The sequence below is a fragment of the Novosphingobium sp. TCA1 genome (genome assembly GCF_009811895.1).
GTDB classification, from domain to species: domain Bacteria; phylum Pseudomonadota; class Alphaproteobacteria; order Sphingomonadales; family Sphingomonadaceae; genus Novosphingobium; species Novosphingobium panipatense_A.
Genome location: NZ_BLJH01000001.1, coordinates 55,498 through 108,635, shown reverse-complemented (window position 1 = coordinate 108,635; position 53,138 = coordinate 55,498). Strand labels below are relative to the sequence as shown.

Annotated in this window: 60 protein-coding genes and 3 tRNA genes (2 of these 63 only partly in view); 21 read left to right on the top strand and 42 right to left on the bottom strand. The window is 64.5% G+C overall.

Annotated elements, in window-relative coordinates:
- The 3 genes from NTCA1_RS00615 to NTCA1_RS00605 all read left to right on the top strand — a co-directional run.
- A protein-coding gene (locus NTCA1_RS00615; RefSeq protein WP_159827224.1) for a hypothetical protein crosses the window boundary here: on the top strand, positions 1-359 show its 3' portion. 610 nt of this gene lie to the left of the window's left edge; 359 of the gene's 969 nt are visible here — the last part of the coding sequence; its start codon lies beyond the left edge, outside the window; the stop codon is at positions 357-359.
- Between the two features lie 81 nt (positions 360-440).
- Entirely contained in the window at positions 441-1,712 is a 1,272-nt protein-coding gene (rnd, locus tag NTCA1_RS00610; protein ID WP_236549075.1) for a ribonuclease D, read from the top strand.
- Positions 1,709-2,605, top strand: coding sequence for a hydrogen peroxide-inducible genes activator (locus NTCA1_RS00605; RefSeq protein ID WP_086493374.1), 897 nt, complete (start codon positions 1,709-1,711; stop codon positions 2,603-2,605). Before rnd ends, NTCA1_RS00605 begins: the two co-directional genes overlap by 4 nt.
- 4 nt (positions 2,606-2,609) lie before the next feature.
- On the opposite strand, the gene NTCA1_RS00600 is transcribed toward NTCA1_RS00605, so the two are convergent.
- On the bottom strand, positions 2,610-3,737 hold the full coding sequence (locus NTCA1_RS00600; RefSeq protein ID WP_159827221.1) for an MFS transporter: 1,128 nt from the start codon (positions 3,735-3,737) through the stop codon (positions 2,610-2,612).
- Between the two features lie 207 nt (positions 3,738-3,944).
- Complete coding sequence (gene pgsA / locus NTCA1_RS00595) at positions 3,945-4,538, bottom strand: CDP-diacylglycerol--glycerol-3-phosphate 3-phosphatidyltransferase (RefSeq protein ID WP_086493376.1); 594 nt, start codon at positions 4,536-4,538, stop codon at positions 3,945-3,947.
- A 208-nt stretch (positions 4,539-4,746) separates the two neighbouring features.
- On the opposite strand from pgsA, the gene NTCA1_RS00590 reads away from it, so the two are divergent.
- Complete coding sequence (locus NTCA1_RS00590) at positions 4,747-6,060, top strand: MFS transporter (protein WP_086493377.1); 1,314 nt, start codon at positions 4,747-4,749, stop codon at positions 6,058-6,060.
- A 2-nt stretch (positions 6,061-6,062) separates the two neighbouring features.
- On the opposite strand, the gene NTCA1_RS00585 is transcribed toward NTCA1_RS00590, so the two are convergent.
- The 3 genes from NTCA1_RS00585 to NTCA1_RS00575 form a co-directional block, all read right to left on the bottom strand.
- Positions 6,063-6,281, bottom strand: coding sequence for a hypothetical protein (locus NTCA1_RS00585; RefSeq protein ID WP_236549020.1), 219 nt, complete (start codon positions 6,279-6,281; stop codon positions 6,063-6,065).
- Positions 6,282-6,484: 203 nt separating this feature from the next.
- On the bottom strand, positions 6,485-6,667 hold the full coding sequence (locus NTCA1_RS00580) for a CsbD family protein (protein ID WP_086493378.1): 183 nt from the start codon (positions 6,665-6,667) through the stop codon (positions 6,485-6,487).
- A gap of 115 nt (positions 6,668-6,782) precedes the next feature.
- On the bottom strand, positions 6,783-7,196 hold the full coding sequence (locus NTCA1_RS00575) for an EVE domain-containing protein (RefSeq protein WP_159827219.1): 414 nt from the start codon (positions 7,194-7,196) through the stop codon (positions 6,783-6,785).
- 144 nt (positions 7,197-7,340) lie between these two features.
- On the opposite strand from NTCA1_RS00575, the gene NTCA1_RS00570 reads away from it, so the two are divergent.
- The 6 genes from NTCA1_RS00570 to NTCA1_RS00545 all read left to right on the top strand — a co-directional run bounded on the left by NTCA1_RS00570 (position 7,341) and on the right by NTCA1_RS00545 (position 13,768).
- Complete coding sequence (locus NTCA1_RS00570) at positions 7,341-8,276, top strand: isopenicillin N synthase family oxygenase (protein WP_086493379.1); 936 nt, start codon at positions 7,341-7,343, stop codon at positions 8,274-8,276.
- Between the two features lie 114 nt (positions 8,277-8,390).
- The gene (locus NTCA1_RS00565) at positions 8,391-10,124 is read left to right on the top strand and encodes a bifunctional diguanylate cyclase/phosphodiesterase (protein ID WP_201282387.1); all 1,734 of its coding nucleotides are present in this window, start codon (positions 8,391-8,393) and stop codon (positions 10,122-10,124) included.
- 59 nt (positions 10,125-10,183) lie between these two features.
- Positions 10,184-11,002, top strand: coding sequence for a diaminopimelate epimerase (gene dapF / locus NTCA1_RS00560; protein WP_159827217.1), 819 nt, complete (start codon positions 10,184-10,186; stop codon positions 11,000-11,002).
- Complete coding sequence (locus NTCA1_RS00555) at positions 10,999-12,177, top strand: MiaB/RimO family radical SAM methylthiotransferase (protein ID WP_159827215.1); 1,179 nt, start codon at positions 10,999-11,001, stop codon at positions 12,175-12,177. The genes dapF and NTCA1_RS00555 overlap by 4 nt, the downstream gene beginning before the upstream one ends.
- On the top strand, positions 12,174-13,115 hold the full coding sequence (ftsY, locus tag NTCA1_RS00550) for a signal recognition particle-docking protein FtsY (RefSeq protein ID WP_159827213.1): 942 nt from the start codon (positions 12,174-12,176) through the stop codon (positions 13,113-13,115). The genes NTCA1_RS00555 and ftsY overlap by 4 nt, the downstream gene beginning before the upstream one ends.
- Positions 13,115-13,768 (top strand): inner membrane-spanning protein YciB, encoded by a 654-nt coding sequence (locus NTCA1_RS00545; RefSeq protein WP_086493383.1) that lies wholly within the window; start codon positions 13,115-13,117, stop codon positions 13,766-13,768. Before ftsY ends, NTCA1_RS00545 begins: the two co-directional genes overlap by 1 nt.
- Before the next feature lie 39 nt (positions 13,769-13,807).
- Here NTCA1_RS00545 and NTCA1_RS00540 read toward each other — a convergent pair whose 3' ends face one another.
- From NTCA1_RS00540 to NTCA1_RS00500, 10 genes are all read right to left on the bottom strand, one after another.
- On the bottom strand, positions 13,808-14,638 hold the full coding sequence (locus NTCA1_RS00540; RefSeq protein WP_086493384.1) for a hypothetical protein: 831 nt from the start codon (positions 14,636-14,638) through the stop codon (positions 13,808-13,810).
- A gap of 106 nt (positions 14,639-14,744) precedes the next feature.
- Complete coding sequence (locus tag NTCA1_RS00535) at positions 14,745-16,715, bottom strand: potassium transporter Kup (RefSeq protein WP_159827211.1); 1,971 nt, start codon at positions 16,713-16,715, stop codon at positions 14,745-14,747.
- A 104-nt stretch (positions 16,716-16,819) separates the two neighbouring features.
- Positions 16,820-17,530 carry a cytochrome C biosynthesis protein gene (locus NTCA1_RS00530; RefSeq protein WP_201282385.1) on the bottom strand — a complete coding sequence of 237 codons (711 nt, stop codon included), beginning with the start codon at positions 17,528-17,530 and terminating at the stop codon, positions 16,820-16,822.
- Positions 17,527-17,949, bottom strand: coding sequence for a cytochrome c-type biogenesis protein (locus NTCA1_RS00525; protein ID WP_086493386.1), 423 nt, complete (start codon positions 17,947-17,949; stop codon positions 17,527-17,529). The genes NTCA1_RS00530 and NTCA1_RS00525 overlap by 4 nt, the downstream gene beginning before the upstream one ends.
- Positions 17,946-18,500, bottom strand: coding sequence for a DsbE family thiol:disulfide interchange protein (locus NTCA1_RS00520; protein WP_159827209.1), 555 nt, complete (start codon positions 18,498-18,500; stop codon positions 17,946-17,948). The genes NTCA1_RS00525 and NTCA1_RS00520 overlap by 4 nt, the downstream gene beginning before the upstream one ends.
- On the bottom strand, positions 18,497-20,476 hold the full coding sequence (locus NTCA1_RS00515) for a heme lyase CcmF/NrfE family subunit (protein ID WP_159827207.1): 1,980 nt from the start codon (positions 20,474-20,476) through the stop codon (positions 18,497-18,499). The genes NTCA1_RS00520 and NTCA1_RS00515 overlap by 4 nt, the downstream gene beginning before the upstream one ends.
- Positions 20,473-20,967, bottom strand: a complete 495-nt coding sequence (gene ccmE, locus NTCA1_RS00510; RefSeq protein ID WP_236549019.1) for a cytochrome c maturation protein CcmE — start codon at positions 20,965-20,967, stop codon at positions 20,473-20,475. Before ccmE ends, NTCA1_RS00515 begins: the two co-directional genes overlap by 4 nt.
- Positions 20,968-20,971: 4 nt before the next feature.
- Positions 20,972-21,112 (bottom strand): hypothetical protein, encoded by a 141-nt coding sequence (locus NTCA1_RS28420; protein WP_167381922.1) that lies wholly within the window; start codon positions 21,110-21,112, stop codon positions 20,972-20,974.
- Positions 21,113-21,137: 25 nt separating this feature from the next.
- Positions 21,138-21,866: a heme ABC transporter permease CcmC gene (gene ccmC, locus NTCA1_RS00505; RefSeq protein ID WP_159827205.1), complete on the bottom strand. Its 729-nt coding sequence runs from the start codon at positions 21,864-21,866 to the stop codon at positions 21,138-21,140.
- Positions 21,867-21,985: 119 nt separating this feature from the next.
- Positions 21,986-22,062 (bottom strand) — tRNA-His (locus NTCA1_RS00500).
- Positions 22,063-22,240: 178 nt separating this feature from the next.
- Between NTCA1_RS00500 and NTCA1_RS00495 the strand changes: the two genes are divergently transcribed.
- Positions 22,241-22,873, top strand: a complete 633-nt coding sequence (locus NTCA1_RS00495) for a 2OG-Fe(II) oxygenase (RefSeq protein ID WP_159827202.1) — start codon at positions 22,241-22,243, stop codon at positions 22,871-22,873.
- Positions 22,874-22,921: 48 nt separating this feature from the next.
- On the opposite strand, the gene NTCA1_RS00490 is transcribed toward NTCA1_RS00495, so the two are convergent.
- Positions 22,922-23,494, bottom strand: coding sequence for a superoxide dismutase family protein (locus NTCA1_RS00490; protein ID WP_159827199.1), 573 nt, complete (start codon positions 23,492-23,494; stop codon positions 22,922-22,924).
- Between the two features lie 171 nt (positions 23,495-23,665).
- Between NTCA1_RS00490 and NTCA1_RS00485 the strand changes: the two genes are divergently transcribed.
- Positions 23,666-24,028: a PilZ domain-containing protein gene (locus NTCA1_RS00485; RefSeq protein WP_159827196.1), complete on the top strand. Its 363-nt coding sequence runs from the start codon at positions 23,666-23,668 to the stop codon at positions 24,026-24,028.
- A 99-nt stretch (positions 24,029-24,127) separates the two neighbouring features.
- On the opposite strand, the gene rpmE is transcribed toward NTCA1_RS00485, so the two are convergent.
- From rpmE to NTCA1_RS00430, 11 genes are all read right to left on the bottom strand, one after another.
- Positions 24,128-24,355, bottom strand: coding sequence for a 50S ribosomal protein L31 (rpmE, locus tag NTCA1_RS00480; protein WP_086493393.1), 228 nt, complete (start codon positions 24,353-24,355; stop codon positions 24,128-24,130).
- A gap of 132 nt (positions 24,356-24,487) precedes the next feature.
- Positions 24,488-24,940 (bottom strand): 3-hydroxyacyl-ACP dehydratase FabZ, encoded by a 453-nt coding sequence (fabZ, locus tag NTCA1_RS00475; protein WP_086493394.1) that lies wholly within the window; start codon positions 24,938-24,940, stop codon positions 24,488-24,490.
- A gap of 18 nt (positions 24,941-24,958) precedes the next feature.
- Positions 24,959-25,567 (bottom strand): OmpH family outer membrane protein, encoded by a 609-nt coding sequence (locus NTCA1_RS00470; RefSeq protein WP_159827193.1) that lies wholly within the window; start codon positions 25,565-25,567, stop codon positions 24,959-24,961.
- On the bottom strand, positions 25,567-28,233 hold the full coding sequence (gene bamA / locus NTCA1_RS00465) for an outer membrane protein assembly factor BamA (RefSeq protein ID WP_159827190.1): 2,667 nt from the start codon (positions 28,231-28,233) through the stop codon (positions 25,567-25,569). Before bamA ends, NTCA1_RS00470 begins: the two co-directional genes overlap by 1 nt.
- A gap of 157 nt (positions 28,234-28,390) precedes the next feature.
- Entirely contained in the window at positions 28,391-29,776 is a 1,386-nt protein-coding gene (gene rseP, locus NTCA1_RS00460) for an RIP metalloprotease RseP (RefSeq protein WP_159827187.1), read from the bottom strand.
- 32 nt (positions 29,777-29,808) lie between these two features.
- Complete coding sequence (locus NTCA1_RS00455; protein ID WP_159827184.1) at positions 29,809-30,960, bottom strand: 1-deoxy-D-xylulose-5-phosphate reductoisomerase; 1,152 nt, start codon at positions 30,958-30,960, stop codon at positions 29,809-29,811.
- 5 nt (positions 30,961-30,965) lie between these two features.
- Positions 30,966-31,739 (bottom strand): phosphatidate cytidylyltransferase, encoded by a 774-nt coding sequence (locus tag NTCA1_RS00450; RefSeq protein WP_159827181.1) that lies wholly within the window; start codon positions 31,737-31,739, stop codon positions 30,966-30,968.
- The gene (gene uppS, locus NTCA1_RS00445; protein ID WP_159827178.1) at positions 31,726-32,415 is read right to left on the bottom strand and encodes a polyprenyl diphosphate synthase; all 690 of its coding nucleotides are present in this window, start codon (positions 32,413-32,415) and stop codon (positions 31,726-31,728) included. The genes NTCA1_RS00450 and uppS overlap by 14 nt, the downstream gene beginning before the upstream one ends.
- Before the next feature lie 31 nt (positions 32,416-32,446).
- Entirely contained in the window at positions 32,447-33,004 is a 558-nt protein-coding gene (gene frr, locus NTCA1_RS00440; protein WP_159827175.1) for a ribosome recycling factor, read from the bottom strand.
- Positions 33,005-33,007: 3 nt separating this feature from the next.
- Positions 33,008-33,730, bottom strand: a complete 723-nt coding sequence (gene pyrH / locus NTCA1_RS00435) for a UMP kinase (protein WP_159827172.1) — start codon at positions 33,728-33,730, stop codon at positions 33,008-33,010.
- A 211-nt stretch (positions 33,731-33,941) separates the two neighbouring features.
- Positions 33,942-34,379, bottom strand: coding sequence for a helix-turn-helix domain-containing protein (locus tag NTCA1_RS00430; protein WP_159827169.1), 438 nt, complete (start codon positions 34,377-34,379; stop codon positions 33,942-33,944).
- 56 nt (positions 34,380-34,435) lie between these two features.
- Between NTCA1_RS00430 and NTCA1_RS00425 the strand changes: the two genes are divergently transcribed.
- Entirely contained in the window at positions 34,436-35,044 is a 609-nt protein-coding gene (locus tag NTCA1_RS00425) for an NAD(P)-dependent oxidoreductase (RefSeq protein WP_159827166.1), read from the top strand.
- A gap of 78 nt (positions 35,045-35,122) precedes the next feature.
- On the opposite strand, the gene tsf is transcribed toward NTCA1_RS00425, so the two are convergent.
- From tsf to NTCA1_RS00410, 3 genes are all read right to left on the bottom strand, one after another.
- Positions 35,123-36,046 (bottom strand): translation elongation factor Ts, encoded by a 924-nt coding sequence (gene tsf / locus NTCA1_RS00420; protein WP_086493404.1) that lies wholly within the window; start codon positions 36,044-36,046, stop codon positions 35,123-35,125.
- A gap of 173 nt (positions 36,047-36,219) precedes the next feature.
- Entirely contained in the window at positions 36,220-36,978 is a 759-nt protein-coding gene (gene rpsB, locus NTCA1_RS00415; RefSeq protein ID WP_086493405.1) for a 30S ribosomal protein S2, read from the bottom strand.
- A gap of 633 nt (positions 36,979-37,611) precedes the next feature.
- Complete coding sequence (locus NTCA1_RS00410; protein ID WP_159827163.1) at positions 37,612-38,088, bottom strand: hypothetical protein; 477 nt, start codon at positions 38,086-38,088, stop codon at positions 37,612-37,614.
- Positions 38,089-38,283: 195 nt separating this feature from the next.
- Between NTCA1_RS00410 and NTCA1_RS00405 the strand changes: the two genes are divergently transcribed.
- Positions 38,284-38,574, top strand: a complete 291-nt coding sequence (locus NTCA1_RS00405) for a hypothetical protein (protein WP_133084364.1) — start codon at positions 38,284-38,286, stop codon at positions 38,572-38,574.
- Here NTCA1_RS00405 and NTCA1_RS00400 read toward each other — a convergent pair.
- The 3 genes from NTCA1_RS00400 to NTCA1_RS00390 all read right to left on the bottom strand — a co-directional run bounded on the left by NTCA1_RS00400 (position 38,471) and on the right by NTCA1_RS00390 (position 40,333).
- Positions 38,471-39,271 (bottom strand): phosphatidylcholine/phosphatidylserine synthase, encoded by an 801-nt coding sequence (locus tag NTCA1_RS00400; RefSeq protein ID WP_159828203.1) that lies wholly within the window; start codon positions 39,269-39,271, stop codon positions 38,471-38,473. The two genes, NTCA1_RS00405 and NTCA1_RS00400, sit on opposite strands and share 104 nt — an antisense overlap.
- 83 nt (positions 39,272-39,354) lie before the next feature.
- Positions 39,355-40,104 (bottom strand): phosphatidylserine decarboxylase, encoded by a 750-nt coding sequence (locus tag NTCA1_RS00395; RefSeq protein ID WP_086493407.1) that lies wholly within the window; start codon positions 40,102-40,104, stop codon positions 39,355-39,357.
- A 143-nt stretch (positions 40,105-40,247) separates the two neighbouring features.
- Positions 40,248-40,333: transfer RNA gene (locus NTCA1_RS00390), tRNA-Tyr, on the bottom strand.
- A 164-nt stretch (positions 40,334-40,497) separates the two neighbouring features.
- On the opposite strand from NTCA1_RS00390, the gene NTCA1_RS00385 reads away from it, so the two are divergent.
- Positions 40,498-41,325 (top strand): RNA methyltransferase, encoded by an 828-nt coding sequence (locus NTCA1_RS00385; RefSeq protein ID WP_086493408.1) that lies wholly within the window; start codon positions 40,498-40,500, stop codon positions 41,323-41,325.
- 26 nt (positions 41,326-41,351) lie between these two features.
- Complete coding sequence (locus NTCA1_RS00380) at positions 41,352-42,188, top strand: hypothetical protein (RefSeq protein ID WP_159827160.1); 837 nt, start codon at positions 41,352-41,354, stop codon at positions 42,186-42,188.
- Between the two features lie 138 nt (positions 42,189-42,326).
- Here NTCA1_RS00380 and NTCA1_RS00375 read toward each other — a convergent pair whose 3' ends face one another.
- The 4 genes from NTCA1_RS00375 to NTCA1_RS00360 all read right to left on the bottom strand — a co-directional run bounded on the left by NTCA1_RS00375 (position 42,327) and on the right by NTCA1_RS00360 (position 45,066).
- A complete protein-coding gene (locus tag NTCA1_RS00375) occupies positions 42,327-42,599 on the bottom strand; it encodes an HU family DNA-binding protein (RefSeq protein WP_086493410.1) in 273 nt (90 codons plus the stop codon).
- 380 nt (positions 42,600-42,979) lie between these two features.
- Positions 42,980-43,348, bottom strand: coding sequence for a 50S ribosomal protein L19 (gene rplS, locus NTCA1_RS00370; RefSeq protein WP_086493411.1), 369 nt, complete (start codon positions 43,346-43,348; stop codon positions 42,980-42,982).
- Entirely contained in the window at positions 43,345-44,091 is a 747-nt protein-coding gene (gene trmD, locus NTCA1_RS00365) for a tRNA (guanosine(37)-N1)-methyltransferase TrmD (protein ID WP_159827157.1), read from the bottom strand. Before trmD ends, rplS begins: the two co-directional genes overlap by 4 nt.
- Positions 44,092-44,151: 60 nt before the next feature.
- Positions 44,152-45,066, bottom strand: coding sequence for a LysR substrate-binding domain-containing protein (locus tag NTCA1_RS00360; RefSeq protein ID WP_159827154.1), 915 nt, complete (start codon positions 45,064-45,066; stop codon positions 44,152-44,154).
- A 101-nt stretch (positions 45,067-45,167) separates the two neighbouring features.
- Between NTCA1_RS00360 and NTCA1_RS00355 the strand changes: the two genes are divergently transcribed.
- The gene (locus NTCA1_RS00355) at positions 45,168-45,500 is read left to right on the top strand and encodes a hypothetical protein (RefSeq protein ID WP_159827151.1); all 333 of its coding nucleotides are present in this window, start codon (positions 45,168-45,170) and stop codon (positions 45,498-45,500) included.
- 34 nt (positions 45,501-45,534) lie between these two features.
- On the opposite strand, the gene rimM is transcribed toward NTCA1_RS00355, so the two are convergent.
- The 5 genes from rimM to NTCA1_RS00330 form a co-directional block, all read right to left on the bottom strand.
- Positions 45,535-46,056 (bottom strand): ribosome maturation factor RimM, encoded by a 522-nt coding sequence (gene rimM, locus NTCA1_RS00350; RefSeq protein WP_159827148.1) that lies wholly within the window; start codon positions 46,054-46,056, stop codon positions 45,535-45,537.
- Positions 46,057-46,074: 18 nt separating this feature from the next.
- Positions 46,075-46,503 (bottom strand): 30S ribosomal protein S16, encoded by a 429-nt coding sequence (gene rpsP / locus NTCA1_RS00345; protein ID WP_086493416.1) that lies wholly within the window; start codon positions 46,501-46,503, stop codon positions 46,075-46,077.
- Positions 46,504-46,533: 30 nt separating this feature from the next.
- Complete coding sequence (gene ffh / locus NTCA1_RS00340) at positions 46,534-47,988, bottom strand: signal recognition particle protein (protein ID WP_086493417.1); 1,455 nt, start codon at positions 47,986-47,988, stop codon at positions 46,534-46,536.
- Between the two features lie 205 nt (positions 47,989-48,193).
- Positions 48,194-48,269: transfer RNA gene (locus tag NTCA1_RS00335), tRNA-Ala, on the bottom strand.
- A 354-nt stretch (positions 48,270-48,623) separates the two neighbouring features.
- Positions 48,624-48,944 carry a TIGR02300 family protein gene (locus NTCA1_RS00330; protein ID WP_086493418.1) on the bottom strand — a complete coding sequence of 107 codons (321 nt, stop codon included), beginning with the start codon at positions 48,942-48,944 and terminating at the stop codon, positions 48,624-48,626.
- Positions 48,945-49,147: 203 nt separating this feature from the next.
- On the opposite strand from NTCA1_RS00330, the gene aroA reads away from it, so the two are divergent.
- The 4 genes from aroA to rpsA all read left to right on the top strand — a co-directional run.
- Positions 49,148-50,470, top strand: coding sequence for a 3-phosphoshikimate 1-carboxyvinyltransferase (gene aroA, locus NTCA1_RS00325; RefSeq protein ID WP_159828200.1), 1,323 nt, complete (start codon positions 49,148-49,150; stop codon positions 50,468-50,470).
- Between the two features lie 56 nt (positions 50,471-50,526).
- The gene (locus NTCA1_RS00320) at positions 50,527-50,820 is read left to right on the top strand and encodes a permease (RefSeq protein WP_159827145.1); all 294 of its coding nucleotides are present in this window, start codon (positions 50,527-50,529) and stop codon (positions 50,818-50,820) included.
- Positions 50,821-50,846: 26 nt separating this feature from the next.
- Complete coding sequence (locus NTCA1_RS00315; RefSeq protein WP_159827142.1) at positions 50,847-51,470, top strand: d(CMP) kinase; 624 nt, start codon at positions 50,847-50,849, stop codon at positions 51,468-51,470.
- A 242-nt stretch (positions 51,471-51,712) separates the two neighbouring features.
- Positions 51,713-53,138, top strand: partial view of a 30S ribosomal protein S1 gene (rpsA, locus tag NTCA1_RS00310; RefSeq protein ID WP_086493421.1) — the 5' portion only. The gene runs 287 nt beyond the window's last position; 1,426 of the gene's 1,713 nt are visible here — the first part of the coding sequence; its start codon is at positions 51,713-51,715; its stop codon lies beyond the right edge, outside the window.

Sequence of the window (53,138 nt, the reverse complement as noted above, 5' to 3'; positions counted from 1 at the left end):
TGGCCGAAGGTCTGCCCCGCTCCATGGCCGTGATCGTCGGCAGTGACGGCACGTATCCGGCCTTCGAGGCGGCGGCACTGGCGGCAGGCGAAGGACGCGCGCATGGAACCGGGGTCGAAGACGCATCCGCGCCACCTCATGGCCCGGCCCATACCTCACTCGGCCATCACGAAGTCACGGAACCTTTCGCCCCGACTCCGCCCACCGAGGCCTGGCATCTGCCGCCACCGGGAATCCACGTCACCGGCACCCAGCTTCGCCACCGCCTGGTGACACGCGAAAGCATCGCCGAACTGGAAGCGGAGACCTCGCCCAGCCTGCTGAACCGTGTCTTCGGGGGCCTGCTGCGCAAAAAATAGGCAGATTCGTCATTTGTCAGAGAATTTGACGGCCCGGAAACATTGATCCTCCGCCGTCTTCGCGTTACCGCCACGGTCGAAATGAAAATTCACCCGCTGATAACGAAGACCGACGACCTCGCCGCGCTGTGCGAACGCCTTGCGAAATCCGATTTCGTGGCGGTCGACACCGAATTCATGCGCGAGAACACCTATTGGCCTGAACTGTGCCTGGTGCAGATCGCCAATACCGAGGAAGCGGCCGCGATCGACCCGATGGCAGACGGGCTGGACATGACGCCCCTGCTCGACCTGCTGACCGACAACGAGGAGGTCCTCAAGGTCTTCCACGCGGGCGGGCAGGATGTGGAAATCATCTACAACGCCACCGGCCGAACCCCGCATCCGATCTTCGACACCCAGATCGCGATGATGGCAATCAGCCAGTCCGAGCAGATCGGCTATTCCAACCTGGTCGAATCGTGGATGGGCCTGACCATCGACAAGGGCGCGCGCTTTACCGACTGGTCGCGCCGCCCGCTGACCGAGCGGCAGATCGAATATGCGATCGGCGACGTCACCCATCTTTCCAAGATCTTTCCCAAGATCCTGAAGCGTTTGATGAAGACCGGGCGCGGCGAATGGCTCGACCAGGAAATGGAAAAGCTGGCCGATCCCGAACACTATCGCAACGATCCAGGCCAGGCCTGGAAGCGGATCAAGGCAGCGGGTCGCAATCCCGCAATGCTCGGCCGCCTCAAGGCCATCGCCGAATGGCGGGAGCATGAGGCCCAGGGCAAGAACATCCCGCGCGGCCGCATCGCCCGTGACGAAACCCTGGCCGATATCGCCAGCCACCCGCCCAAGCAGCAGGCCGACCTCGCCAAAGTGCGCGGCCTCTCGCAAGGGTGGAAGGACAACGACATCGGCAAGCGGCTGATGAACACCATCGCCAAGGCACAGCCGCTGGCCGAGGACGAACTTCCGCCCCGCACGCCCAAGGGCGCGCCTCTGGGCAAGGAAGGCGCTCTGGTGGCGGACCTGCTCAAGCTGCTGCTCAAGATCCGCGCGCGCGAGATCGACGTGGCGGCCCGCCTGCTCGCCCGCAGCGAAGACCTCGAACTGCTGGCCGCGGGCGTGCGCAAGAAGCTGCCGATCCTCGAAGGCTGGCGCTACGAAGTGTTCGGCAAGGATGCGCTCGCGCTCGTCGAAGGCAAGTTGGCTTTCGCGGTGGAGAACGGCAAGCTGAAGATGACGCGGGTCGAGGATGAGGTGGCTTCGGTGGAATCCGATGGAGCCGAACCCGACGAGGCCGCTCCTGATGGGGTTACGCCTGATGAGGTCACGCCTAATGAGGTCTCGGGGGACGAGTGACCGTCTACCAGCCCACGCTCAAGCAGCTCCAGTACCTCGTCGCCCTGCACGAGCACGGCCACTTCGGCCGCGCCGCCGATGCCTGCTTCGTCTCGCAGTCCACGCTTTCGGCAGGGCTTCGCGATCTTGAGGCGCTGCTAGGCGTAACCCTGGTCGAACGCACCAAGCGCGCGGTGCGCTTTACGCCGCTCGGCAATGCCGTGGTCGCCAAGGCCCACCGCATCCTGCGCGAGACCGAGGAACTCTCCGACCTCGTGCAGTCCAGCGGCAAGCCGCTCTCGGGCGAAGTGCGCATGAGCGTGATCCCGACGATCGCCCCCTTCCTGCTGCCCCGCATGCTGCCCCGCCTGCGCCGCGAACGCCCGAACCTGAAGCTGTTCCTGCGCGAGGAACCGAGCCAGGCCGCCATCGAATCGCTGCACCATGGCCGCGCCGATTGCGTGCTGCTGGCCCTCCCCTACGCCACCGGCGAGGTCGAGAAGGAGACGATCGAACTGGACGCCTTCTTCGTCGCCTTCCCCAGCGACGATCCGCGCAATCCGCCGGAAGAAGTCGGCCCCGAGGTGATCGACGAGCACCGCCTGCTCCTGCTGGAGGACGGCCACTGCCTCAAGGACCATGCGCTGGCCGCCTGCAACCGCCCCGAACTGCGCGCCTCGGCCACCATGATCGGGACATCGCTGCATACTCTGGTGCAGATGGTCGACAATGGCCTGGGCCTGACGATGCTGCCGGAAATGGCCATCGACGCGGGGATTCTCAACGGCACCAATGTCGTCGCCCGTCCCCTGCTCTCGCCCAATGCCAACCGCGAGATCGCGCTGGTCTGGCGCAAGAACTCCCCCCGCGCGGAAGAATTCCGCATGCTGGCGGATGAACTGCGGGCGGGTTGAAGGTTCAGGCTCGACGCAGCGTCTGAAGTCCTAGCCCCAACGCCGCGATCGCGGTGCCCAGCACGACCACACCGGTCCAGCCCCAATTGTGCCAGGCCACTGTCGCCGCGCCCGAACTGGCGGAACCGGCGAAGAACATCGAGGCCATGTAGACGGTGTTGATCCGCGAGCGTGCTTCGGGGCGCAGGGCGTAGATGATGCTCTGGTTGGAAATCTGGCTGGCCTGGATCGCGAAATCGAGCAGCAGCACGCCGACGATCAACCCGATCAGCGACGTCCAGAACCCGAAGACCAGCCAGGACACCAGCGTCAGCGCGCTGGCCGCCACGATCACCGGATGGGGACCGCGCCGGTCGGCGATGCGTCCGGCAATCGGCGCGGCGAGAACACCGGCAGCGCCAAGCACGCCGAACAGGCCTGCCGCTTCTGAACCGAGGCCATAGCGCGGCTCCTGAAGATGCAGCGCCAGGATCGTCCAGAACACGCTGAAGACGCCAAACTGCGTACACTGAGTCAGCGTCGCCAGACGCAACGCGGGGAATTCGCGCCAGAGATCGCGTAGCGAAGACATGAGCCCGAGATAGCCGAGCCCGCCCGAAACCGGGCGGCTGCGCGGAAGCTGCCAGGCCATGAGCCCCGCCGTCAGCAAGGCCAGCGGCACCGCCAGCCAGAACATCGCCCGCCAGCCGAAAGTCCCGCCGACGAAGCCCGCCAACGTCCGGCTCAGCAGGATGCCGCAGAGCAGCCCGGCCATGACCGTGCCAACGACGGCGCCCCGTTTGTCCTCGGGTGCGAGATTGGCGGCGAGCGGAACGATCTGCTGGGCCACCGAGGCCAGGAGACCGACGAGCAGCGACGCGGCCAGCACCGTGGCCCCGGTCGGCGCCAGGGCGACCAGTGCCAGCGCTACGGAAAGCGCGAGGCATTGCATGACGATCAGCCGCTTGCGCTCGAGCAGGTCTCCCAACGGCACCAGCAGCAGCAGTCCCGCTGCATAGCCGAGCTGGGTCGCGGTCGGCACATAAGTGATGGCCGTGCCGGAGATCTCCCGCTCCATCAGGCCCAGCATGGGCTGGCCATAATAGATATTGGCCACGGTCAGGCCAGCCGAGGCTGCCAGCGCGAAGACCATCGAACGGCCGAACGCGCGCTCCCGGCGCGGCTCGCCCGATGGCGAAGGCTTGCGGAACTGGGCGGCGAGAAGGCAGAGCGAGGCGGTGATGGGATTATCCTTGATAGAGAGTCCCCCCGAACCTGCGGGCGCACTGCCGCGCCATCACGCTTGTGCCAAACGCAACGAGTTCAAGCTCTGTCGCCAAAATTGCAACAGGCTCTTTAGTCAGTCCATATGCTTGAGGCCGACCCGCAGGTAGTCCCAGCCGGTGATCAGTGTTAGCGCCGCAGCCGCCCAGAGCGTGGTCAGGCCGACGGTGTGCGGCACATTGACCTCCAGCGCGCCCAGATCGACGTTCCACCAGGGCATCGCCGCGCCGAGCACGAGCGCGCCCAGCGAAATCATCTGGAAGGTTGTCTTCCACTTGGCCAGACGGCTCACCGGGACGGAAACCTGCAACCCGCCGAGAAATTCCCGCAGGCCCGAAACCGCGATCTCGCGCACGAGAATGATCAGCCCGGCGATGACATGCATGTCGCCCACGAAAGGCCCGGTCAGGATGCCCTGCGCCGTCAGCACCAGGATCACGGTGGCGACCATGATCTTGTCGGCAATCGGGTCAAGGAAGACGCCGAGCTTCGAAACGGTACCGCTGGACCGGGCGAGATAGCCGTCGAAATAGTCGGTGATACCCATCAGGCAGTAGAGCCCGAAAGCCAGGCCATAGCCGAATTCCCATCGCGGCCACCACAGCAGGAAGGCCAGAAGGGGCAGTGCGACGATCCGCGAGAGCGTGAGGATATTCGGCAAGGTCAGCATGTTCCCTAGCCCATAGCCCCGATTCTCCCGTTTGAGAATTGGCTTGTGAAGCGGCGCGACGTTTGTTGCCGGACGATTTCCAACAGCGGCGCATTGGTGCGCCTGCCGCCTGCGCGGGCGGCAAAAAAGCCTTACGGGGCTTGTGCCCTCGCCCCACCGCATTAAGTGTCCCCGCAACGATGAAGCGAGGCCGCCGAATTTTTCCGACATGACCACGACGACCCAACTCATCCGGGCAAGGCGATTCCTGCCCCTGTTCGTCACTCAGTTGCTTGGCGCGTTCAACGACAACCTGTTCAAGAACGCGATGGTGCTTTTCGTCGTCTACGGCGTCTACAATTCCGAGACGGCCGAAGCGCGGTTCAGCGCCCTGGCCTCCGGCATTTTCGTGATCCCGTTCTTCCTGCTTTCGGCGCTGGCCGGGCAGATGGCGGACATGCGCGACAAGTCCCGCATCATCCGCATCGTCAAGTTCTGCGAGATCATCATCATGCTGGTGGGCGGCACCGGACTGGCGCTGGCCTGGCAGGGCATCGCGCTGCACCTGGTCGCGATCCCGCTCATGCTGCTGGCCCTTTTCGCGATGGGCATCCATTCGACCTTCTTCGGACCGATCAAATACGCAATCCTTCCGCAGCACCTCAAGGACAACGAAGTGCTGTCCGGCACCGGACTGGTGGAGGCAGGCACGTACATAGCAGTGCTGGCCGGGACGATCGTGGCCGGGTGGATCAGCGTAGACACCGCCGCGGCGATGGTCGTGGTCATCGCCGCGATCGGCTATTTCGCGGGCAGGCAGGTTCCTCCGGCCCCGCCGCTCGGCAAGCCGGAACCGATCGACTACCACGTCATCCGCTCCTCGATTAACCTCGTGCGCACGACGATGCAGGATCGCCGGGTCTATCTGGCGATCTGCTCGATCAGCTTCTTCTGGGCGATCGGCACCGTGCTGTTCGTCCACTTCCCCCCGCTCGCCAAGAACATGCTCCACGCCAGCAAGGAAGTGGCCAGCCTGTTCCTGGTGATCTTCTCGGTGGGTGTCGCCATCGGCTCCGTGGCGATCAATGCCCTGCTCAAGGGCTCCGTGTCCGCCCGCTGGTCGCCGCTCTCGGTGATCGGAATGGGCCTGTTCCTGCTCGCCTTCCAGGAAGTCTGCGCGATCTGGCCGCCGCACGGCGGGCCGGAAAAGCTGATGAACGTGGGCACGTTCGTGGTCCAGCCGCTGGCCCTGCCGCTGCTGCTCACGCTGCTCGGCATCGCCGTCTGCGGCGGCATGTTCGTGGTGCCGCTCTACGCCTTCCTCACGACCTTCGTGGACAAGTCGCAGACGGCCAGAACCATCGCCGCCAACAATATCGTCAATTCGGGCGCGATGGTGGTGGGCGCGATCGCTACCGGCATCATGTCGCTGCTGGGGCTAGCGGTCGTGACCCAACTCATGGTCGTGGCGCTCTGCTGCGTCGCCTCCGCCTGGCTGGGCCTGCTGCTCTACCGTGCCGAGCGGGCCGCCAAGCGGCCCTGAATTCAGATGATGAAGGCCGCCACAGCTAAAAGCGAGACGCAGTAAGCCGAAAGGAAGCTGCGCCAGTCGCCGCCGGTAAGCTGCCAGTCGGTCCTGGCCCGCGCATCTTCGGCCGCCTCTACAGCGGGCGGCCTGGCGCCGCGAAAGACCCGGCTTGGCAAGGAGCGCCGGAACGGATGACCGGCCTGCTCATGGGTGAGGACAAGTGCGCGTCGTGACATGGCGCACAGATTAAGACTTTGTTTACGTTTGACCACTCGTCCGAAAGAGGCATCCCGATGCGGGACGCTATGCGGTCATAAAGGGGCATAAACGAGATTTAACGCCGCGCCTCGGCGCAGCGATACCCATGAAAAAAGGCCGCCCGAAGGCGACCTCTTTCAACGTTTCAGCATTGCAGAAACGAACGGGCAGAAACGAACCGTCAGATCCGGTCGCCCAGAGCGCCCTTGACCTTGCCGACGCCCTGCTGGACTTCGCCCTTCTTTTCCTGGGCCTTGCCTTCGACCTGCTGCGCCGGATCGTTGCGCAGCTTGCCTGCGGCCTGCTTGGCATTGCCGGCAATCTCGTTGCCCAGACCCTTGATGGTGTCCTTGAGCTCACCCATGATCGATCTCCTTATCTGTAGCGGCGATAATCCGCCGTCTGCACAGTCATGAAACCGGGATGGCGCGCAGGAAGTTGCAGGGTGCTGCGCCGAAACGTTGCCTGCCGGAGACGAATCAGCCACCTGCCAGCGAAACGATGTAGTCCCAGTCTTCCGCCGTGACTTCGGCCACGGAAAGACGCGAAAGCCGGATCATCTCCATGTCGGCCAATCTGGGATCGGCCTTGATCTGCTTGAGCGTGACCGGGCGCTTAACCTTGCGCACGGGCTTGACCTTGACCGCCGCCCACTTCCCGTCGGGGTCGGACGGATCGGTAAGCCCCGCCTCGCTGATCGTGACGATCCCGACGATCTCCTTGCCGATGTTCGAATGGTAGAAGAACGCTTCATCGCCCACCTGCATGGCGCGAAGATTGCCCGCGGCGCGGTGATTGCGCACGCCGTCCCAGGTGCCCTCACCTTCCGCGACGAGATCGTCCCAGCCGTAGGCATCGGGTTCGGACTTCATGAGCCAGTAGCGCTTCGCCATCTCGTGCCTTTCGATTTCGCGTTGGAGCAATAAACTTCTATAGGGGCGGCATAACGATTCAATCGGCGGAGACAACACCCGCGATTCGGCGCTTCCTCGCAGGCGGCGAGTCGCAATCTGCCGATCCTGTTTGGAAGACTTTCGATGAACCTTGCCCAGATCCCCGTCCTCAGCCTCGAAGCCGATCGCGCCGATTTCTCGCAGCGTATCGGCGAGAGCTTCCGCACTTTCGGTTTCGCCATGGTCCGCGACCACGGCATCGACCAGGCCCTGATCGACCGCGCCTGGGCTCTCACCGCAGAGTTCTTCGCCCTGCCGGACGCGGTCAAGCGCGGCTATTTCATCGCAGGCCAGGGCGGCGCACGCGGCTATACCCCCTTCCGCACCGAAGTGGCCAAGGGCGCGACCGAGAAGGACCTCAAGGAATTCTGGCACATCGGCCGGGACCTCCCCGCCGGTTCGCCGCTGGCCGCCTCGATGCCCCCCAACATCTGGCCCAGCGAAGTGGACGGCTTCCAGGAAACCTTCACCGAACTCTACGCCCAGTTCGACAAGGCCGGCGCCGAGATCCTCGCCGCGATCGCCGTCTATCTCGGCCTCGATTCGCGCTGGTTCGATCCGGCGATCGAGGACGGCAATTCGGTGCTGCGCCTGCTGCACTATCCGCCCGTGGCCGAAGGCGCCGGCGGTGCGATCCGTGCCGGTGCCCATGAGGACATCAACCTCATTACCCTGTTGCTCGGCGCGCAGGAAGCGGGTCTCGAACTGCTCGGCAAGAACGGCGAATGGCTTTCCGTCGCTCCGCCCGAAGGCGCAGTGGTCATCAACATCGGCGACATGCTCCAGCGCCTGACCAACCACGTCCTGCCATCCACCACGCACCGCGTGCGCAACCCCGCGGGCGACCGCGCGGCGCATAGCCGCTATTCGATGCCGTTCTTCCTGCACCTTCGCAGCGACTTCCCGTTCAAGACGCTGGACCAGTGCATCACCGAGGAAAACCCGGATCGCTATCCGGTCAGCATCACCGCCGACGACTACCTCCAGGAGCGTCTGCGCGAAATCGGCCTCAAGATGTGATCGACAACAGGCCGCCGCGCTCCTCTCGGATGCGCGGCGGCCTGTTCGATTTAACCAATATTTCAGTCCACTGCGTTAGGTAACCGCCCGGGGATCTAAGCAGGGGGACATTGAGTGAGCAGAACTGGGGCTGCACGGGTGGAGACGGATGGCGACGGGGATCGCCAGGTCGACATCGTCGCGCTCGGCATCGTCACGGCCGCCATCCTGCTGTTCATCGCCACCGGCGCCGCGATCGGCCCGGCCGTCGTCAAGTCGCTTGCCGGACGCGGCCCCGGGCCGGATCGCTTCCTGCTCAACGCCTTCCTGCTCAACATCGCCATCATCATCTTCGGATGGAGCCGCTATCGCCAGCTTTGCGACGAGATCCGGCAGCGCAAGCGCGCCGAACAACATGCCCGCCACCTCGCGGAAACCGATCCGCTCACCGGGTTCCTGAACCGCCGCAGCTTTCACCGCGCCGTGGACGAACTGGTGCTAGGCGCGGAGCGCCGTGAACGGGCCGTCGTGCTGGCGATGATCGATCTCGACAATTTCAAGCAGGTCAACGACTGCAACGGCCACAAGACCGGCGACCGGCTGCTTCAGGAATGCGGACGCCGCATTTCCGGTTGCCTGCCCGACGGCGCCCTGATCAGCCGCATCGGCGGTGACGAATTCGCCGTCGCCATGGAGTTCGTGCCCCATCGCGCTGACCGGATAGACCGTATCGCCGCATCGCTGGTGGAAGCCATCGGCCAGAGCGCCTCGGTCAATGCCATCAACATCGATGTCACGGCCTCGATCGGTCTCTCCCGTTCGGACCTGCTCCCCCCCGTGCCGGGTGAGGAGGGGGGCAACCCGGACTCCCGCGTGCTGCTCGATAGGGCGGACATCGCCATGTATCATGCCAAGCGCCAGGGCCGGAACAGCTTCCACTGGTTCGAGGCACCGATGGCCGAGGAAATGCGGCTTCGCAGCGAGTTGGAAACCGGCATTCGCCAAGGCATATCCGCTGGCGAGTTCGTGCCTTTCTATGAGCGGCAGGTCGATCTCCAGACCGGCGAACTCACCGGCTTCGAGATGCTGGCGCGCTGGAATTCCCCGCGCTTCGGCATTGTCGCGCCCGATATCTTCATCCCCGTCGCCGAGGAGATCGGCGCCATCGCCGAACTTTCGGAACGGCTCATCGCGCGCGCCTTGCAGGACGCGCAGGAATGGGACGCCCGGCTGACCCTGTCGGTCAATATCTCGCCCGTGCAGCTGCGCGATCCTTGGTTCGCGCAGAAGCTGCTGAAACTTCTGCTCGAAGCCAGCTTCCCGCCGCAACGGCTCGAGATCGAGATCACCGAATCCTGCCTGCACCAGAACATCGCCCAGGTCCGCTCGCTGATCGCCAGCCTCAAGAACCAGGGTATCAAGGTCAGCCTCGATGATTTCGGCACCGGTTTCAGTTCGCTCGCCATGCTGCGCAGCCTGCCCTTCGACCGCATCAAGATCGATCGCTCCTTCGTGTCCGGCCTGGCCGAAAACAAGGACAGCGCCGCCATCGTCCATGCCATCGCGCTGCTGGGCAAGGGGCTCGGCCTGCCGGTAACCGCCGAAGGGATCGAAAGCGGCGAAGTGCTCTCCCACTTGCGGCAATATGGTCCGATCAAGGGTCAGGGCTATCTCTATGGCCGCCCGCGTCCGGCGGACCAGCTTGCCGAATGGCTCGAAGGCGTCGAGATCGTGGCCGATGCCGAAACGATCAACGATCTCGACATCCTGCGCCGCAGGATCGAGGCCCGCCAGGAACAGGAACGGCGCCAGGAGGAACGGGAAGCTGCTGCCGGCACCCCGCACGATCCGCTGCCCCGCAGCGCCTGACAGCCGGGTCCTCGCGGCTTTCGCTGGACCTGACGCCGCCTAGCGCATAAATCGCCGCCATGCGGATCGAATTCACCAAGATGCACGGCCTGGGCAACGACTTCGTCGTGCTCGACGGCCGCACCGACGCTCTGCCGGTCGTGGATGCCGCACTGGCGGCAGCCCTCGCCGATCGCCACACCGGCATCGGCTGCGACCAGCTGGTAATCCTCGCCCCTTCCGACCGGGGCGACTTTCGCATGCGCATCTTCAACGGCGACGGCAGCGAAGTGGAAGCCTGCGGCAACGCCACCCGCGCCATCGGGTTGCTCCACGGCCGTCCCGCCCTGATCGAAACGCTGGGCGGCATGGTCTCCACGACCCCCACGGACGGCGGCATCAGCGTGGAGATGGGCAAGCCCCGGTTCGACTGGAACGCGATTCCGCTCGGCTATCCGATGGACACCTACAAGATGCCGGTGGCCTGGGAAGAACTGATCAATCCCATCGCCGTCAATGTCGGCAACCCGCACGTGATCTTCTTCGTAGAGGATCCCTATGCCATCGACATGGTCCGCCTCGGTCCGCTGATCGAGAACGATCCCCTGTTCCCGGAACGCATCAACGTCAACGTCGCCGCCGTCACCGCGCGCGATGCGATCACCCTGCGCGTCTGGGAACGCGGCGCCGGGCTCACCCGCGCCTGCGGCACCGGCGCCTGCGCCACGGCTATCGGCGCGATGAAGCGCGGCCTTGTCGACCGCAAGGTAACCGTCACCCTGCCCGGCGGCCCGCTGACCATCGAATGGCGCGCCGACGACGAGATCGTCATGACCGGACCCGCCACCGAATCGTTCCGGGGCTCTTTCGCGGCGGCGGACTACGGGATCGCAGATTGACCGTCGAAGTCCATTCGCTCGGCTGCCGCCTCAATATTTCCGAAAGCGAAACGCTGCGCGGCCTGCTGCGCTGCGCGGAAGATTTGGTCGTCGTCAATTCCTGCGCGGTCACTGCCGAGGCGGTGCGCCAGACCCGTCAGGCCATTCGCCGCGCCCGCAAGGAACGGCCGGATGCGCGCCTGATCGTCACCGGCTGCGCAGCCGAAGTCGAACGCGCAATGCTGGCCGCCATGCCCGAAGTCGATGGTCTTGTGCCGAATACCGCCAAGCTCGACCCGCGTGCCTGGAACGTGCCCACCACCCCTGCTCCCGTCGAGCGCCGCGCCTATACGCGCGGCTTCGTGCAAGTGCAGAACGGCTGCGACCACGCCTGCACCTTCTGCGTGATCCCCCAGGGGCGCGGCCCCAGCCGCTCGCGCAGCGTGGCGGAAGTGCTGCGCGACGTGGCGGTTCATCTGGACGCAGGCGTGAACGAGATCGTCCTGACCGGCGTGGACCTCACCTCCTGGGGCGGTGACCTCGAAGGCGCTCCCCGCCTGGGCACCCTCTGCGAAGCGATCCTCGCGAACTATCCTGCCCTGCCGCGCCTGCGCCTTTCCTCGATAGACGGCGCCGAAGTGGATGATGCCCTGTTCGCGCTGCTGGCGGGCGAGACGCGGGTCATGCCGCATGTCCACCTCTCGCTCCAGCACGGGCACGACCTGATCCTCAAGCGCATGAAGCGGCGCCACAGTCGCGCCGATGCCGTGAACCTCGTCTCGGCCCTGCGCGCGCGCCGCCCGGAAATCGCTATCGGCGCCGATCTGATCGCAGGCTTTCCGACCGAGGACGAGGAGGCCCATGCCGCCAACCTCTCCATCGTCGAAGCGCTGCAGGTCGTCCACGGCCACGTCTTTCCCTATTCGCAGCGCCCCGGCACCCCGGCGGCGCGCATGCCGCAAGTCGATGCCGCCGCCATCAAGCACCGCGCCGCCGAACTGCGCACGAAAATCGCGGAAACACGGGCAAGCTGGCTGGCCGGCCTTGTCGGCAAACCGCTATCCGTGCTTGCCGAAAGAGGCGCGAAAGGCCATGCGGAAAACTTCGCGACCGTAAGCCTGCCCGCCGACGTGCAGCCCGGCACGCTGATCCGCGTTACGCCCGCAAGGGTAGTCGAAGGAATACTGGAATCATGAGTACCGAAGGCCAGCAGGCTGAGCGCGACTGGTCCGACCGCCTGTTCGGCGGCTTTCGCAAGACCTCCGAACGCCTGAGCGAGAACCTGTCCGGCATCGTCGGCAAGACCAGGCTCGAAGAGGCGCAGCTCGACGATATCGAGGATGCGCTGATCATGTCGGACCTCGGCCCACGTGCCGCCGCCCGCATCCGCGCCCGCCTTGCCGACGAACGCTTCGAGCGCGATGCCGATGAACGCGCGATCATGGAAGTGGTCGCCCGCGAGATCGCGGAAATCCTCCGCCCGGTGGCCAAGCCGCTCGACGTCGTCGCCTTCCCCCGCCCGCAGGTGATCCTGGTGATCGGCGTCAACGGTTCGGGCAAGACCACGACGATCGCCAAGCTGGCGCACTTGTTCCAGGAGCAGGACTATTCGGTCATGCTGGCGGCGGGCGACACTTTCCGCGCCGCCGCGATCGGCCAGCTCGGCGTCTGGGCGGACCGCCTCGGCATTCCGCTGGTCAAGGGCCCGGAAGGCGGCGATCCTGCCTCGATCGTGTTCGATGCCGTGAAGGCCGCCACCGACCAGGGCATCGACGCCCTGATCGTCGACACCGCCGGTCGTCTCCAGAACAAGCGTGAGCTGATGGACGAACTGTCCAAGATCCGCCGCGTTCTGGGCCGCCTCAACCCCGAGGCGCCGCATGACGTGGTGCTCGTTCTCGACGCCACCAACGGCCAGAACGCGCTTTCGCAGATCGAGATATTCAAGGAAGTGGCCGGGGTTTCCGGCCTGATCATGACCAAGCTGGACGGCACCGCGCGCGGCGGCGTCCTCGTCGCGGCGGCCGAGCAGTACGGGTTGCCCATCCACGCCATCGGCGTCGGCGAGAAGATCTACGACTTGCGCCCCTTCAACCCGGACCTCCTGGCCCGCGTGATCGCAGGGATCGCCTGATGAACGCCGAAACCGCACCCGCCCAGAAGCCCAAGAGTTCCTGGGTCAATCTCGTCGTCGATTTCGGCCCGCTGCTGATCTTCTTCCTGGCCTATCGCCACTTCTCCCCTGCGGGCGAAGGCGACACGATCGGCACCGTATCCGCCGTGATCAAGGGCACGATCGCCTTCATGATCGCGACCGTGATCGCGCTGGGCGTGTCGAAATGGCGGCTCGGCCACATCTCGCCGATGCTCTGGTTGACAACGGTTCTGATCGTCGGCTTCGGCGCGCTGACCGTGGTGTTCCACGATGCCTTCTGGATCCAGATCAAGCCCACGGCCGTCTACCTGATGTTCGCCGCCGTACTTTTCGTGGGCCTCATGCGCGGCAAGCCCATGCTCAAGTACCTGCTCCAGTCCGCCTTCGAAGGGCTGAACGAGGAAGGCTGGATGAAGCTCTCGCGCAACTGGGCGTGGTTCTTCGTCCTGCTGGCGGTGCTGAACACCGCGCTGGTCTTCACCGTAAGCTTCGACACCTGGCTTCAAGCCAAGCTCTGGGGCTTCACGGTGCTTTCGTTCGTCTTCACCTTCTCGCAGCTTCCCATGGTGCTGAAGCACGGCATGGGCGAGGCCGCGAAGGAAGAAGTGATCGAGAACCCGCCGCACGACTGAACCGATCCGGGCGGCGGACCTACCGCCGCCTGAACGGGATCAGCCGACCGAGCGGCAATCCTTCAGCAGCAGGATATGATCCGTCGGGCTGAAGTTGTCGTAGACGCCGCTCATCCTGATGCTTTTGCCCGGCTTGAGCTGAAGCGTGAACGCTGCCTGCCCCTTGGCCATGACGCAGGCGATATCGGTCTTGAACGCGGCTTGCCCCGGCAGGCGGATGGCTTGTTCGTAGGGGTGCGGGATCTTGTAGGTGACGATGTAGTCGCCGCGATCCTTGGCGATCTCTCCCACCATGCCCTTGATGATGAACGTCTTGTGCTCGTAGCGCAGCGGGATCGCGGCGGCATTACGCTCGGTGTCCTTGGAGATCTGCTGCGATAGCGAGAGCGCGTCCATCTCCAGCGCCGGCGCGGTGCTCACCGCCTTCATCCCCGCATTCGCCGCCGCAAGCCCCGCCTTGCCGCCCTTGAGGCCGCCCAGCATCTCGCACATCTCGGTCTTGGCGGCTTCCGAGGGGACGGTCTGCCCGCCGCGCAGCTTGGCCTCCATCTGGACAGTGCCCTGCCCGCCCGCGTTCGTCGCCGTGATGGTGATCGGGAACGCCCGCGCCTTGCCGGTCTGCGGCTGCTCGATCAGCATCGAACCATCCTCCGGTTCGGCGACGATCACGTCATAGCCCTTGGCCGCGACGATACCGCGCATCTGCCCGATCGCGCTGGCGGGCGTCAGATCGGGCACCGTGACCGTTGCGGTGAAGCGCATGCCGCTCAGGATCGAGCCGGCCTTGGCGAACGTCTCGTCACAGGTCGCCGCCTGGGCGACCGAGGGCAGGAACAGGGCCGCACCGGCGACCAGAACACAGGAACGCATGATTTCCCCCTAACTCAAGAAGCAAAGTTGCGTCCTATCAGAGGGATATGTTCAAAACCGATGACAAATACCGTCAGCAGGGCAACAACCTGCCCTGCCGAGAGGCTCAGATTTCCAGCTGGCTGCCCAGTTCCACCACGCGGTTGGTCGGCAGGCGGAAGAACTCCATGGCGCTGGCGGCATTGCGCATCATCCAGGCGAAGAGCTTCTCGCGCCAGATCGCCATGCCGGGCTTGGCGGAGGGGACCAGGGTCTGGCGCGAGAGGAAGAAGCTGGTCTTCATCATCTCGAAGGGTCCGCCGCACATTTCCGAATGGGCCAGCGCTGCGGGCACGTCGGTCTCCTCCATGAAGCCGTAGCGCAGGGTCATGCGATAGAAGCCCTGCCCCAGTTCGGTGACCGAATAGCGTTCGCCGGGCTCGACGTAGGGGACGTCCTGCACTTCCACGGTCAGCACCACGACGCGCTCGTGCAGCACCTTGTTGTGCTTGATGTTGTGCAGCAGCGCCGAGGGCACGCCCGCATTGCTGGAGGCCATGAAGATCGCCGTTCCCGGCACCCGCGCGGCCGAACCGTGCGCGCTCTTGGCGAAGACGTTGAGCGGCAACGCGGCCTCGGTCATGCGCTCGCGCATGAGGCGGCGGCCCTTGTTCCAGGTGGTCAGCAGGGTGAAGGCGATGCCGCCGATCAGCAGCGGGAACCAGCCCCCATCGGGCACCTTGGTGGCGTTGGCGGCGAAATAGGCGCCGTCGACCACGAAGAAGGTGACGATGACCGGTATCGCCAGCCACAGCTTCCAGCGCCAGAGCACGATCAGCAGCACCGCCATCAGGCAGGTGTCGATCAGCATCGCCCCGGTCACCGCGATGCCGTAGGCCGAGGCGAGGTTCGAGGAATTCTGGAACACCAGCACCAGCACGATCACGCCGGTCATCAGGGCCCAGTTCACGAAGGGAATGTAGATCTGGCCCACCTCGTGCTCGCTCGTATGGCGGGTCGAGAGGCGGGGAATGAAACCGAGTTGCATCGCCTGATGCGTGATCGAGAATGCGCCGGAAATCACCGCCTGGCTGGCGATGAAGGTGGCGCAGGTCGCAAGGATCACCAGCGGCAGACGCAGGCTTTCGGGCGCGAGGTTGAAGAAGGGGTTCTTCATGGCTTCCGCCGCGGCCGAATCGTCCAGCCCCAGGATCATCGCCGCCTGGCCGAAATAGTTGATCAGCAGGCAGGGCATGACCACCCCGAACCAGGAAAGGCGCAGCGGCCCCCGGCCGAAATGCCCCATGTCGGAATAGAGCGCCTCGGCCCCGGTCACTGCCAGAACGACCGAACCCAGCGCCAGGAAACCCAGCACCTTGTCGGTCATGAAGAACTGGACCGCGTACCACGGGTTCAGCGCCACCAGCACGGACGGCATCTGCACGAGGTGATAGATGCCCAGGATCGCCAGCACGGCGAAATAGACGATCATCACCGGCGCGAACAGCGCGCCCACTTTGGCCGTGCCGCTCTTCTGGATCACGAAAAGCGCGATCAGCAGCACCAGCGCGATCGGCAGGACCAGCGGCGCCAGACGCGATTCGACGACGGTAAGGCCTTCCACGGCCGAAAGCACCGAAACGGCGGGCGTGATCATCGAATCGCCGTAGAACAGCGAGGTCGCGAAAACGCCCAGCAGGACCACCAGCGGGCCATAGCGGCTTTTGCGGATCACGCCGGAAATCAGCGCCACCAGCGCAAGGCTGCCGCCCTGCCCCTTGTTGTCCGCACGCATCAGGATGCCGACGTACTGGACGGACACGACCAGCGTCATGGACCAAAAGATCAGGCTGACGACGCCAAGGATATGCAGTTCGTCGATCGCCAGCGGATGCGGGCCGACGAAGGTTTCGCGAAAGGCGTAAAGCGGGCTGGTGCCGATGTCGCCGAAGACGACGCCGACCGCGCCCAGAGCCAGCTTGGTGATGTTCCCCGAACCGTGTCCGGGTTCATATCCACCTGCGGCCGGGGCTTTTCGCCCCGTTGCCGGATCGATTACCGTCGGGACGATAGCCGTGTCCGAACCTGTGTCACTCATTCCAGCGCCCCGTAATGGCTTTGCCGCGTCGGCATTCACCCCCGCAACAAGCGCCCGCCGTTAGCAGCATGGCAGGAGCCTAGCAACGACCGTTCGCGTCAGGTTCATCGAGGCGCTGCCATGGGCCGAGGATTCTTGCCTTCGACCCTACCCGAAATCTGGCCTCCCGAATCTTGCCCTCCCGCATTCTGACTCGCCATGAAAGCATCCAGCCTCTGCAACTGCTGGGCGAGCGGCAGGCGCCATTCGGCATCCTCCGGCGCTTTCTTCACAAGATCGACCCAGATCTCGCGCGCCTGCTTGAGCTGGCCCGACTGCGCCATGGCCAGCCCAAGGAAATAGGGCGGCCCCGGCGCCCTGGGATCGGCATCGGCAGCCTTGCGATAGGCATAGAGCGCGGGCGCCGTCAGCACTCCTTCCGAATGGGCCACCAGCACATTGCCCAGCGCCAGCCAGGACTCGGAGTCCCTGGGATTGTCCTCGATCGCGCCGCGCAGAAGCTGCGCCGCATCCACGTAGTGGCCGTTACGCGCCAGACCGTCGGAAATGATGAGCCAGCGGTTGCCGGTGGGAATGCCTTCCTCGCGGAACATGGAGCGCGCTTCCACGAAAAACTGCCCCGCTGCCGGATCCTGCCCCTCCAGCGCCCGCTTCGGCGCACCCGCCTCGCCCGGACGGCCTTGTGCGGCATAACCCGCCAGCCCGAGCATGAGTGCCGCCGCGACGATCTCCCGCCCGCCTTTCGGCACCTTGAACAGGACGACGATGCCCACGAAGGCCAGTATTGCCAGCAGGGCGACGAGAACCCAGGTCATCGTGCTTCTCCCCGGCGGAACCGCTTGCGCAGCAGCAAGGCTGCCAGCGCCACGATGACCAGCGGCACGGCAAAGAGCGGCCAGGTGAGCGTGGTGAGTTGCGGCGCATAGCTGACGTAATCGCCGTAGCGTTCGATCAGCCAGCCGCGAATTGCCTCCGGCTCCTCACCGGCAGCGATTCGTTCGCGCACCAGCGAACGCATCGACCCCGCGATCGGCGCATCCGAATCGGCGATCGACTGCCCCTGGCATTGCAGGCAGCGCAGCGTTTCCATCAGGGCCTGGGCTTCGCGCTCCTGAGCCGGATCACTCAACTGACGATAGGCGAAAGGTGCGGTGGACTGCTCCTCCTGCGCGAGAACCGGCACGGCGAACCCAAGCGCGGCCACGAGCGGTACTAGCGACAGCAGCCGAGTCATTGCGACGCCTCCCGAAGTTTTTCGAGGATCATCGGCACATGTTCGGGCCGGATCTCACCGATGTGCTGATAGCGAATCACGCCCTTGCCATCGATCACATAAGTTTCCGGCACGCCCGAGGATCCCAGCGCCAGTTGCACCTTGCCGTCGTCGTCGGCGCCGATGCGCTGGTAGGGATCGCCGTTTTCCTTGAGAAAGCCGGTGAGGGCCTCGCTGCTGTCGCGCACCGAAATGCCCTCGATCGCAACGCCCGCGCGGGCCAGCGCGCCAAGCTGCGGCGCCTCGACGCGGCAGGGTATGCACCAGGAGGCGAAGATGTTGACCAGATGCGGCTTGCCCGAGGCAATATCGGCGCTCCTGAGCCCCGGCCGATCCGACAAGGCGGACCGCAGCGCGAAAACCGGCATCGGTTTGCCGACCAGCGTGCTGCCCACTGCCCTGTCCGCAGGCCGATAGAGCCCGATCGTCACCAGCGCGACGAAACCCACGAACAGGACAAGCGGCAGCCAGATCGCCCAGGCGGGCGCCTTGGTGCGTGACGGCGCGTTCATGACGGGTCTTCCGATTGCGCGCGCTCCAGATCCGCCATGCGCCCGCGGCGATAGGCGATCTTCTCCCGCGCGAAGATGCGGCGCAAATCGCTGGCGACGCGGCCGATCAGGGCAAGCAGTCCGCCCAGGGCGATCAGTACGCCGCCCAGCCAGATCAGCGGCACGAACGGCTTCCACCAGAGGCGCAGTTGCCAGCGCCCGTCATCCGCCTCGCCGCCGAGCACGGCGTAGAGCTGCCCGTTCCAGCGCGTCAGCAGCGCCGATTCGCTGGTCTGCTGCGGCGGGGCCCAGAAGCTGCGGGACTGCGGGTCGATCTGCACGACCCTGCCGTGGTCGCCGTAGCGCACCAGCAGGCGCGCTTCGAGCGCGGTCCAGTTGGGACCCGCCATTGGCTGAACCGCGTCCAGCTTGATCTGCCAGGGGCCGACACCCGTTGCATCGCCGGTTTTTATCGCGACCAGCTTCTCGACCGAAAAGGCGCTTTCGCAGCTCATGCCCAGCAAGGAAACGGCAATGCCGAAATGGGCGATCACCATGCCCCAGACCGGCAGCGGCGTGCGGCGCAAGTTGCGGCCCTTGAGCGGCAGAACGCTGGCCCAGCCCAGGCCGAGTGCCAGTGCGAAGCCGAGAGTCGGCAAGATTCCCACACCGCCGATCGCCACCATGGCGATCAGCCCAGCGCCCACCAGCATGGTCGGGATCACCAGTTGGCGTCCGATGCGCGGAAACGAATCGCGCCGCCAGCGCAGCATCGGTCCTATGGCGAGCACCACCAGCATCGGCACGGCGAACAGCGCGCCCATGGGATTGAAGTAAGGCGGCCCGACCGAGACTTTCGCGCCCATGGCTTCCGCAACCAGCGGATAGAGCGTTCCGAACAGCACGATGCCGAGAATGGCCGAGAGCATCACGTTGTTGAACACCAGCGCGCCTTCCCGGCTGACCAGGGCAAAACGCTCGCCCTCGGTCACCGTGCCCGCGCGCAGGGCGAAGAGCGTCAACGCACCGCCGATGTTGATCGCCAGCAGGGCAAGGATGAACGAACCGCGCTGCGGATCCACGGCAAAGGCATGGACGCTGGTGAGGATTCCCGAGCGCACCAGGAAGGTGCCGATCATCGACATCGAGAAGGCCACGACCCCCAGCATGACCGTCCAGGCGCGAAGAGCGTCCCGCGCGGCCAGCACGCTCACCGAATGGAGCAGCGCCGTTGCCGCCAGCCAGGGCATGAGCGAGGCATTCTCGACCGGGTCCCAGAACCACCAGCCGCCCCAGCCGAGTTCATAATAGGCCCAGTAGGAACCGGCGGTAATGCCCAGCGTCAGGAAGATCCAGGCGCCCAGAACCCATGGCCGCATGGCGCGGGCGAAAGCCGGTCCGACCTGCCGGGTCACGAGCGCGCCGATGGCGAAGCTGAAGGCCACCGACAGGCCGACATAGCCGAGATAGAGCGTGGGCGGATGGAAGGCGAGACCGAGATCCTGCAGCAGCGGGTTGAGTCCGTTGCCCTCCTCCGGCACCGGAAACAGGCGTTCGAACGGATTGGAAGCGATCAGCAGGAAGGCATAGAAACCGAGGCTGACGAAGGCCTGTCCGGCCAGGGTCGCAAGGATCGTCGGCTCCGGCAGGCGCCGCTCGACCAGCGCCACCACGCCGCCCGCCATGCCCATGACCGTGACCCAGAGCAGCATCGAGCCTTCGTGATTGCCCCAGGCCCCGGCGATCTTGAAGACCAGCGGCTTGAGCGAATGGGAATTCATCGCCACCAGTTTCACGGAGAGGTCCGTCTCTGCGAAGACCGCGATCAGGCAGAGGAAAGCAACCAGTGCAAGCACGCCCTGCACGACCGCCACCGGCCTGACGATTCCGGCGAGGGAGGTCCCCCGCCCGGCCAGCGCCAGCGCGCCGGCCAGCAGTTGCAGCCCCGCCAGCGCCGCAGCCAGCCACAGGGCGGCAAGTCCGAGTTCGGCCGTCATCGTGTCGTTTCGCGCATGACTTTTTCGGCCTGCGCCCTGGTCATGTCCTTCATTTCGCGCGGCACATAGTTCTCGTCATGCTTGGCCAGGAGATTGTCGGCTTCGAAAACGCCGCCCGCGCCCATGTGCCCCTCGGCCACGACGCCCGATCCTTCGACGAAGAGCGAGGGAACGATCCCCTTGAACCGCACGGGCACGCGGGCCTTTCCGTCCTCGACCGCGAAAGCGATGGTCACGCCGTCAGCCTCGGTTTTCAGCGAACCTTTGGCCACCATGCCGCCAAGCCGCACGGCCCGCCCCGATTCGGGAGGATGGGCCTGGATCTCTGCCGGGACATAGAAATAGCTGGCCTGATTGCGCAGCGCCCAAGCCGCCAGCAAGGCCGCGCCGATCAGCACGACCAGCGCGATCACCAGCAGAATGAGCCGCTGGTGTTTCGCCTTGATCGTGCCCTGAACCGTACCTCTCGCCATTCTCTCCGTCTGCGCCATGTTTTCAGCGCTTCCTTGCATCGTCGCGGCGCTTCTCGGCGCGCTGCATCGACAGTAGCGACCAGAGCGTCATCGCCAGCGTCGCGCCTATGCCCACGGCATAGGCCGCCGCCACGAATGTCCATGCGTCTAGAGCCTCGCGCATCGGATCGCCCCCGCTTTCATGGTTTTCAGTACGCCGCACCCAGGGCCTTGCGGCGCAGGCGCGCTTCGGCCTGCTGGTTCGCAAGGATCGCCCGCATCCGCGCCAGCACGCAGCCCGCGAACAGCAGTGTGAAGCCCAGCATCGCCAGCAGCAGCGGCCAGAGGAAGGCACCCGCCATCGCCGATTTTCCCACGGTGATGCTGGGGGCCTGATGCTGGCTGTTCCACCAGATGACCGAATAGTGGATGATCGGAATGTTCACCGCGCCGACCAGCCCGAATATGGCAGGCGCGCGGTTCCTGCCGCCGTCGGAGGCTTCGCTCGCCTGCGAGAGAGCCATCCAGCCGAAATAGAGGAACAGCAGCACCAGCATGCTGGTCAGCCGTCCATCCCAGACCCACCAGGTGCCCCAGGCCGGACGGCCCCAGAGCGAACCGGTGATCAGGCAGACGGCGGTGAAGACCGCCCCCGGAACCGCACAGGCCCTTGCGGCGATCCCGGCCAGTGGATGACGCCAGACCAGCTCCGTGAAACTGGCCGCGGCGATTCCCATCCAGCCAGCCATGCCGAGCCAGGCGGCAGGAACATGAAGATAGACGATTCGCACGGTTTCGCCCTGGAGGCGTTCTGCGGGTCCGAAGAACAGGCCCCAGCCCAGCGCTCCGAACGCGACCACGAATCCGGCGCCCATGCAAAGCGGCATCAGCCAGCGGGCGATGCGTAGGAAGCGGGCGGGATTGGCAAATCCATGCATGGCAGTGCTTCTATCGCGGGCAGAGCAGGGAGCAAGGCCTTGCTCGGCGCCCGGCAGCTAATAATGGGCAAAGCCGCAAGCGCGAGGGCGATCAACCTAGCGATGGAAAAGGAGAGAAATGGGGCGATTGATGGGGTTCGAACCCACGACCTCCGGTACCACAAACCGGCGCTCTAACCAACTGAGCTACAATCGCCACACGGAAAATGCGAAGCCTGCGCCGCATCTTCCGAAAGTCCGCCCTGCCTCGCTATCTTGCGATCAGTGCGGAGGGCGCCCTTTGCACAAGGTTGAGCGACTTGAAAAGCAAAAAATTGCCCTGGACCGAAACTCATGCAATTTTCCCGCCACGATCGCCCCGCTAAGGGTGCCACATGAAGGCTCCAGGCGAATCATCAACGGACATCCTGCTCGCCCATCCGGGCGTAAAGCGCTTCCCCTCCTCGCGTCTGGACCTCTTCGTCCTGCGCGACTTCCTGTCAGGTGAGGAATGCGAGACCCTGTGCGCGATGATCGAGACGCAGCATCGCCCCTCCACGATCGCCAACTACAATGGTGACGATGCCTTCCGCACCAGCTCCACTTGCGATCTCTACCGCGACGATCCGATCGTTGCCGCCCTGGCAGACAAGCTCGCCGCCCTGTCGGGAATCGACATCGCCCATGCCGAGCCGCTTCAGGGTCAGCGCTACGCCGTGGGCCAGGAGTTCAAGGCGCATACGGACTATTTCGAGCCGAACAACGCGGACTTCGAAAAGTACTGCTCGGTCGCCGGGCAGCGCACCTGGACGTTCATGATCTATCTGAACGATGTCGAAGCGGGCGGAGCGACGCGCTTCAAGGTGATCGACAAGCTCATCCAGCCTGAACGCGGCAAGCTGGTAGCCTGGAACAACCGCAGAACCGACGGCTCGCTCAATGCCGCAACGCTTCATCACGCCATGAAAGTCCGCAAGGGATTCAAGTACGTGATCACCCAGTGGTATCGCGAACGCCCCTGGGGATGAACCGGGAGAGGTTCGAAGCCCCCTCCCGGTCGAATCAGCGAATCACGCTCACTTCGGCGCGCTGATCACCGCGCAGGCGATTCGGCCACCGGCGTTTCCGGCAGGCTGGCTGGTGTAGTCGTCGGGATCGGCATGGATGACGAGCGCGGTTCCGTCCGCGTCGCCCAGCGACTTCGCCCCGGCGCCCAGCGTCACGCCGGTATTGAGCACTTGTGCCTTGAGCACGCCGTCCGCACCGACATGCTGGTTCGGCATGTCACCGCCATGGGGGCCGCCCATGACCATCAGGCCGTGCTTGTGATCGCCGCCCGTGAAATGCCCTCCGGCCGTGGTGAACTTCTGCGCCGGCTCGCAAATGCCCTTCTCGTGGAAGTGGAAGCCATGATCGCCGGCCGGAATGCCCTTGAGATCGGTGGTGACCAGTACGCCTGCCGGAGTTTCCTGCAGTAGGACCGTGCCCAGCGACTTGCCGTCGAGGCCGACGACCTGGGCCTGGAGCTTCGGCGCGTCAGCGGCAACGGCGGGAGTCGCAGTCGACTGTGCCAGCGACGATGCCGGAAGGGCCGCTCCGGCCATGAGCACGGCACCGCAAGCGATCAGGCCGCGGAAAGTATGTTTCATTGCGCTTCTCCAACTGCGCGCCGATTGCCCGGCGCCTTTATGGTCCCGGCCGGTGCCGATAAGCCCGAGCCAGGGTTTTTAGTCGCTGCGGCCTTCCGCGGTGACTGTCCGTTAACGATAATGACGGAAAATGGCTCCGAATTTCCAACGGTACGCCAAGGACATCGCATAGTGACCGCCCCGCTCGCAAGGCTCATGGCCACCCCGCCAAGGGTTCGTGACGATCGGCGCCGCGAGCAGCGCCATGCCGTCCGCTACGACGCCGTTCTGGAATCTGCGCGAGGCGAGAGCATTCCCGTGCGATTGGCGGATATTTCGCCGCACGGATGCAATGTGCGCGGGCTTACGGACTGGCTTCGCCCGGGTGCCTTTATCGCGATCCGTCTTGGAAATGATATCGGCGACGATGAACCCGCCCTGCAGGCGATCGTCCGCTGGGTTCGCGGCGATGCCGCGGGCATGGAGTTCGTCCGCCCCGTCCCTGCCGCCCGCCGCGACTGGCACGACCTGATGGATCTCGGCATCGAGGCCTGAACGGTCCGGCGCGGGTCGCCCGATCCGTCACGTTTGCTTCAGGCAACAAAAAAGGCGGCCCGAAAGGACCGCCTTCTTCGCGTTCGTGACCGGATTCGCTCAGTTCTTCTTGAGCGAAAGACCGCCGAAACGCTTGTTGAACTGGGCAACGCGGCCGCCGTCCTGCAGCTGCGCCTTGCCGCCGGTCCAGGCCGGGTGCGACGTCGGATCGATGTCGAGAACCAGCGTGTCGCCTTCCGAGCCCCAGGTCGAGCGGGTCTGGAAAGTCGTGCCGTCGGTCATCTGGACGGTGATCGTGTGGTAGTCGGGATGGATATCGGCCTTCATGTCGTATCTCTCTTCGCATATGGCCGGTTCCGACCGGCCTGCTTCGGAAAGCGGCGCCCTTACATCGCTGCCCTTGAAAATGCAAGGGTCAAGGGGAAGGCACGCCCTTCCCCCGGGATCAAGCGTTCCCGCTCAGGCGTCCGCAATCATGGCGGTGAACTGCACTTCGCACGTCACCTTGTCGCCGATCGAGGCCTTGCCCCAGAACTTGCAGACCCGCGAGCGCTTCTGGATGAAGCCTGCGCGCAAGTCGAGCAAGTTGCCGGGCGTCACCGGGTTACGGAACTTCGCTTCCTCGATCGCCATGAAATAGACCAGCTTGCCGGTCCCGGCGAGACCGAGCGATTCGATCGCCAGGATGCCCGCCGCCTGCGCCAGCGCCTCGATCTGAAGCACGCCGGGCATGATCGGACGACCGGGGAAGTGCCCCTGGAAGAAGTCCTCGTTGAAGCTCACGGCCTTGACCGCGTGGATCTCGTTCTCATCGAACGAGACCACACGGTCGACCAGCAGCATCGGGTAGCGATGCGGCAGAGCCGCCAGGATCTTCGCGGTGTCGTAGACGAATTCGGTCGGCTCGCTCATCGCTCTACCCGCCGTGCCTTAGCGGCCCGAGGCCGCCGGAGCCGGCTGCTGCTGCTGCTGCGGCGCCGGAGCCGTCGTGTTGATCGAGGTCAGCGCGCCGTTGAGCGCGGTCAGGACGTCGGTGGTGATGTCCAGCGAGGGATCGTAGGCCAGCGTCTGGCCCATTTCGACCAGCATGTTGGCGCCGCGCTTCTGCATCGCGGGCTTGTAGAGGTTCTGGAGCTGCGCCTGGATCTGCTGGCCGACATAGGCCTGGTTGCGCTGGATCTGCTGCTGCTGGCCCTGCAGTTCCTGACCGGCCTGCTGTTCCTTCTGCTGGTAGGCCTGGATGCGGGTCTGCAGCGCGGCGTCGGGCTGCTTGCCGTTCAGGGCCTTGACGGCGGTTTCAAGGCTCTGCGCGTCGGGCTGCAGCGAGGTCTGCAGCTGGTTGCGGCGGGCTTCGAAGGTCTGGATCTGCTGCTGCAGCGCCTGGTTGGCGGTCTTGCAGGCGTTGCACTCGCGGGCGACGCGGTCGAGATCGACCACGGCCACCTTCGACGCGGGCACGGCCTGCGCCAGCGCGGGCTGGGCCAGAGCGACAAACGCCAGGCCCGAGGCCAGAGCGGCGGACTTGAGAAGCATGTTCATCAGAATTGAGTTCCCACGTTGAAAGTGAAGGTCTTGGTATTGTCGCCGTCGTACTTGAGCAGCGCCTTGGAAATGTCGATGCGGAACGGGCCGAAAGGCGAGTTCCAGTTCACGCCGAAACCGATCGCCACGCGCGGCTTCCAGGTATTGCCCAAGAAGGTTTCGGTGAAATAGTTGGTCGAACCGATCGCGACGTTAGCCGCGCCGGTAGCCGAGTTGGTCGGGCTCGTGGTCGTGGACTGCGTGCCGTCTGCGGCGGTCTCGGTATAGAGCTGGTTGCCGTTGGAATCGCGAGAACCGATGAAGCAGCCTGCCTTGCAATCGTTCAGCGCAGGCGCCTTGACGGACCAGACGGCACCCGCATCGACGAAGATCGAGGGACGCAGGCCCATTTCACGCGCGCCGGAGCCCAGCGGAATTTCCAGCTCGGCGCGGCTCATGTAGTAGTAGCGGCCGCCCACTGCGTCATCGTAATCCTGCGCTTCGACCGTGTAATTGCCGTCGCTGTCCGCCGTGTAATACTGCCGGACCACGCGAGGCCCGACGCCGCGGATACCGAAGCCGCGCATCTGGGGTTCGCCCAGATAGAAGCGGTCGGTCAGTCGGATGTCGTCGCCGGCCCAGCCCTTGATCAGGCCGCCCTCGCCCTGGAGCGAGAAGATGAAGCCCTTGCCCAGCGGCCAGTACTTCGCGGCATTGGCGCGGAGGCGATAGTAGTTCACGTCGCCGCCGAGGCCCGCGAGGTCGGCGTTGAGCGAGATGGTCTCGCCGCGGGTTGGCCGCATGCGGTTGTCGAGGTTGTCGTAGATCAGCGATCCACCCAGGATCGAGCTCAGGCGCTTGCCGATGGCATCGCAAAGATAGCGACTGCCGCGCAGCGGATCGCAAGTATAGTCGCCGTTGGAATCGATCGAATAATAGGTGTTCTTGTCCAGGGTCACGTCATCGTAGTTGAGCGTGTAGCGCGCGATCGCCGTCAGATACTCGGTCAACGGAACGCCTGCGCGGACCTGGAAGCCGGTGGTCGACTGTTCGTAAGTCGTGTTGCGGTCGTTCGAGTTCAGGTACTGGAAGCTGTTGTAGTCGCGGCGGTAGATATCGACGCCCAGCGACACGTTCTTGTCGAACAGGTAAGGTTCGACGAAGCTTGCCTCGATCGACTTCGAATAGGACGAATAGCTGCCCGACAGGCCCACCGTCTGGCCGCGCCCACGGAAGTTGCGCTGCCGGATCGATGCCTGGAAGATGAAGCGTTCGAGGCTGGAGAAACCGGCTGAAAGCTGGAGTTCGCCGGTCGGCTTTTCCTCGACGTTGGCTTCCAGCGCGATGCGGTCTTCAGCGGTGCCGGGCTTCTGCTCGACCTCGAACTTCTCCTGGAAGTAGCCGAGCGACTTGATGCGGTTGGTCGACCGCTTGACCTGGAGCGAGTTGAAGGCGTCGCCTTCGGCAAGACGGAACTCGCGGCGGACGACCTTGTCCTGCGTCAGCGTGTTGCCGTTGATGTCGATCTTCTCGACATAGACGCGCGGGGCCTCCTGGATCACGAAGGTCAGCCCCATGGTGAGGTTTTCCTTGTCGCGATCGTACTGCGGGCGCACGTCTGCGAATGCGTAGCCGAAGGCACCGGCGGTGTCGTTCAGGCCTTCGATCGTGTCTTCGACCTTCTTTGCGTCGTACCAGTCGCCCTGATGGATCGTCAGGTTCTTCGCCAGCTTCTCGCCGTCGAAGTCGCGCAGCTGGCTCTCGACCTTCACTTCGCCGAACTTGTAGCGCTTTCCTTCCTCCACCACGTAAGTGATGATGAAGTCCTTCTTGTCCGGCGTCAGTTCGGCCACGGCGGAGACGACGCGGAAGTCGGCATAGCCCTGCGTCAGGTAGAACTGGCGCAGCTTCTGCTGGTCGAACGCCATGCGGTCGGGATCGTAGCTGGTGCCGGAGCTGAACAGGCGCGTGAAGCGGGCCTGCTTGGTCACCATCTGGCTGCGCAGGTCTCCGTCGGAGAAATGCTCGTTGCCGATGATGTTGATCTGGCGGACCTTCGACTTATCGCCCTCGGTGATCTCGAAGACGATGTCGACGCGGTTCTGGTCAAGCATGACCATTTTCGGCTCGACGGTCGCCGCGTAGCGCCCCTGGCGCTTGTAGAGTTCGATGATGCGGGCAACGTCGGCGCGGATCTTCGAGCGGGTGAAGATCTGACGCGGAGAAACCTTGATCTCCGGCAGGATCTTGTCGTCCTTGATACGCTTGTTGCCTTCAAGGATGATGCGGTTGACGACCGGGTTTTCCTTGACCTGGATGGTCACGACGCCCTTGTCGTTGCTGACCTGCACGTCCGAGAACAGCTCGGTCGCGTAGAGATCTTTCAGGGCAGCGTCGCCCGAAGCCTTGGTATAGGGCTGACCGACGCGAAGCTGGATATAGGACAGCACGGTCTGCGGTTCGAGGCGCTCGGCGCCGGTGACCTGGATCGTCTGGATCGTTTCGCCGGCTTCGACTGCAGGTGCGGCAACGGGGGGCGCAGCGACAGGGGCCGGAGCAGTGGCTGCGTCCTGCGCAAGGGCAATGCCCGGCGCGCCTGCAAGGATGGTCGTCCCCAAGAGCACTGCTGCAAGGTGCGGCGCACGGCGAGCGTCAGTGCTGCGGCCCATTTCCAATCCGATCATTCTACGCAAATTCCTGTATTCGCTTTCGCGAGGACTTCGACCGACCCGCCAGGCTGCCCATCATGATGACGGACAATCGCGCCCATCTGCCTGATGGACGACGTCCAATCAAGCAGCCAATCCCGGCGGAAATGTGATGGCTGACGAATTCTCCAGGCTATCCCCCGAAAATCGGGAGCGATGCCAGATCGTTGACAGTGACAAACAGCATCAGGGCCAGCACGAGTGCCACCCCGGTGCGGATCGCCCATTCCTGACTGCGAAGACCAAGAGGCTTACGACGGACCAGTTCAGCCGCGTAGAAAGCCAGATGCCCACCGTCCAGACCAGGAATTGGCAGGAGATTGATGAATGCCAAGTTAATCGAGATCATCGCCACGAAGCCCACGAAAGGCTCCCATCCGAGCGAAAACTGTTCGCCCGAATACTTGGCGATCTTGATCGGCCCGCCGAGTTCGCGAACGGACCGATCGCCGGTCAGAATCTGGCGAATACCCGTGACGATGGTGCCCATCAGGGCAAAGCTGCGATCGACGCCGATACCCAGCGCCTGAACCGCGCCCACGGGTTCGAGACGCCCGAAACCCGATTCCACGCCGATCCGGCCGACGGTTGCCTTGACGCCCTTGGCATCCTCCTGGACGGCCGATCCTATCGTCATGGGCAGGACATGGGCCTGACCCTCGCGAACGACGGTTATGGTGGTTTTTGCGCCCGGCCGGGGCATGATCAGCGGCGGCACCTCGCGGAAGCTGCTGATCGGGGTTTCACCGACTGCGACGATCCGGTCGCCCAGCTTCATGCCTGCCAGCTCTGCCGGAGAATCTGCCGTGAAGCCGCTCACCACCGGCACTGCGAAGTCGGCGCCAAGATCCCCGATCCTCGCCTTGTTGCCGAAATCGTCGCTGACTTCGTCGTTCGCCAGCTTGACCGGCAGAACCACGGTGCTGCCTTCGCGCTGCACTACGACTTCCACGGTCTTCCCGGGATAATAGACCGTATGCTCCGGTATGTCCGTGACGCTGCCGATCCGGTTGCCGTCGATCGAGACGATGTGATCCCCGACCTGCATCCCTGCCGCCTTGGCGGCCGAGGTCTCGGAAAAGCCGACCACTTCGGGGTCGGCGATCAGCCGCCCATGGGCGTAGACGAAGCCCGCCAGGATCAGCACGCAGAGCACGAAATTGGTCAGCGGCCCGGCAAAGACGATGAGCGCACGCTGCCACAGCGGCTTCACATGAAAGGTCTTCGCGCGTTCCTCGGCCGTCAGCCCGTCCTCCCCGGCGCCGGGCGCCGAGGCCGGGTTCATGTCGCCCGCGAACTGGACATAACCGCCCAGCGGCAGCGCCGAGAGCTTCCAGCGGGTGCCGCGTCTGTCGGTCCAGCCTGCAATCTCCTTGCCGAAGCCGATCGAGAAAGCGTCCGCCTTCACGCCGAACAGCCGCCCGACCAGATAGTGGCCAAGCTCGTGGATCAGCACGAGCGGCCCCAGCACCAGCAGGAATGCGAAAATCGTCGTCAGCAGGTTCGGCGATGCGGTCACTATTCAGGGAATCCTCTTCGGACCGCGTATCGTCACGCAGTCCCGGCCAGCATGCTTGCCCTTGCTCGCGCCTCGCCGTCAACCGCAAGTACGTCCGACAGGCTCGCAGGCGCGGGCGGCGAGTAGGCGCCGAGCACGTCCTCGACTTGTGCAGCGATCCGCGTGAACGGGATCTGACCGCCGAGGAAGGCCGCCACGGCCACTTCGTTCGCGGCATTGAGCACGGCGGGAATGCCGCCGCCGGCCTCTGCCGCCTCACGCGCGAGACGGGTTGCAGGAAAGCGCACTTCGTCCGGCTTGCGGAACGTCAGTTCACCGATTTCGGCGAGGTCCAGCGGTGCGCAGGGCGTATTCATACGCTCCGGCCAGGCCAGTGCCGAAGCGATCGGCACGCGCATGTCGGAAGGCCCGAGCTGCGCCAGAGTGGACCCATCCCGGTACTCGACCATGGAGTGTACGACGGACTGCGGGTGGACGATGATCCGCAACTTGTCGAGGCCGACCGGGAACAGGTAATGCGCCTCGATCAGCTCGAGGCCCTTGTTGAACATCGTCGCCGAATCGACACTGATCTTCGCGCCCATGTCCCAGTTCGGGTGCTTGATCGCCTGCGCGGGCGTCGCCAGGGTCAGCCGGTCGAGCGACCAGTCGCGGAACGGCCCGCCGCTGGCAGTCAGCGTGATCCAGCGGACATGGTCCAGGCTGTTGCCCTGAAGGCACTGGAAGATGGCGTTGTGCTCGGAATCGATCGGCAGCAGCGTCGCGCCGTGGCGTTCCACCGCCGCCGTCATCACTTCGCCCGCCGAGACGAGCGCTTCCTTGTTGGCAAGCGCGATCACGCCGCCCTGCTCGATCGCCGCCATCGTCGGTGCGAGACCCGCACAGCCGACGATGGCCGCAACGGTAACATCGGCGCCGCGCGCTGCCGCTTCCACGAGCGCCGCAGCGCCGCCCGAAGCCTCGATGCCGGTTCCGGCAAGAGCCTCGCGCAGATCGGGAAGACGCGCCTCATCGGCGACAACGGCGAGTTCTGCGGAGAATTCGACGGCCAGCCTGGCCAGTTCGGCAACATTGCCGTTGGCCGTCACCGCGACGACGCGCCAGTCGGCGGGATTGCGGCGAACGAGGTCCAGCGTCGATGCGCCGATGGAGCCGGTGGCTCCGAGAATGGAAATGGTACGCATGGTCGTCATCGCGGCTGGAAAAGGATCATCAGGCCTAGCACGAAAAGCACGGCCAGCAAGCCGTCGAGACGGTCGAAGAAACCGCCATGGCCGGGAATGAAATTGCCGGAATCCTTGACCCCGGCACGGCGCTTCATCCAGCTTTCGAAGAAATCGCCCGCCTGCGCGCAGACGGCGACCAGAATGCCGGTGAGCAGGCAGGTCAGGAAGAGCGGCAGCGCGTTTGCGGTGAGATACCAGCAGGGCTGCATGCCAAAGCAGGCAGGCGCATCGGCGGCATTGCCTTGCGGATGAACCGAGAGCAGCCCTTCCTGCCAGAACCGTGCCGCACCGAAGAGCACCAGCGTGGCGCCAAGCACCCCGCCCAGCAGGCCCGACCAGGTCTTGGACGGGCTGATCGACGGCGCGATCTTGGGGCCGCCGAGGCTACGCCCGGTGAAGTAGGCGCCCACGTCCACGCCGATTACGGCCAGCAGCACCGTCAGCAGCGGCGCCAGACTGAAGGCCGGATTGCGCAGGAACAGCAGCATCGCTGCACCGATGCCGACATAGAGCATGCCGCCGAAATTGAAGGCAGCGCGTTCGCCGGGATGCTGCGTGCCGCCGCGCGCCAGGCGGACCCATTCCCACAGGACGCCAAGCGCCACGGCACAGACGAACGCGGTCCAGACCACGCCGCCGAGCCAGAGGGCTCCACCGGCCACGACCAGCATGACCGCCGCAGAAGCCGTCCGCACCCCGAGGTCGGACTTCTTCCTGGCCGGATCAGCGTCCGCCATAACGCCGCTCGCGGGAAATGAAGTCTTCGAGGGCCTGGCGCAGATGTTCGGCAGTGAAGTCCGGCCAGAGCACTTCGGTGAACATCATTTCGGCATAGGCCGCCTGCCAGAGCAGGAAGTTCGACAGGCGCACTTCGCCAGACGTGCGGATCAGCAGGTCGAGCGGCGGCAGGTCCGCCGTGTCCAGCTCGGCCGCGATCGTCTCGGGCGTGATCGGTCCCTTGGCCGCAGCCTTGGTGGCAGCACGGGCGATCTCGTCCTGCGAGCCGTAGTTCAGCGCCACGGCGAGCGTCGTGCCGGTATTGGCGGCGGTCTTCGCCACCGCACCCTCGACCAGTTCGACGACATCGGGCTTGAAAGCCTTGTAATCGCCGATAATCTTGAGCCGGACACCGGCGGCCGCGAACTCATCGAGATCGGAGAGGATGAAGCGCTTCATCAGGCTCATGAGGTCGGAGACCTCTTCCTCGGGCCTACGCCAGTTCTCCGTGGAGAAGGCGTAGAGTGTCAGCGCTTCCAGCCCCATCTCGCGTGCCCCGCGCACGACGCGGCGCACGGCTTCCACGCCGCGCTGGTGGCCCAGCGCGCGCGGCAAATGGCGCTTTTTCGCCCAGCGCCCGTTGCCATCCATGATGATGGCAACGTGGCGCGCGGAAACGGGTTCGCTCTTGGCCATCAGGCGTTCCTCGAATCGGGGCCGAGAGGCCTCACTTGCCGAGGATTTCCTTTTCCTTGGCGCCGAACACGTCGTCGAGCTGCTTGATGATGTCGTCGGTCAGCTTCTGGACTTCGGTTTCGCCGCGCTTGCGGTCGTCTTCCGAGATTTCCTTCTTCTTCTCGTCGGCCTTCAGGTTCTCGATGCCGTCGCGGCGCACGTTGCGCACGGCGACGCGGGCCTTCTCGGCATAGGAGCTGGCGAGCTTGGCGAGTTCCTTGCGGCGTTCCTCGGTCAGATCCGGGATCGGCAGGCGCAGCGTGTTGCCGTCGTTGATCGGGTTGAGCCCGAGACCGGCCGAGCGGATCGCCTTTTCGACGGGGCCGATGTTCGACTTGTCCCAGACCTGCACCGAAAGCATGCGCGGCTCGGGCGCCGAGATCGTGGCGACCTGGGTGATCGGGGTGTTGGCACCGTAGACGGTGACCATGATCGGCTCCAGCAGCGCGGTGTTGGCGCGGCCGGTGCGCAGGCCCGAAAGATCGTGCTTCAGCGCTTCGATCGCGCCGGTCATGCGGCGTTCGAGGTCCGCCTTGTCATACTTCGCCATGTGTCAGGCTCCTTTCTGGACGACCGTCTTGGTGCCGCCGCCCGCGAGAACGGTGGCAAGATTGCCCTTCTCGCGGATCGAGAACACGACGATCGGGATTGAGTTGTCGCGGCACAGGGCCACGGCGGAAGCGTCCATCACCTTCAGGTTGTCGGCGAGGACGGTGTCGTAATCGACCGAATCGTAACGCTTGGCGTCCGGGTTGGTCTTGGGGTCGCTGTCGTAGACGCCGTCTACGCTGGTGCCCTTGAGCAGGGCATCGCAGCGCATTTCGGCGGCGCGCAGGGCAGCGCCCGAATCGGTGGTGAAATAAGGCGCGCCCACGCCTGCCGCGAAGATCACGACGCGGCCCTTTTCAAGATGGCGCTCGGCGCGGCGGCGGATCACCGGCTCGCAGACCTGATCCATCTGAACGGCAGACTGCACGCGGGTTTCGACGCCGAGCTGCTCGAGCGCGTTCTGCATCGCCAGGGCGTTCATGACGGTGGCCAGCATGCCCATGTAGTCGGCTTGCGCACGGTCCATGCCGCGCGCCGCGCCGGCCATGCCGCGGAAGATGTTGCCGCCGCCGATGACGAGGCAGATCTCCAGGCCGGTTTCCTTGGCGGCCTTCACTTCCTTGGCGAGCTCGGTGACGAATTCGGGGTCGATCCCGAACTGCTGGCTTCCCATCAAGACTTCGCCCGACAGCTTGAGCAGGACGCGCTTGTAGGGGGAAGAACTCATGGCCGCACAATCTCCTCTGGGCACGTTGCCCAATTCCAGGCCGCCCGGCTTTAGGAGCGCAGGGGCGGCTTGCCAAGGGGCGAGCTTGTGGAAGAGCGCGGCCGAGCAGCCCGATCCTTCGGACTACCCTTTCAGAGGTATGGCTTAAGAGCAGATCGTCCGGGAGGATGCATCACGGAAGACCGATCCATACTTGCGCCAACAACGCCTCTCAGAGAAAGAATTCCGCCAGTTCCCGCTCCCTCAAGTCATAGGCGATCTGCGACCGGGCGACCTCGGCCATGCGGCGCTCCGCCCAGTCGATCATGGCCTGAAGCGCATCGAGCAGTTCGCGGCCCAGCGGCGTTATCGCATAGCCGACCGTTACCGGAACCGTCGGCACGACATGGCGCGTAACCAGCCCATCCCGTTCCAGCGAACGCAGCGTCTGGCTGAGCATCTTCTGCGAGATGCCGTCGATATGCCGCTTCAGGGCATTGAAACGCATCTCTCCGCTACTCGTGCCTAACGTCGTCAGGATCAACACACTCCACTTGTCGGCAATGCGGTCGAGCAACTGCCTGGTCGGGCAATTGGCCGCATAGACGTCCGGCGTCCTTTGCGCGGTTTCCTCAGGGTAACCCGGTGCGATGAAAGTGCCTTCTTGCATGGATGCACTCCATGACACACCTGGTCACTATTGGAAACCACTGGAGAATTCTCGCAATGAAGATCGCAGTCCTGGGCGCCAGCGGCCGTGCCGGATCGGAAATAACCAAGGAAGCCGCCGCACGCGGTCATGAAGTTCTCGCCATAGCACGCAACCCCGAGAAAATCGCCGCAGCACCCGGCGTAACGGCACAGGCGGGCGACGCCTCCGCCCCCGCAGCGCTGAGCGCGCTCATCTCCGGCGGCGATGCCGTCATCAGCGCGCTGCATTTCGACGTTCCGGCCGAAACCCTGCTTTCCGCGATCCGCAAGGCCGGCGTTCCGCGCCTTCTCGTCACCGGCGGCGCAGCCAGCCTAGAGGTAGCACCCGGCCAGCGGCTCATCGATTCGCCCGATTTCCCCGAGGAATGGAAGCCGTTCGCCATGGGCGGCATCACTTTCCTCGACGCGCTGAAGCAAGTCGATGACGTCGACTGGACCTTCTTCTCCCCCGCCGCCCTGATCTTCGAAGGCCCGCGCACCGGCACCTATCGTCCGGGCACAGACCGGCTCGTCACCGACGATGCGGGCGAGAGCAGGATCAGCTTCGCCGACTACGCCATCGCCATGATCGACGAACTGGAAGTCCACAAGCACAGCCGCGCGCGCTTTACCGCAGCCTACTGAAGCCGCGAAAAGCCATAGAAAAAGGGCCGGGAAGCCATAGCTCCCCGGCCCTTTTCTTATTGCGGTATCCGTGAAGGATCAGCCGGCGACAGCAGCAGCCACTTCGGCTGCGAAGTCGGTGACTTCCTTCTCGATACCTTCGCCGAGCTGGAAGCGGACGTAGTCCTTCAGCACGATCTTGGCACCGGCTTCCTTGCCGGCCTGGTCGACGACCTGCTGGATCGGGGTCTTGTTGTCCATGACGAAGACCTGCGAGAGCAGCGCGTTTTCCTTGGCGTACTTGGCGATCGCGCCTTCGACCATCTTGGCCTGCACGGCTTCGGGCTTACCCGATTCGGCAGCCTTTTCCTGGGCGATCTTGCGCTCGCGCTCGATCAGCTCGGCGTCGAGATCGTCGGCGTTGAGGGCCAGCGGGAAGGCAGCGGCGATGTGCATCGCGATCTGCTTGCCGAGCGCTTCGAGAACGTCAGCCGAAGCTTCCGATTCGAGAGCGACCAGAACGCCGATCTTGCCGAGGTTCGGCGCGGCAGCGTTGTGCATGTAGGGAACGACGAGGCCCTGAGCGACTTCGACGGTCTTCAGGCGGCGAACCTGCTGGTTCTCGCCGATGGTCGCGACATTGTTGGTCAGCGCGTCGCCGACGGTGCCGCCGGTCGGGTAGGCAGCAGCCTTGAGCGCTTCCACGTCGTCACCCGAAACGCCGAGAGCGACTTCGGTGGTCTTGCGGACGAAGTCCTGGAACTGGTCGTTCTTCGCAACGAAGTCCGTTTCCGAGTTCACTTCGACGGCAACGCCCTTGGTGCCGGTGACGGCAACGCCGACCAGACCTTCGGCAGCCGTGCGGCTGGACTTCTTGGCGGCAGCAGCCAGACCGCGCGCGCGCAGTGCGTCGACGGCGGCTTCGAGATCGCCACCGGTTTCGTCCAGGGCCTTCTTGCAGTCCATCATGCCGGCGCCGGTGCGCTCGCGCAGGTTCTTCACGTCAGCGGCGGTGTAAGCCATCGCTCAAATCCTTTTGCTTGGTGGAGCCACGTTCCATGGCCTTAAAATTTGCAGAGCCGTACAGTGGCCCAAAAATTCCCCGGGTCGCACAGCGGCCCAAAAATTAACGCGCGCCAGGCCCATTGGACCCGGCGCGCGACAATTCCATGACGAAAGAGTCGTCGCCGGACCTATCAGGCCTCGACAGCAGCTTCTTCGGCAACCGGCACGTCCATGGCACCGATGTCGGCACCGCTGTTCACGATCGCGTCACGACCGCCCTTGGTGGCAGCCTGGGCGACGGCTTCGCAGTACAGGCGCACGGCGCGGCTGGCGTCGTCGTTGCCCGGGATCGGGAACGAGATGCCCTGCGGGTTGACGTTGGTGTCGAGCACGGCGACGACCGGGATACCAAGAACGTTGGCTTCCTTGATGGCCAGGTCTTCCTTGTTGGCGTCGATCACGAACATCACGTCCGGGATGCCGCCCATGTCGCGGATGCCGCCGAGCGACAGCTCAAGCTTGTCGCGCTCGCGGGTGAGCTGAAGGACTTCCTTCTTGGTCAGGCCGGTGGTGTCGCCCGAAAGCTGCTCTTCAAGAGCCTTGAAGCGCTTGATCGAACCCGAGATCGTCTTCCAGTTGGTGAGCATGCCGCCCAGCCAGCGGTGGTTGACGTAGTGCTGGCCGCAAGCGCGGGCAGCCTGGGCGATCGGCTCCTGAGCCTGGCGCTTGGTGCCGACGAACAGCACCTTGCCGCCAGCCTGGACGGTGGCCGAGATGAACTCGAGCGCACGGGCCATCAGGGGCACGGTCTGCGACAGGTCGATGATGTGGATGCCGTTGCGCGCGCCGAAGATGTACGGCTTCATGCGCGGGTTCCAGCGGTGGGTCTGGTGACCGAAGTGTGCGCCGGCTTCGATGAGCTGCTGCATGGTGACGACGGGAGCCGCCATAATATAATTCCTTCCGGTTTGAGCCTCTGGAAAGCAGGAACCTGGCGGAAGTCCGAAGACCCTTGTCGCCAAAGCACCGGTATGTGCGCTTTCCATGTGGATTGCCCGAATCGGTAAAGTACCGCGAATTCGGCACTGTCCTTTCAAGCGGGGCCGCCCTTAACGCCGTTTCACGAAAAAGGCCAGCCCCAATCCAGCCCCCGCACAAGGCAGTTCGTCGCAGAGCCGCCATTCCCGAGGAATTGCGCAGGAAACGAAGCCTATTCCACTGCTTTTCCACAAGGTAGTCCCCACGGTTACACACCGGGAAGCACTTTCCATCCTGCGATGGAAAATCGGGGACTTGGAACCTCAATTGCCCATGGGGGTGCGGCAAGTACCAAGGACGCAGTCGATGAATGCGGTTTCATCCATCCTGTTCGGGATCGCCGCCACTTTCGCAATGATGACGATCTGGACAAGCTACCGGACCGCCCTGCCCGCTTTGCTCAGCCTGAAACGGAAACTGGACCAGCAAGGCGCTTCCCGCCCCGCATGCCACACCAGCCAGAGTGCGGGCCGACGGAAATCGACTCCCGCCCGATCGACCGGTGCCCGAATGCACGCAATCCCCGCAGCCCTATCAGCATCTCGTCAATGGAGACGGCGCGAGCCTTCCAGTCCGAAAGCCTGATCGATGGTGCGGTCGTCCGCATCCATCTCTCGTTCCACGACATCTTCGAGAAGTTCGCTCGTGTGATCGATGATCGCCTGCATCTGCATGATCGCCTCAGCCACGGCAGCCGCCGACCGGCAGGACGGCATGAGATCGACGATGATGACGAGACCGTGCTGCGAATCGATCGAGAACCGGCACCCCAGCAGGCGATCGTGAAGCCGCGCGAGCGTGAGGCAAAGGGCTGAACCGGGCTCGACTTCCTCCAGAACCAGACCCTTGATCTGTATCCAGTCGTCCACTCCGAACACCGACCATACGCTGCCGGTCTCGCGATCGGTCAGCACCAGTTCGGCCGCATCGATTTCCTCGATATCGAACTGATTGGCATCGCACCAGTCGCGCAGCCCTTCCAGTTCCAGCAGTGCGTCGCCGCTCATCTCGAAGCCGCTCATTTCGAAACCTGCCGCATCATGCAGACGGCCAGCTGCGAACTGACGGTTTTCCGCTTGACAGCATGAGAACAAATTGAGAACAACAACATCACAGGAACATTAATAGAACGATTCTCGATTTTCCACAAGCTCTCCACAGGGCTCGCGACTCTCCGCCCCGCAAGGACTGTGGATGTCGGTTCGAAAGGAAATGTCATGACTGCTTTCGCCGCCTGCCTGTTTGCCGTGGCCGCATATGTCTCGGCCCATGTCATTGCCGCAAGCTGGCTGCGCCATGCAGGCGCGGCGCGCGCGCTGCAGGCACAGCTTCGCGAATGCACCGATACGGTGGCGCTGGGCTGGAAAGTGGTGGAGCGCGTGCCCCTGCCCGCGCTCTCCATGCTCAGAAAGGACCGTTCGGTGCGTCCGCGTCGCCAGTCGCAGTGGACTGTGGCGGAACGTCCTGGCCTTGAATGGCCCGAGTATGGCGCGGAGCTCGCCGCCTGACTTTCGCATAAGTGGCGATCCCGATAGGGATCAGGATCAAGTAGGCTATGGTGATGACGGCCAGGGTGAACCAGGGCTCGGTCAGCAGCGCCGCCACGGTCAGGCCGACCAGAGCGATGACACCTAGGCGCAGGCTTGGCGGAGGACGCATGCGCGACCAGCTGAGCGTGGGCAGGCTCGAAATCATCAGGAAGGCGATCATGACCATCCAGATGCCGACCGCGATCGGATTGGTGAATTCCGAAAGCCCGGTCGCGATCCACAGGTACATCGGCAGAAACGCCAGCCCCGCACCGATCGGCGCGGGTACGCCGGTCAGGAAACCGGCCTGCTTGTGCGGCTGATCCAGCTCGTCGAGACGGGAATTGAACCGCGCAAGGCGCAGCACGCAGCAGATCGCGAATGCAAGCGCCGCAATCCACCCCATGCTCGGAAGCTGGTGCAGCGTCCACAAGTAGACGATCAGCGCGGGTGCGACGCCGAAGGAAATCGAATCGGCCAGACTGTCCAGTTCGGCGCCGAAGCGCGTTTGGGCCTTGAGAAGACGAGCGGCGCGGCCATCGATGCCGTCGAGCAGTCCGGCCAGGATGATGGCTTGGACGGCTCGCTCATAGTCTCCGCCGATCGCAAACCGGATGCCGGTCAGGCCGGAGCAGAGCGCGGCCGCGGTAATGGCGTTGGGAACGAATACGCGCATCGGCAGCCCGCCGGCGATGCGGCGACGCACGGGAGAGCCTTCGCCCTCGCGCCCGCCGCCCGGGACTCCGCCGGGCTCGCCGCTCACTGCGAAATGCCCTCGATCACGGGCGCCGATCCCAGTTCAGCCAGTACCGTCTCACCCGCGACGATCCGCTGGCCCATGAGCACTTTCGGTTCGACCCCGGCCGGAAGATAGACGTCGACGCGGCTACCGAAGCGGATCAGGCCGATTCGCTGGCCCGCAGCAATCATGTCGCCCGGCTTCACGAAAGGCACGATACGGCGCGCCACAAGCCCCGCGATCTGCGTGAAGCAGATGCGCAGGCCGTCGCCGCGCTCGACCAGGATATGCTGGCGCTCGTTTTCCTCGCTCGCCTTGTCGAGGTCGGCATTGAGGAACTTGCCGGGGATGTAGATCACCCGGCGCACCGTGCCGCCGATCGGGCTGCGATTGATGTGGACGTCGAAGACGCTCATGAAGATCGAGATGCGGGTGACCGGATCGGTCGGCATCGGCTGCGATCCGCTGCCGTCCTCGACCGTTAGTTCGCGCGGGGGCGAAACTTTGCCGATCAGCGTCACCAGGCCATCGGCGGGCGCGACGATGTAGCGATCGTCCTGCGGCGTCACGCGAACGGGGTCGCGGAAGAACGCCAGCACGCAGAACGTGAGCAGCGCCAGCGGCCAACCGACCAGCGGACCGAACACGATCCAGCCCGTCAGGGCGACGGCAGCGGCAATGGCGCCGAACTTGCGACCTTCCGGGTGAACGGAAGGCCAGCTCCAGGACGCTTCGCCGCGTCCCTGATTATCGAGAATTTCTCCGGGCATCACCGTCCTCTAGTCACTGTACACCACCCCCGCAATGCCGGGAGGGCGCACCACGTTCCCATTCGCCGAGACTGGCGGGGATATTTCATGACGGGGATAGTTTCCGGGGTCCCCGAAGGGAATGCTCTTTTGAAGAGAACCGGTGGTGGACAGGGCTGGATTCGAACCAGCGTACGCTTGCACGGGCAGATTTACAGTCTGCTGCCTTTAACCACTCGGCCACCTGTCCACACCAGTTACTGGCGGGGGTTCCTCTATCGAAGAACCCGTTGTGTTGAAGCTCCGAAACCAGAGCCTCGCTGCCGAGGAGCGCGCCTATGTAGAACCCGGCCTTGCCTGTCAATGGGGGGAATGGCAGGAGCGGCATAGTTTTTTCGAATAAGGACATTTTTAATGAGCAATCGTGGCGACCGGGAAGACGGCGACCGCGCGGGCGGACGCTCCGGCAAGCCCCTTCGGGGCCGTGCGGGCCGTATGAAGAACGGCCGTGGCAGCGGCAGGGCCAGTACCGGCATGGTTCGCCTTTGGGGCCGCCATGCCGTGGAAGCTGCGCTCAAGAACCCGAATCGCAGCCATCGCAAGCTCTGGGCCACTCGCGAGGGCGTCGAATCGCTGGACGGAGAGCTTCCCAGCGATTTCCCTGTGGAATGGGCCCAGCCCGCCGATCTCGCGCGCTTGGTCGCGCGGGACGCGCCGCACCAGGGCCTCGTGCTCGAATGCGCCCCGCTGGACGATATCTTCATCGATGACGTTCTCGAAGGCGATCCCTCGCGCCCGGTGGTCGTGCTGGATCAGGTAACCGATCCACACAACGTAGGCGCCATCATGCGTTCGGCCGCCGCCTTCAACGCCTGCGCCATAGTGACGCAAGACCGCCATGCGCCGCCCGAATCGGGAACGTTGGCCAAGAGTGCATCCGGGGCGCTGGAAATTCTCCCCTGGGTTCGCGTCGTCAATCTCGCCCGCGCGCTCGAAGAGATCGCCGAAGCCGGATATTGGCGCATCGGCCTGGACGGCGAAGCGACGACGACCCTGGGCGAGGCTCTCCCCACCGGGCCGGTCGCGCTGGTTCTGGGCGCCGAGGGTGACGGCATGCGCCACAATATCGTCCAGCACTGCGACGCCATCGCCAAGTTGCCGATTAGCGAGGCGATGGAAAGCCTCAATGTCAGCAACGCGGCCGCCATCGCGCTCTACGCTGCGGCGACGCGCCCGCTGTAACGCGGAACATCGAAGGGGCACTCATCATGAACCGAATAGAACGGCGTCCTCTGGGGCGCCGCTTGGTCGCCGGCCTGGGCGTCACAGCCCTGGCCCTGCTGGCCGCAGCCTGCATCTTTGCGCCGGGCAAGTTCACGTCCACCCTGGACTTGCGCAAGAATCGCACGTTCTCGTTCCGCTATGCGGGCGAGATCGTGATGGTGCCGCTCCAGATGTCCAAACCCAAGGCCTTCGAGCCCGAAGCCTGTCACGATGAGGATTACAACGATCGCCCTTGCACCGAGGAGGAACTTGCCCAGCAGAAGACCGACTGGGAAAAATCCACCGAGGAAAAGCGGAAGAACGACGCCCAGGCCGCGCAGATGCTGACTGGCGGCCTCGATCCCAGCGATCCGAAGGCCGGCGAGCAGATAGCCGAAAAGCTGCGCCGCCAGACGGGCTGGAACAAGGTGGTCTATGTCGGCGACGGCAAGTTCGACGTCGATTTCGCCACGACCGGCCGCCTCGACCACGATTTCGCGTTCCCGACGATTGAAGGCTTTGCGATGAGCAACAGCTTCGTCCAGCTCACGCTGCGGCGCGACGGCTCGGTGCGGATGGATGCACCTTCATTCGGCCCTCAGGGCGGTGCAGCGGGCATGGGCGCGATGATGAGCGATCTCGCGCAGGAAAAGGGCGGTTCGGATGCGACACCCGGCACCACCGCTGCGGACGGCACATTCACCCTGACCACCGATGGGGAAATCCTGGCCAACAATACCGACGAAGGCCCCCGGACCGCTCCGGGCGGCAAGGCGCTGGTCTGGACGATCAATGCCCGGACCGCGGCAGCCCCCACGGCGCTCGTCAAACTGGCACCCTGATCGCGAGATCCTGCGGGTAGGCACGACCCGCCCGCAGGAACCTTCCCGCGCTCCAAAACGAAAAACGCCGCGCCGACCCGAAGGTCAGCGCGGCGTAATCATGTTCAGCCTGCGAGGCGTAGCAGGCTGCAAGGATGCTTAGTTGACAGCGTCCTTGAGGCCCTTGCCGGCCTTGAACTTCGGCTGAGCCGAAGCCTTGATTTCCATGGGTTCGCCGGTGCGCGGGTTACGGCCGGTCGAGGCCTTGCGCTTGGCGACCGAGAAAGTGCCGAAGCCGACGAGGCGAACTTCGTCGCCAGCCTTCAGCGCGCCGGTGACTGCGTCGAACACGCTTTCGACAGCCTTGGTGGCATCGCTACGGGTAAGACCGCTCGAGTCTGCAACGGCGCTGATAAGATCGTTCTTGTTCATTATGGGTACCCCCTAACCTTTCATTTGAATCGGATGTGACGGGATATTCGGATTCGCCTCTAAACGCGACGGAATTGAGCCGTTTTTACCCGCGCTGTCAAAGGCTAAACATGGCGGAAACGGGCACTTTATCGCGTTTTTCCGCCATTCAGATGACAAATGCTGATTTGTGCAGCGCAGCATCGGCCATGCAACCGCCGTTCTGCGACGAGCCGTACGCTGCTGGAGCTTCCGATATTTCCGCTTCGTCGGGCCTCTCGGAATCGCATAGCAGAATCAATCGCCTACCGATCGCGGCCGCGAGGCACAAAAAAGGCGGTTCGAAAACGAACCGCCTCTCAAGTTGCCCGGCCCTGACGAGCCGGACACATGGCCGCAGCTTACGCCTGGGCGTCGTTGACACGGCGCTCGGCGATGCGGGCGCGCTTGCCGGTACGACCACGCAGGTAGTACAGCTTCGCACGACGCACGACGCCGCGACGGACAACGGTGATCGAATCGATGTTCGGCGAGTAGAGCGGGAATACGCGCTCCACGCCTTCACCGAAGCTCATCTTGCGGACGGTGAAGTTCGAACCCATGCCACGGTTCGAGCGCGCGATGCACACGCCCTCGTAAGCCTGGACGCGGGTGCGGGTGCCTTCAACCACCTTCACGCCGACGCGGACGGTGTCGCCCGGACGGAAGGTCGGGATATCCTTGGCGGCCTTGGCAATTTCCTCGGCCTCGATCTGCTGAATCAGGTTCATGAACCTAAGTCCTCGTTTTTGCGCCGCGCACCAGAGGCAGACTGGCCCCGAACGTCACTGCGACGTTCCCAAAGGTCCGGCCTGCGTGACCGTGTATCTTCCTCCGCCTTTTGTTTCCGCCAGGCGGCGATCTTCGCATGATCCCCCGATCGCAGCACTTCAGGGATCGTGCGCCCTTCCCATTCGGTGGGCCGGGTATATTGCGGGTATTCGAGAAGACCGTCCTCGAACGATTCCTCGGTCCCGCTGGAAGCCGCGCCCATTACGCCGGGAAGCAGCCGAATGCAAGCGTCAAGCAGCAGGATTGCCGCGGGTTCGCCGCCCGAGAGCACCGCATCGCCCACCGACATCTCTTCCACCTGACGGCCCGCGAAGATGCGCTCGTCGAAACCTTCGAAGCGGCCGCACAGGATGGTGACGCCGGGGCCGTCCGCCAGTTCGCGCACGCGTGCCTGCGAGATCGGCTTGCCGCGGGGGGTCATCGCGATGATCGGCGCATCGGGATTGATCGAACGGGCGTGGTCAATTGCAGCGGCCAGAACGTCCACCTTCAGCACCATGCCCGCACCGCCGCCTGCGGGCGTATCGTCCACGGTGCGGTGCTTGTCGGAGGCGAAATCGCGCATGTGGACGGGGTTCATGGCCCACTTGCCCTCCGCCAACGCCCTGCCCGCAAGGCTGACGCCGAGCGTGCCGGGGAACATCTCCGGGTAGAGGGTGAGGACGGTGGCGTTGAAAGTCATGCCCCCGCGCAAAGCCCAAATTGGGGCCGGCGGCAAGGGGAAAGCACCGAATTTCGCCGTTCAGAGCGGTTCCCAGACTTCCGCCGGCAGGAAAGCCCGGTCGATCGCGATCTCTTCGCGCAGCCATTCACGCAGACGCTCGATCTTGCGGACGCCCGCGCGGCTTTCCGAATGAACCAGCCATTGCGCCGGACCAGGATAATAGAGCGTCCCGAAAGGTTGCACGAGGCGCCCTGCGTCCAGTTCCGCACGCCAGAACAGCGGAGACATCAGCGCAATGCCGAATCCTTCGCGCATCGCCGTCGCTTCCTGAAGCTGGTTGTCGAAGACGATCCCGGTACGCGGCGGCGGCGGTGTGCCGATGCCGTTAACGGCGAACCAGCCGGCCCACCAACGGTCGTTCGGTGCGAATCGCTCTACGGACAACAAGTCTTCCGGTTTTTCGATGGCGTTCCTTTCGAGAAAAACCGGCGCGCAGATCGGGGAGAAATGCTGACGAAACAGGAAATCGGCGCGCAGCCCGTCCCACTTGCCGTAACCCACGCGGATTGCCACATCGTAAGGCGAGGTCGCCAGATCGACGACTTCGTTGCTGAGCGACATGCGCACCGCCAGATCGGGATGGCGCAACTGGAAACGGCCGATCCGCTCGCTCAACCAGCTCGCGCCGATCGAAACCGAGGCATTGAGCGACAGCACGTCTTCATCCTCGCTCCACACTGCGGCGAAGGCGTCGGTCATCGATGCGAAGGCACCGGTGAGTGCAGGCAACAGGCGCCGCCCGACGTCGGAGAGGCGCACCCTGCCCTTTTCACGCACGAACAGCGGTTTGCCGACGCGATCCTCCAACTGCCGGATCTGGTAGGAAACCGCCGCCTGCGTCATTGCCAGCTCTTCCGCCGCGCGCGAGAAATTCTCATGCCGCCCTGCCGCTTCGAAAGCGCGAATGGCAGTCAGGGGAGGAAGCCGATCCATCGCGGGATGATAAGGCAGCCTTATAGCTCATGCCAGAGGCTTTGTTGGCCTGGCGAAGGTCGATCCGGCACATTCCAACCATTGGATGGAGGAACCGGACAATGCAGGATCAACACTTCATGCAGCAGTGGAATGCCGGGCACGACCGGTTTTCCGAAGAACTCGATCGCGGCCTTGCCAAGAGGGCCAGGAAGATCGCGGCCCGCCTTCGCCGCCGGGCGCCGCAGCAGCCCCGCTCGGAACAGTGCGGCCCGGAACGGTGCGGACCGGAAACGCAGCTGGCCCGCAAGGCCCGCCTGACATCGCTCGGCGTCATCGGCGGCGTTCTTGCCGGGGCAAGCCTGGGCATGGTGGCGCCGCTGGTGCTCGCGATAGACTGCCCGCAGACGCCCTTCGAAGCGGCCCGCTTATGTACCCGGGCTGCCCTCACCTGAAACAAAAAGGCCGCCCCGAAGGGCGGCCTTTCGTTCATTCTTCCGCAAAGACGGCGGTGATGACCAGGCGTTCGTTATCCCATTCGGGAACGGCGGCGGAGGTCATCGGCACCATGAAGCGGCGCCGCTTCCCGGTCCCTTGGCCAGCCTCGCCCACCGGACGCTCGATCTCGATCACGTCACCCGCGCCGAAGTTCTCGACCGCGACGCAGATGCCGAGTTCGTCACCCGCGTCAGAGACGGCGCGCAGCCCCAGCAGGTCGGCGTGATAATACTCGCCTTCCTCCAGTTCCGGCATCGACGCGCGCGGGACGGTAAGCGCGGTCCCGCGCAGCTTCTCGGCAGCCGTGCGATCCGGCACTTCCTCGAAACGCGCAATCGCGCCGCCCTTCCCGTCATCGCGCAGCTTGGCGAGCGTCAGGGTGGAATCGTTAAAGGCGCGGTAGCGCTTGAGCGCCGCCACGCCTTCACCGAACAGCTTGAGGCGAACCTCGCCCGTCACGCCGTGCGCGCCAGTGATGGCAGCGAGCGTGACGGGGCGGTCTTGACCTGCCATCTGGATCCGACCTGAAGCTTAGGCTTCGGTCGATTCCTCGGCAGCTGCTTCAGCAGGCGCTTCTTCAGCGGCCGGAGCGGCAGCAGCAGCGGCGGCAGCTTCTTCAGCTTCACGCAGCTTCTCGGCCTTTTCCTCGGCGCGGTCCTTGGCCTTCTGGCCCGGCTCGCCCTTCTTGGCGTTCACGGTAGCAGCGCGTTCCTTGATGCCGGCCTTGTCGAGCAGGCGGGCAACGCGGTCGGTCGGCTGAGCGCCAACGCCGAGCCAGTAACGCACGCGGTCTTCGACCAGACGGACGCGGTTTTCGTCGTCCTTGGCGAGGATCGGGTTGTAGGTGCCGACCTGCTCAAGATACTTGCCGTCGCGCGGAGCGCGCGAGTTGGAGACGACGATCTTGTAGTAAGGACGCTTCTTCGCGCCACCGCGCGACAGACGGATCGAAACGGACATTGCTCTACCTTTCCTTCAAATCTTCAAAAATTACTTCTTAAGAAACTTGCCGAGATCGGGGCCACCGAGGCCCGGCATACCGCCGCCTCCAAGACCGCCGCCGCCCAGGCCCCCACCAAGGCCGGGCATGGCGGCATCGAGACCGCCCTTTCCGAACATCGCGGCCAGCCCCTTGAGGCCGCCCATCTTCTTGATCTGCTTCATGGCCTTGGACATCTCCTGGTGCATTTTCAGCAGCTTGTTGACGTCCTGGACATTGGTGCCCGAACCGTTGGCGACGCGGATCTTGCGCTTGGCGTTGAGCAGCGCGGGGTTGATGCGCTCCTTCGGGGTCATCGAACCGATGATCGCATCCATGCGCAGCAGCACGCGGTCGTCCATGCCGGACGCCTGCATCGCCGCCTTGGCCTTCTTCATGCCCGGCATCATGCCGGCCAGAGCGCCAAGGCCGCCCATCTTCTGCATCTGGCTAAGCTGCATGCGCAGGTCGTTCATGTCGAACTTGCCCTGCTCCATGCGCTTGGCCAGCGCTTCGGCTTCCTCGACCTTGACCGCTTCGGCCGCCTTTTCGACGATCGAGACGATATCGCCCATGCCAAGGATGCGGTTGGCAACACGGCTCGGGTGGAAGACCTCGAGGGCCTCCATCTTTTCGCCGGTGCCCGCGAACTTGATCGGCTTGCCGGTGACGGCACGCATCGACAGCGCCGCACCGCCGCGCGCATCACCGTCCATACGGGTGAGCACAACGCCGGTAAGATCGACTTCGCCGGCGAACGACTGCGCGACGTTAACCGCGTCCTGACCCGTCAGCGAGTCGACCACGAGCAGCGTTTCACGGGGGTTCGAGATGGCGGCAACCGCCTTCATCTCGTCCATGAGCTGGGTATCGACGTGGAGACGGCCGGCAGTGTCGAGCAGCAGCACGTCCACGGCCTGAAGGCGGGCGGACTGCATCGCGCGGGTGGCGATCTCGGTCGGCTGCTGGCCGGCGATGATCGGCAGGGTGGCAACGCCGACCTGCTCACCCAGAACGCGAAGCTGTTCCTGCGCCGCCGGACGGTTGACGTCCAGCGAGGCCATCAGGACCTTCTTACCCTGCTTCTCGCGCAGGAGGCGGGCGATCTTGGCGGTGCTGGTGGTCTTGCCCGAGCCCTGAAGGCCGACCATCATGATGACGACCGGAGGCGCGGCGTTGAGATCGAGTTCGGCGGTCTCTTCGCCGCCCAGCATCTCGATCAGCGCGTCGTTGACGATCTTGACGACCTGCTGGCCGGGCGTGACCGACTTCAGGACCGACTGTCCGACAGCCTTTTCGGTGACTTGGTCGACGAAGCGGCGCACGACGGGGAGCGCGACATCGGCTTCGAGCAGCGCGATGCGCACTTCGCGCATGGCATCGCGGACGTCCTGCTCCTTGAGCGCGCCGCGGCCACGCAGCTTGTCGAAAACGCCGCCAAGACGATCCGAAAGGCTGTCGAACATGCCTAACTCCACTTTCGGCGGGCCACAGGGCCAGCCAGAACGCCAAAAACGCCGGTGGGCGAAACCTCGCTGACCGGCGTGACGGAAACCTTATGCGAAAAACGCCGGCGGACGAAACCTCGTCGGCCAGCGTATCGCGTTTCCGCGAAACTGATATGTCGAAATAACCGAACGAAGAAAACTTTGAAAGGCTATCTCGGTGAAATGGTGGAGCCTAGCGGGATCGAACCGCTGACCTCCTGCATGCCATGCAGGCGCTCTCCCAGCTGAGCTAAGGCCCCATTCACTTCATCGGATCGACCTGGGAGGTTCGACCCGCTTCCCGCACTTTCGGCCAGTCGCTCTGACTTGCCTCCGCTTGGGAGGCCGCCCTCTAGATGGGCTGCTCCGGGCTGGCAAGAGGAAATTTTCACGGGTCTGTCATTTTTTGGATGAGGGGTGGAAAAGTGCTCCCGCACCTTTCCCCACTCACCCCGCTCATCCTGAGCCTGTCGAAGGATGGAGGCCTCGCGCCACGCCGCAGGGGGCTTCGACAAGCTCAGCCTGAGCGGGTTGAAAGCAATTATCCCAGAAGCGAGAAAGGGCGCGGCTGCCGAAGCGCCGCGCCCTTTCCTGAATTCGATATCGGCCGAGCCTTACTCGTCGCGGTCGCCGTCGTCGTCGCCGCCGCCGATGCCGAGATCGTCGTCACCGCCGAGGTCGACGTCGTTGTCCGGCGAATCACCGTCGTCGTCGATGTCCAGATCGTCTTCGGCGAGATCCGAATCCTCGGTCTCGACGGCTTCCTTCTTCTGGATTTCCTCATAGGGAATCGGCTGCTTGGACTTCAGCACCGGCTCCGGGTGCCACGAATGGCCGCACTCGATGCAGGTCACCGGGTCATCCTTGCCCAGGTCGTAGAAGCGGGTGCCGCATTTCGGGCAGCCGTGCTTGGCGCCCCACTCAGGCTTTGCCATGAAATGTCCTCATACTGCGCGCCCGAACGGTACGGGCGTGAATTCCGTGTCTTGATGGGAGGGCCGGCGCGCAAAATCAAGCGTCCCGGCTGCATCAGGGCGCGCGCCTTGCCATAGGCCGCCCCCGCTGTCAAAAGCCCGGCGATTTTGCGCCCCTCCAGTCTGAGAGAAGCACGCCCGTGAGCCACGACACCACCGCCCCCATGCGCCCCCGCCGTTTCCTGCCAGCAGGACCGCTGAAGGGCAGGATTCGCGTGCCGGGCGACAAGTCGATCAGCCACCGCTCGATCATGCTGGGCGCGCTGGCCGTGGGCGAAACCCGCGTGACCGGCCTGCTGGAAGGTGAGGACGTGCTCGCCACCGCCGCCGCCATGCGGGCCATGGGTGCGTCGGTCGAGCGCATGGATGATGGCGAATGGCGAGTGAACGGCGTGGGCGTCGGCGCCCTGCTCCAGCCCGAAGGCCCGGTGGACATGGGCAATTCTGGCACCTCGACCCGCCTCCTGATGGGCCTTGTCGCCAGCCATCCGATCAATGTCAGTTTCACGGGCGACGCCTCGCTTTCCAAGCGCCCGATGGGCCGCGTGATCGATCCCCTCTCGGAAATGGGCGCCAGCTTCGAAGCAAGCGAAGGCGGCCGCCTTCCCCTGATCGTGCGCGGCGCTTCGCCGGCCGTGCCGATCACCTATCGCCTGCCGGTCGCCTCCGCACAGGTAAAGAGCGCGATCCTGCTCGCCGGGCTTAACACGCCGGGCGAGACCACCGTGATCGAGCCGGTGCCGACCCGCGACCATTCCGAACGCATGCTCAAGGGCTTCGGCGCAGACCTCACCGTCACTGTTGAAGCCGACGGCACCCGCGTCATCACCATCAAGGGCGAAGCGGAACTGAAGCCCCAGGTCATCGACGTACCGGGCGACCCCTCCTCGGCCGCCTTCTTCATCGTTGCCGCACTGGTGACGCCGGGCAGCGAAGTCGTGATCGAGAATGTCGGCCTCAACCCCACCCGCGCCGGCCTTGTCGAGCTGCTGCGCCAGATGGGCGGCCAGATCGAATTCCTGAACGAACGCGAGGTCGGCGGCGAGCCGGTGGCGGACCTGCTGGTCAGGCACTCCGCCCTCAAGGGTATCGAAGTCGATCCCGCCATCGCCCCTGCCATGATCGACGAATTTCCCGTCCTCTTCGTCGCCGCCTCGCTGGCCGAGGGCGTCACCGTCACCAGCGGCCTCGACGAGCTGCGCGTGAAGGAATCGGACCGCCTCGCCGCCATGGCCGCCGCCCTGACGCTCGCCGGCTCGCAGATCGAGGAGCGCGAGGACGGCCTTGTCATTACCGGCACCGGCGGCACCCCGCTGCCCGGCACGGCCACCGATGCGCAAGTGACCACCCACCTCGACCACCGCATCGCCATGTCGATGGCAGTAGCCGGTCTCGTCAGCAGCGGCGGCGTGGAAGTGGACGATACCCGCCCGATCGCCACCAGCTTCCCCAATTTCGAGGACCTGCTGGCCAGCCTCGCTGGATAAGGGCATTCTCGAGGTGGGCGGTTCTCCATTCGGCCGCCCACTGATGTGGAGTGCGCATGATTCTCGACCTGCCGCAATGGCTCAGCAATGTCCTCGGCTTCACCGGCACGGCGCTTTGCATCGCCGCCTATGCCTACATCACATATGAGGACAATCCGAACCGCTACCTCCAGCACGGGATGAACTTCCTTGGCGCGGTGCTGCTGCTCATTTCGCTGATGGTGAACGTGAACCTGCCCTCGATCGCGATGGAAGGCCTCTGGGCGGTCGTCGCCGGATGGGGACTGGTGAAGGCCTTCCTGGCCCGCCGCCGCCAGCCCGCCACGGCGGAACAGCCGACCTTGCACTGATCGCGCCGAGCCGCCATGACCGCGCGATGATTATCGCCGTAGACGGACCCACCGCTTCGGGCAAAGGCACTATCGCCAAGGCCCTCGCCCACCATTTCGGACTGCCTCACCTCGACACCGGCCTGCTCTATCGCGCGGTCGGCCGTCAGTGCTTCCTCGACGGCGGCAATCCCGACGATCCCGTCGATGCCCTTGCCGCCTGCACCTTCCCCGAGGGCCTGCTGGAGGACGCCGAACTGCGCTCCGAAGCCAGCGGCGGCCTGGCCAGCCGCGTCTCGATCCATCCGGCGGTGCGCCAGGCCCTCTTCGAACGCCAGCGCGCCTTCGCCACCCAGTTCGGCGGCGCCGTGCTCGACGGGCGCGACATCGGCACGGTGATCGCCCCTGAAGCCGAAGCCAAGCTGTTCGTCGACGCTTCGGTGGAGGCACGTGCGCAGCGCCGCTTCCTCGAAATGCACGCGCAGGGCCGCGACATCTCGCTGGAGGCGATCACCGCCGACCTCGCCGCGCGGGACGAGCGCGACCGGGGCCGCAAGGACGCCCCGCTGGTGGCAGCGGGCGACGCCGTGCTGATCGACACCTCTGAATTGAAGCGCGAGGAAGCCATCGCCGCCGCCATCGCCGCCGTGGACGCCCTGCGGGTCGCCTGACCGACCGGGAACGACGACGAACGCCCCGTTCCGGCGCCAATTTCCTTGCATTTCGCCCCTCATGGGCGTAGGGGCCGCCGGTCTGGAGAACCGCAACGGTTCGACAGGCGCCGCGGACGGCATTCGGCCCCCGCGGCGGTCGGCCCTTTTGGCCCGTGCTTCGCAATGGTGCGACGTGCGGAGGAAAGACCGGCGGATTCAACCGCCTGGCCGGGAAAATCGTTACAAAGGAAAGTGCCTTAATGGCTTCTTCTGCCAATCCGACTCGCGACGATTTCGCGAAAATGCTCGACGACCAGCTCGGCGGCGTCGCCGACGACGGCTTTGAAGGCCGCGTGGTCAAGGGCACCATCACCGCCATCGAAAACGACAAGGCCGTCATCGACGTTGGCCTCAAGAGCGAAGGCCGCGTGCCGCTGCGCGAATTCGCGCGCGGTGAAGGCGAGCACGGCCTCAAGGTCGGTGACGAAGTCGAAGTCTACGTCGACCGCGTCGAGAACGCCGACGGTGAAGCGATGCTGTCGCGCGACCGCGCACGCCGCGAAGCCGCCTGGGACAAGCTCGAAAACGAATTCGGTGAAGGCAAGCGCGTCGAAGGCGTGATCTTCGGCCGCGTCAAGGGCGGCTTCACCGTCGACCTCGACGGCGCCGTTGCGTTCCTCCCCGGCTCGCAGGTCGACATCCGCCCCGTGCGCGACGTCACCCCGCTGATGGACGTGCCGCAGCCCTTCCAGATCCTGAAGATGGACCGTCGCCGCGGCAACATCGTCGTGTCGCGCCGTGCCGTCCTCGAAGAAACGCGCGCCGAACAGCGCAGCGAGCTGATCGACAAGCTGAGCGAAGGCCAGGTCATCGAAGGCGTCGTCAAGAACATCACCGACTACGGTGCGTTCGTTGACCTCGGCGGCATCGACGGCCTGCTCCATGTCACCGACATGAGCTACAAGCGCGTCAACCACCCGAGCGAAGTGATCGCCATCGGCGACACCGTGAAGGTGCAGATCATCCGCATCAACCAGGACACCCAGCGCATCAGCCTCGGCATGAAGCAGCTGGAAAGCGATCCGTGGGAAGGCGCAGCCGTCAAGTACCCCGTGGGCGCCAAGCTCACCGGCACCGTCACGAACATCACCGAATACGGTGCCTTCGTGGAACTGGAAGCCGGCATCGAGGGCCTTGTCCACGTTTCGGAAATGTCCTGGACCAAGAAGAACGTCCACCCCGGCAAGATCGTCTCGACCTCGCAGGAAGTCGAAGTGGTCGTTCTCGAAGTCGATTCGGACAAGCGCCGCATCTCGCTCGGCCTCAAGCAGGCTCAGCAGAACCCCTGGGAAGCCTTCGCCGAGAAGCACCCCGTCGGTTCGCAGGTTGAAGGCGAAGTCAAGAACGCGACCGAATTCGGTCTGTTCATCGGCCTCGACGGCGACGTGGACGGCATGGTTCACATGTCGGACATTGCCTGGGGCATCTCGGGCGAAGACGCGCTGGCTCTGCACCGCAAGGGCGAGCAGGTTTCGGCCGTGGTTCTCGACGTCGACGTCGAGAAGGAACGCATCAGCCTCGGCATGAAGCAGCTTGAGCGTGGCGCTCCGGCCGCTGGCGGCGTTGCCGCAACCGGTGGCAGCTCGCTGCGCCGTAACGAAGTCGTCACCGTCACCGTTCTCGAAG

What these genes read in the sequence shown, in the direction of transcription:
- rpsB (WP_086493405.1), bottom strand. Translation starts at nt 36,978, where the DNA reads ATGGCGGCTCCCGTCGTCACCATGCAGCAGCTCATCGAAGCCGGCGCA.
- tsf (WP_086493404.1), bottom strand. Translation starts at nt 36,046, where the DNA reads ATGGCTTACACCGCCGCTGACGTGAAGAACCTGCGCGAGCGCACCGGC.
- frr (WP_159827175.1), bottom strand. Translation starts at nt 33,004, where the DNA reads ATGGCGAAGTATGACAAGGCGGACCTCGAACGCCGCATGACCGGCGCG.
- rpmE (WP_086493393.1), bottom strand. Translation starts at nt 24,355, where the DNA reads ATGAAGGCCGATATCCATCCCGACTACCACACGATCACCGTCCAGATG.
- NTCA1_RS00430 (WP_159827169.1), bottom strand. Translation starts at nt 34,379, where the DNA reads ATGCAAGAAGGCACTTTCATCGCACCGGGTTACCCTGAGGAAACCGCG.
- NTCA1_RS00360 (WP_159827154.1), bottom strand. Translation starts at nt 45,066, where the DNA reads ATGGATCGGCTTCCTCCCCTGACTGCCATTCGCGCTTTCGAAGCGGCA.
- NTCA1_RS00600 (WP_159827221.1), bottom strand. Translation starts at nt 3,737, where the DNA reads ATGGTCTTCGCGCTGGCAGCCTCGGCTGGCCTGACCGTGGCCAATATC.
- NTCA1_RS00375 (WP_086493410.1), bottom strand. Translation starts at nt 42,599, where the DNA reads ATGAACAAGAACGATCTTATCAGCGCCGTTGCAGACTCGAGCGGTCTT.
- ffh (WP_086493417.1), bottom strand. Translation starts at nt 47,988, where the DNA reads ATGTTCGACAGCCTTTCGGATCGTCTTGGCGGCGTTTTCGACAAGCTG.
- pyrH (WP_159827172.1), bottom strand. Translation starts at nt 33,730, where the DNA reads ATGAGTTCTTCCCCCTACAAGCGCGTCCTGCTCAAGCTGTCGGGCGAA.
- NTCA1_RS00355 (WP_159827151.1), top strand. Translation starts at nt 45,168, where the DNA reads ATGCAGGATCAACACTTCATGCAGCAGTGGAATGCCGGGCACGACCGG.
- NTCA1_RS00405 (WP_133084364.1), top strand. Translation starts at nt 38,284, where the DNA reads ATGACTGCTTTCGCCGCCTGCCTGTTTGCCGTGGCCGCATATGTCTCG.
- trmD (WP_159827157.1), bottom strand. Translation starts at nt 44,091, where the DNA reads ATGACTTTCAACGCCACCGTCCTCACCCTCTACCCGGAGATGTTCCCC.
- NTCA1_RS00580 (WP_086493378.1), bottom strand. Translation starts at nt 6,667, where the DNA reads ATGGGTGAGCTCAAGGACACCATCAAGGGTCTGGGCAACGAGATTGCC.
- rplS (WP_086493411.1), bottom strand. Translation starts at nt 43,348, where the DNA reads ATGAACCTGATTCAGCAGATCGAGGCCGAGGAAATTGCCAAGGCCGCC.
- rpsP (WP_086493416.1), bottom strand. Translation starts at nt 46,503, where the DNA reads ATGTCCGTTTCGATCCGTCTGTCGCGCGGTGGCGCGAAGAAGCGTCCT.
- NTCA1_RS00395 (WP_086493407.1), bottom strand. Translation starts at nt 40,104, where the DNA reads ATGCCCGGAGAAATTCTCGATAATCAGGGACGCGGCGAAGCGTCCTGG.
- pgsA (WP_086493376.1), bottom strand. Translation starts at nt 4,538, where the DNA reads ATGCTGACCTTGCCGAATATCCTCACGCTCTCGCGGATCGTCGCACTG.
- fabZ (WP_086493394.1), bottom strand. Translation starts at nt 24,940, where the DNA reads ATGAGCGAGCCGACCGAATTCGTCTACGACACCGCGAAGATCCTGGCG.
- NTCA1_RS00525 (WP_086493386.1), bottom strand. Translation starts at nt 17,949, where the DNA reads ATGACTCGGCTGCTGTCGCTAGTACCGCTCGTGGCCGCGCTTGGGTTC.
- NTCA1_RS00490 (WP_159827199.1), bottom strand. Translation starts at nt 23,494, where the DNA reads ATGAAACATACTTTCCGCGGCCTGATCGCTTGCGGTGCCGTGCTCATG.
- NTCA1_RS00320 (WP_159827145.1), top strand. Translation starts at nt 50,527, where the DNA reads ATGATTCTCGACCTGCCGCAATGGCTCAGCAATGTCCTCGGCTTCACC.
- NTCA1_RS00400 (WP_159828203.1), bottom strand. Translation starts at nt 39,271, where the DNA reads ATGCGCGTATTCGTTCCCAACGCCATTACCGCGGCCGCGCTCTGCTCC.
- NTCA1_RS00535 (WP_159827211.1), bottom strand. Translation starts at nt 16,715, where the DNA reads ATGAGTGACACAGGTTCGGACACGGCTATCGTCCCGACGGTAATCGAT.
- dapF (WP_159827217.1), top strand. Translation starts at nt 10,184, where the DNA reads ATGCGGATCGAATTCACCAAGATGCACGGCCTGGGCAACGACTTCGTC.
- NTCA1_RS00330 (WP_086493418.1), bottom strand. Translation starts at nt 48,944, where the DNA reads ATGGCAAAGCCTGAGTGGGGCGCCAAGCACGGCTGCCCGAAATGCGGC.
- NTCA1_RS00410 (WP_159827163.1), bottom strand. Translation starts at nt 38,088, where the DNA reads ATGAGCGGCTTCGAGATGAGCGGCGACGCACTGCTGGAACTGGAAGGG.
- NTCA1_RS00570 (WP_086493379.1), top strand. Translation starts at nt 7,341, where the DNA reads ATGAACCTTGCCCAGATCCCCGTCCTCAGCCTCGAAGCCGATCGCGCC.
- ccmE (WP_236549019.1), bottom strand. Translation starts at nt 20,967, where the DNA reads ATGGCGCAGACGGAGAGAATGGCGAGAGGTACGGTTCAGGGCACGATC.
- NTCA1_RS00545 (WP_086493383.1), top strand. Translation starts at nt 13,115, where the DNA reads ATGAACGCCGAAACCGCACCCGCCCAGAAGCCCAAGAGTTCCTGGGTC.
- NTCA1_RS00450 (WP_159827181.1), bottom strand. Translation starts at nt 31,739, where the DNA reads ATGGCGGACGCTGATCCGGCCAGGAAGAAGTCCGACCTCGGGGTGCGG.
- NTCA1_RS00470 (WP_159827193.1), bottom strand. Translation starts at nt 25,567, where the DNA reads ATGAACATGCTTCTCAAGTCCGCCGCTCTGGCCTCGGGCCTGGCGTTT.
- NTCA1_RS00585 (WP_236549020.1), bottom strand. Translation starts at nt 6,281, where the DNA reads ATGTCACGACGCGCACTTGTCCTCACCCATGAGCAGGCCGGTCATCCG.
- rimM (WP_159827148.1), bottom strand. Translation starts at nt 46,056, where the DNA reads ATGGCAGGTCAAGACCGCCCCGTCACGCTCGCTGCCATCACTGGCGCG.
- bamA (WP_159827190.1), bottom strand. Translation starts at nt 28,233, where the DNA reads ATGATCGGATTGGAAATGGGCCGCAGCACTGACGCTCGCCGTGCGCCG.
- aroA (WP_159828200.1), top strand. Translation starts at nt 49,148, where the DNA reads ATGCGCCCCCGCCGTTTCCTGCCAGCAGGACCGCTGAAGGGCAGGATT.
- NTCA1_RS00495 (WP_159827202.1), top strand. Translation starts at nt 22,241, where the DNA reads ATGAAGGCTCCAGGCGAATCATCAACGGACATCCTGCTCGCCCATCCG.
- NTCA1_RS00455 (WP_159827184.1), bottom strand. Translation starts at nt 30,960, where the DNA reads ATGCGTACCATTTCCATTCTCGGAGCCACCGGCTCCATCGGCGCATCG.
- NTCA1_RS00380 (WP_159827160.1), top strand. Translation starts at nt 41,352, where the DNA reads ATGAACCGAATAGAACGGCGTCCTCTGGGGCGCCGCTTGGTCGCCGGC.
- uppS (WP_159827178.1), bottom strand. Translation starts at nt 32,415, where the DNA reads ATGGCCAAGAGCGAACCCGTTTCCGCGCGCCACGTTGCCATCATCATG.
- rnd (WP_236549075.1), top strand. Translation starts at nt 441, where the DNA reads ATGAAAATTCACCCGCTGATAACGAAGACCGACGACCTCGCCGCGCTG.
- NTCA1_RS00590 (WP_086493377.1), top strand. Translation starts at nt 4,747, where the DNA reads ATGACCACGACGACCCAACTCATCCGGGCAAGGCGATTCCTGCCCCTG.
- ccmC (WP_159827205.1), bottom strand. Translation starts at nt 21,866, where the DNA reads ATGCATGGATTTGCCAATCCCGCCCGCTTCCTACGCATCGCCCGCTGG.
- NTCA1_RS28420 (WP_167381922.1), bottom strand. Translation starts at nt 21,112, where the DNA reads ATGCGCGAGGCTCTAGACGCATGGACATTCGTGGCGGCGGCCTATGCC.
- NTCA1_RS00530 (WP_201282385.1), bottom strand. Translation starts at nt 17,530, where the DNA reads ATGACCTGGGTTCTCGTCGCCCTGCTGGCAATACTGGCCTTCGTGGGC.
- NTCA1_RS00520 (WP_159827209.1), bottom strand. Translation starts at nt 18,500, where the DNA reads ATGAACGCGCCGTCACGCACCAAGGCGCCCGCCTGGGCGATCTGGCTG.
- NTCA1_RS00575 (WP_159827219.1), bottom strand. Translation starts at nt 7,196, where the DNA reads ATGGCGAAGCGCTACTGGCTCATGAAGTCCGAACCCGATGCCTACGGC.
- NTCA1_RS00425 (WP_159827166.1), top strand. Translation starts at nt 34,436, where the DNA reads ATGAAGATCGCAGTCCTGGGCGCCAGCGGCCGTGCCGGATCGGAAATA.
- NTCA1_RS00515 (WP_159827207.1), bottom strand. Translation starts at nt 20,476, where the DNA reads ATGACGGCCGAACTCGGACTTGCCGCCCTGTGGCTGGCTGCGGCGCTG.
- NTCA1_RS00540 (WP_086493384.1), bottom strand. Translation starts at nt 14,638, where the DNA reads ATGCGTTCCTGTGTTCTGGTCGCCGGTGCGGCCCTGTTCCTGCCCTCG.
- NTCA1_RS00385 (WP_086493408.1), top strand. Translation starts at nt 40,498, where the DNA reads ATGAGCAATCGTGGCGACCGGGAAGACGGCGACCGCGCGGGCGGACGC.
- ftsY (WP_159827213.1), top strand. Translation starts at nt 12,174, where the DNA reads ATGAGTACCGAAGGCCAGCAGGCTGAGCGCGACTGGTCCGACCGCCTG.
- NTCA1_RS00315 (WP_159827142.1), top strand. Translation starts at nt 50,847, where the DNA reads ATGATTATCGCCGTAGACGGACCCACCGCTTCGGGCAAAGGCACTATC.